Raw genomic sequence first — 52,492 nt, forward strand, 5'->3', positions numbered from 1 at the left:
CGGCACGCCGGCGTCGCCCTGCTTCAGCACCGCAACGATTTGGCTTTCGGTGAACTTCGACTTCTTCATGGAACCTCCTGGCGGGGAAAACATGCCAGAAAGCTCTATCTCTCAGGTGTCCACGATCAGGGGGAGGTTACGCGACGAGCTTGGCGATCTGCCGGCGGTTCAGGGTGCCGAGTTCGGGAAGCAGGGCCAGGCTGGTGGCCTGGAAGATCGGCCCCATGCCTTTCGACGAGCGGATGGCAGGGGTGCCGTTCGCGTCGACGAGGACCTGCATGGCCTGTTCGATGGCCGCGAGTTCCCGCCGGAGGGCGGCCACGGTGCGGTGGATCAGGGTGCGTACCGCGGGCGGCGCGCGATCAGCCTGCTGTTTCTGCACCTGCAGGGTCATGACGACCTGACCGCGGCGCCGCAGCCAGGCGCGCAGTTCGCGTTGCCAGGGCGGTGCCGGGACGTGGCATCGCAGTCGATCGCGGAAGAGCCGCGCGAACAGGCAGAGCAACCGCGCATCGATGGCGTCGGACTTGGCGAGTTCACCGATGGCGCGGGCAAAGGCGTTCGACTGTCGGGGGCTGATCCGCGCCACGTGGAGCCCGGCGTCCACGCAGGCGTCCAGTAGCGCGTCCTCGTAGCCGCCGGTGGCTTCGACGACCACGAAGGCATCCTCGAGCCCGGCCAGCCCGCGAATGAGCTTCCGTCGTCCGGCAGCATCGTTGCTGAAACGGGTGGTCCGGGCTCGCCCGTCGATAGCGAGATCGAGGAAATCCTTGCCGACATCCACACCTGCGGCCGTCATCACGATGCTCCGAGGGAAGGGGAAGCCGTGGGAGCCGGCGTGCGTCCCTTGAGGAGCTACGGTGGCGCGGCACCCAAGCGTTATCGGGCGCGCACGCCGGTCTCCCGGTGCCTACATTAGGGAAACGCGCCGCCGCTGTTCTTCGGGACCTTGATTCCAGCCGTCGTCGGCCAGACCGCTCGTCCAGCGCGCGCTTCAGCCCAGCGCCTTCATCCCTGAAGCGGCGAGCAGTTCGACCATCTGCCCGGCCTGCTGCGCCTGCTCGCTGCTGGCGTTGCCCTGCTCGGCGCGCTTGGCCACGCCCTGCGCGATCGCGGCGAGGCGGAAGAAGCTGAAGGCCAGCACGAAGCCCCAGTCCTCGGGGATCGCGCGGCCGGTTTTCGCGGCGTAGCGCGCCAGCAGTTCTGCTTCCGACGGAATGCCCAGCGCCGCGCGGTCCATGGCGGCGAGCCCGGGTAAGGCAGGATTGCGCGGCAGGCGCAGGGCCATGCAGAAGTAGCCGAGGTCGGCGAGCGGGTGGCCCAGCGTGGCCAGTTCCCAGTCCATCACCGCAAGCACGCGCGCTTCGTCCTTGGCCCACATCAGGTTGTCGATGCGGAAGTCGCCGTGCACGAGCGCGACGACGCCGTCGTCGGCGGGACAGCGCTTCGGGAGCTCTGAAATCAGCGCGTCCATCGCCGGGATCTCTCGGGTGCGGCTCTGCGCGTACTGCTCGCTCCAGCGCGAGAGCTGGCGGGCGAAGTAGTTGCCGGGCTTTCCGAAATCGGCGAGGCCCGCGGCCGGCACGTCGACGCCATGGATGGCGGCGAGCGTGTCGATGATCGATTCGAAATGCGCCGCGCGTTGCTCGGGCGAGTGGTTCGGCAGGGCCGGGTCCCACTCGACGCGTCCGTCGACGAAATCCATCACGTAGAACATCGAGCCGATGACGGCATCGTCGCTGCACAGCCAGCGCGGCGTGGCCACGGGCACGCGGCCCTGAAGCGCCCGCAGCACGCGGAACTCGCGGTCGACCGCATGCGCCGAGGCGAGCAGCGCGCCCGGCGGCTTGCGGCGCAGCACATACGTTCCGGAGGCGGCGTCGAGGCGGTAGGTCGGGTTGCTCTGGCCGCCCTTGAACTTCGTCGCCGTCAGCGGGCCGCGGAAGCCGGGCACGTTCACTTCGAGCGCGCTGGCGAGTGCCGCCTCGTCCAGGGCGAAGGGCGTGCTCATGCGCGGTGCGCCTTCAACATGCCCTTGGCCAGCGAGGCGAGGTGCACTTCATCCGGGCCGTCAGCGAGGCGCAGGCAGCGTGCGCCGGTGTAGGCGGCCGACAGGAAGGGATCGGCAAGGCCGCCGGCGCCGTGGATTTGGATGGCGCGGTCGACCACCGCGCAGGCCATGCGCGGCGCGACGATCTTGATCATGCCGATGGCGTCCTTCGCGCCTTTGTTGCCCTTGGCGTCGAGCTGGGCGGCGGCGTCGAGCGTGAGCAGGCGGGCCTGCTCGATCTCGCAGCGCGACAGCGCGATCGCCTCCTGCGCCATGCCCTGCGCGCCCAGCGGCTTGCCGAAGGCGATGCGCGTTTGTGCGCGTGCCACCATCATTTCCAGCGCGCGTTGCGCCATGCCGATGGTGCGCATGCAGTGGTGGATGCGCCCCGGGCCTAGACGGGCCTGCGCCAGCGCGAAGCCCTGGCCTTCACCGCCGATGAGGTTCGCCGCGGGCACGCGCACGTTGGTGAATTCGAGTTCGACGTGGCCGCCCGGCGCATCGTCGTGGCCGAGGGCTTCGAGCGGGCGCACGACCCGCAGGCCCGGCGTGTCCATCGGCACCAGCACCATCGCGTGCCGGGCGTGCGGCTCGGCCTCCGGCGTGGTGACGCCCATGACGATGAGGATGCGGCAGCGCGGGTCGCCGGCGCCGGTGATCCACCACTTGCGACCATCGAGCACGTAGGCATCGCCGTCGCGGCGGATGCGCAGCGCGATGTTGGTGGCGTCCGACGAGGCGACGTCCGGTTCGGTCATCGCGAAGGCCGAGCGGATCTCGCCGCGGAGCAGCGGCGCCAGCCACGCGGCCTTCTGTTCCGTGTTACCGAAGTGCGCCAGCACTTCCATGTTGCCGGTGTCGGGCGCGTTGCAGTTGAACACCTCGCTGGCCCACAGCACGCGGCCCATGCGCTCAGCCAGCGGCGCGTAGTCGAGGTTCGAAAGGCCGGCGCCGTGCGTCGCGTCGGGCAGGAACAGGTTCCAGAGACCGGCGGCCTTGGCTTCGGCCTTCAGCGTTTCGATGCGCGGGCAGACCGTCCAGCGCGTGGCCGGGTCGGACGCCCAGGCGTGCACTTCGGCTTCGGCCGGCAGCACACGCTCGGCCATGAACGCAGTAAGCCGGGCATCCAGCTCGCGGGCGCGGTCGGAGAAGGGGAACAGCGGGCTCATCGGCAGTCCTTCAAAAGTGCGTCCACAGCCGGCGGTCGTGGGCGAGGTGCGGCAGGGTGTTGAAGCTGCCGAAGCGCAGCCGCCCGTGGCGGGTGCTGAACTCATTGATCGAGGCATTGCGGATGGCGAGATTCAGGTCGACGGCGCGCGCCGCCGGCACCTCGAGCGCCTGCTGCGCGAGTCGGGCGATGACGCCGCCCGAGCTCACCACGAGGGTCGGGCCGTCGCCGTTCGCGTCGGCGGCGGCGGAACCGGCCCGCGCCACGCGCTCGCCGAACACACCCCAGCGTTCGGGGACGGCGTCCAGTTCGTCGTGCGCCCAGGCGTGGATGGCGGCGTACAGCATTGGGCCCACCACCGTCGGGTCGTGCGAACCGGCGCGGGCACGCATGTCGGCATCGGCGCGCTCGACGAGGTAGGCGCGGATCACCGCGCCGTGGTCGAATTCGTTGAGGTCGGCATCCTCTTCCGGCTCGGGCAGCGGGTGCCCGGCCTCGGCGAAGGCGCGGCGGATCGCTTCGAGGGTCTCGCGGTGCCGGCGCATCGCGCCGACGCGCACGCGGGCGAAGTCGTGCGGCTCGCGGGCGAGCCACGTGCCGAGGTGGCCGGCCTGCGTCCAGCCCAAGGGCGAGAGGCGGTCGTAGTCGTCGGTGCCGTAGCTGGCCTGGGCGTGGCGGACGACGAGCAGGGCCATCAGCGCGCCCGGACCGCGGGCCAGAACGCCTGCGCGTAGCGGGCGTTGATCGGCGTGCCGCCCTCCGGCGTCACCACCAGTTCGAACACGATGTCGTCGCGTTCTTCGATGCGGGCTTCGCCCAAGTAGTAGATCGCGCCACGGTCGCGCACTTCACGCAGGTTCAAGGCCTGGCGCTGGCCGGCGCTGTTGATGGCGGTGGCCTCGATGCGCGCCGTCACGGCGACGGCCGTGGCCGCACGCGGGCCCTTCATCACCGAGACGTTGAGCAGGGCTCGGTTGGACGAGCGCGTGATGCCGTAGCGCGTGGCGATTTCCGGCGTGAGCTGGGTGCTCGGCATCGCGTTGTAGTGCACGGTGAACTCGCCGGACTGCGTGCTGTTGAGCCCCGAGCTGAGCGTCAGCGAGGGCTTCGGCGGCGGCGCGGCTGGCGGCGTGGCGCTGGCCGTGGGCGCGACGAGCGCTGCGGCGAGCACGACGCCGATCAGCGGCAGGGCAGTTCGAAAGGCGGGCATGGCGGAAGGCTCCGGATCAGTCGTTCGCTGCGGAGAGTTCCGCGCCTCGGCTCCGCGCGGCGTGAACGGCCGCCGCGACCAGCGGCTTGAAGCCGCCGGCGGCGAAGGCGTCGAGGGCGGCCTGCGTGGTGCCGTTCGGCGAGGTGACGCGCTCGCGCAGGGTAGTGGCGGTTTCGCCGCTTTCCTTCAGCATCCGCGCCGCGCCGGCGATGGTTTCGACGACCAGCGTGCGCGCGGCGTCGGCGGGCAAGCCCTCGGCTTCCGCGGCGGCCTGCATCGCTTCGGCCAGCAGGAAGACGTAGGCCGGGCCGCTGCCCGAGGCCGCGGTGACGGCATCCATCAGCGCTTCGTCGTCGATCCACACGGTCTCGCCGGCCGGCTTGAGCAGGGTGTCGGCGAGGGCCTTCTGCGCGGGCGTGGCGGCGCTCGTGGCGTACAGGCCGGTGACGCCGGCGCCGAGCAGGGCGGGGGTGTTCGGCATGGTGCGCACCACGGCGATGCCGCCGCCCAGCCAGCGGTCGAGCTGCGCGCTGGTGATGCCCGCGGCAATGGAAACCACCAGCGGGCGCTGCGCCTGGGCCAGCGGCGCCAGCGCCTCGCACACGCCGCGCAGCACCTGCGGCTTGGTGGCCAGCACCCACACCGCACCCTTCGACGCGGCGGCGGCGTTGTCCTCGGTGGTGACCACGCCGAACTCCGTGGACAGGCCCTCGCGGTTGGGCGCGTAAGGCTCGCTGACATGGATGTCCTGGGCCGAGGCACCGCCGCGGACCATGCCCCCGATCAAGGCGCGGGCCATGTTGCCGCCGCCGATGAAGGCGACGGGAGGAAGGGCGGTCGGTGTGGCGCTCATGGGTTGGCGGGTAAGGAGGCGGAAGCCCTGCATCATGGCCGGGCGGCGCAGCGTTCGGAACCCCGGATCAGGCCTTCGCCGGCCGCGCCCCGAACAGCGCACTGCCCACCCGCACGAGGGTGGCGCCCTCGGCCACGGCCAACGGCCAGTCGTCGCTCATGCCCATCGAGAGGGTGTCGACGCTGGTGTGCCGCTCGCGCACACGTTCGAACAACGACCGCATGCGCCCGAAGGCGGCGCGGCGATGCGCTTCGTCCGGGTGCGGCTCGGGGATGGCCATCAGGCCGCGCAGCGCCAAGCGCGGCAGGGCGGCGGCCTGGTCGGCCAGCGCCATCACCTCGTCGGCCGCGCAGCCGGACTTGCTGGCTTCGCCGTCGATGTTGACCTGCAGCAGCACGTTCAGAGGGCCGCGATCGGCCGGGCGCTCCTTGTCGAGCAGCGGCAGCAGTTTGGCGCGGTCCACCGACTGCACCCAGTCGAAGTGGCGGGCGGCCTCGCGGCACTTGTTGCTCTGCAGGGGGCCGATCAGGTGCCACTCCAGATCAAGGTCGGCGAGCTCGCGCTGCTTGGCCAGCGCCTCCTGCACGTAGTTCTCGCCGAAGGCCCGCTGGCCAAGCGCGGCGAGGGCGCGGACCGACTCGGCGGGCTGGGTTTTCGACACCGCGACGAGTCGCGCCGAAGCCCCGGCCACGGGGCGGGCGAGGGCGTCGACGAGGGGGCGATAGCGGGCTTCCAGAGCGTCCATAGGCTGGGGCTATACTGCCGGAGGACATGCCGTCGCACGAGGCTGTGCGACTCAATCGGCTTCGACCGGCTCTGGGGAGTGAACGAATGGATATCGCGGAACTGTTGGCCTTCTCGGTCAAGAACAAGGCCTCCGACCTGCACCTTTCGGCCGGCCTGCCGCCGATGATCCGCGTGGACGGCGACGTCCGCCGCATCAACATCCCGGCGCTCGACCACAAGACCGTGCACGCGCTGATCTACGACATCATGTCGGACAAGCAGCGTCGCGATTACGAAGAGTTCCTCGAGACCGACTTCTCCTTCGAAATTCCCGGCCTCGCGCGCTTCCGCGTCAACGCCTTCAACCAGAACCGCGGCGCCGGCGCGGTGTTCCGTACCATTCCTTCCGAGATCCTCACCCTCGAGGACCTCAACTGCCCGCGCATCTTCCGCGAGCTCATCGACCAGCCGCAGGGCCTGATCCTCGTCACCGGCCCGACCGGCTCGGGCAAGTCGACGACGCTGGCCGCGATGATCGACCACATCAACAAGAACGAGTACTCGCACATCCTCACCGTCGAGGACCCGATCGAGTTCGTGCACACCTCGCAGAAGTGCCTCGTCAACCAGCGCGAAGTGCACCGCGACACCCACGGCTTCAACGAGGCGCTGCGCTCGGCGCTCCGCGAAGACCCCGACTACATCCTCGTCGGCGAGTTGCGCGACCTCGAGACCATCCGCCTGGCGCTGACCGCCGCGGAGACCGGCCACCTGGTGTTCGGCACCCTGCACACCAGCTCGGCCGCCAAGACCATCGACCGCATCATCGACGTGTTCCCCGCCGGCGAAAAGCCGATGGTGCGCTCGATGCTCTCCGAAAGCTTGCGCGCGGTGGTCTCGCAGTCGCTGCTGAAGAAAGTGGGCGGCGGCCGCGTGGCGGCGCACGAGATCATGGTGGGCATCCCGGCCATCCGTAACCTGATCCGCGAGGACAAGGTGGCGCAGATGTACAGCTCCATCCAGACCGGCCAGCAGTACGGCATGCAGACGCTCGACCAGTGCCTGCAGGACCTGCTCAAGCGCGGCATCATCACCCGCGCGCAGGCGGCCACCTACGCCAAGGACAAGCGCATCTTCGAGTGATCGAACGCGTCGACTGAGCGCCCACGAGAACCGGCCGGAGCCCCCCAATGAGCAGCATCGATTTCACCTCGTTCCTCAAGCTGATGGCGCACAAGAAGGCGTCCGACCTGTTCATCACGGCCGGCGTCCCGCCGTCCATGAAGCTGCACGGCAAGCTGGTGCCGATCACGCAGGAGCCGCTCACGCCCACGCAGAGCCGCGACCTCGTGCTGAACGTGATGAACCCCTCGCAGCGCGAGGAGTTCGAGAAGACCCACGAGTGCAACTTCGCCATCGGCCTCGCCGGCGTCGGGCGCTTCCGCGTGTCGTGCTTCTACCAGCGCAACCAGGTCGGCATGGTGCTGCGCCGCATCGAGACCAAGATCCCGACCATCGACGAGCTCAACCTGCCGGCGGTGATCAAGACGCTGGCCATGACCAAGCGCGGCCTGATCATCTTCGTCGGCGCCACGGGTACGGGTAAGTCGACCTCGCTGGCGGCGATGATCGGCTACCGCAACATCAACTCGTCGGGCCACATCATCACCATCGAGGACCCGATCGAGTTCGTGCACAAGCACGAGGGCTGCATCGTCACCCAGCGCGAGGTCGGCATCGACACCGACAGCTGGGAGGCGGCGCTGAAGAACACCCTGCGCCAGGCGCCCGACGTCATCATGATCGGCGAGGTCCGCACCCGCGAGGGCATGGACCACGCCATCGCCTTCGCCGAAACCGGCCACCTGGTGCTGTGCACCCTGCACGCGAACAACTCGAACCAGGCGATGGACCGCATCATCAACTTCTTCCCGGAAGAGCGGCGCAACCAGCTGCTGATGGACCTCTCGCTCAACCTGAAGGGCATCGTCGCCCAGCAGCTGATCCCGACGCCGGACGGCAAGGGCCGTCGCTGCGCGATGGAGATCCTGCTCGGCACGCCGCTGGTGCAGGACTACATCCGCGACGGCGAGATCCACAAGCTGAAGGACGTCATGAAGGAGTCCACCCAGCTGGGCATGAAGACCTTCGACCAGGCCTTGTTCGAGCTGTACCAGTCCGGCGAGATCACCTACGAGGACGCGCTGCGCTACGCCGATTCGGCGAACGAAGTGCGCCTGAAGATCAAGCTGGCGCAGGGTGGCGACGCCCGCTCGCTGTCGGCGGGCTTGGACGGCGTGGAAGTCTCGAAGGTCGAGTAAGCGCCTCGCCGGCAACAAGGGAACGGGCCACCCCCCGATGGCCCGGATGCAAGGGCTTGCATGTACCTCCATCGCTGGTTTTCACGGGCGGGTCGGCTGCTCGACCGCCTTCCGCCGTTCACCTGGATCAACCGCGCGGTGTATCGCCGAGCGTTCGCGCGCAACCGCCACGAGAACCTCTTCCTCGGGTGCTATGCGAGCTTCGCTGAGGCCGCCGCCGCGGCGCCTCCGGTCAAGCCGGTGGGCTATGACAACGCCGCTTCGGTCGCGCTCTATGGCGACGAGCTGCGGCCGCGTGATTACCCGGCGGTGTTCTGGATCGACCGCCTGGTGGCCGAGGGCGCGCGCCGCGTCTTCGACCTCGGCGGCTACACCGGCATCAAGCACTACGGCTTCGCGCGGCTGATCGATTACCCGGGCGACCTCGTCTGGACCGTCGGCGACGTGCCGGCCGTCGTCGAGGCGGGCCGGCGCGTGGCGGCCGAGCGCGGCATCGAAGCGCGCCTGAAGTTCACCGCCGACCTGTCCGATGTCGCCGAGGCCGACCTGCTGTTCGCCTCGGGCAGCGTGCAGTTCCTCGAGGAATCCCCCGGCGCGCTGCTTGCCCGCGTCGGTGCGCGGCCGCGCTGGATCGTGCTTAACACCTCGGCCATCCATCCGAAGCATTCATACATCACGCTCAACAGCATCGGCACCGCGTTCTGTCCTTACCGCGTGCAGTCGCGCGCTGCGCTGGTGGCGGAGCTCGAGGCGCTGGGCTACCGGCTGCTCGACGAATGGCGGAACCCCGGCAAGGGCATCACCGTGCCCTTCCACCCGGAACTGGACCTCGAGGAATACCGCGGCTTCTGCTTCGAGCGCGTCGCCGTGGCCTGACTCAGCCGCCGGCCTGGTAGCGGCCGATGTCGAAGCCGCCCACCTCGAAGTCGATCGGGTCGGCGCGGCCGTCCACCGGGGCGATCCGCACGGTGCGGGCGGCATCGAGCGCGCGGATGAAGCCGGCATCATCCTTGATGAACAGCGCCGGCCGCGTGCCGGTGCTCGAGGCCTCGCCGGCGAAGCGCTTCGGCGCCGCCTCGTCGAGCGTGATGTTGAAGGCGCAGGGGCGGCCGCACTCGAACACGCCCTCTTCGATCACGAGGTAGACGCTCTGGCCCCAGCGCGGGTCGTTGCGCAGTACGAGTTGCACGGTCGGAACGACGGCGAAGCTGGCCGGGTCGTCGGCCTCCGGGCGCTGGTTGCGCATCGAGGCGGCTTTCTGTGGGTTCGATTCCCCGGCGATGGGCGTGGACACGTAGCTCCACAGCGCCTTCAGGCGTTCGGCTTCCACTTGGGTCTTCGCCGCCTCGCGCAGGGCGTCCAGACCTTCTGACACCTCGGTGGCGGCGGCCGTGCCGGGGCCGTCGGCGAGGATCACCTCGGCGCTGGCGACGGCGATGCGGGCATCGCCCCGGCCTTTGGCGTCGCGGTAGACCTGCAGGGTCGGGGCCATTGCCGCTTCGCGGGCGGCTGCGGCGGCTTCCGCGGCCGCACGCTGCTCTTCCGGACTCGGGCCGCAGGCGGTCAGCGCCAACACGGCCGCCGCCAGAAGGGTGGGGCGCACGCGGAAGAGGGACGGGCGGCAGGGCAGGGGCATGGGCGCGTCGAGCGGGGGTTGGCCTTCAGCTTAAGCGCACCCCCGCCCGGGGCGCACGGCCTACAATGCCGGCATGCCGCTGGAAAACACGCTCGCGTCGTCGCTCCTGCTCGCCATGCCCGGCATGGACGACCCGAATTTCTCCCGCACCGCCGTGCTCGTCTGCCAGCATGATGGCGAGGGCGCCATGGGCGTGGTGCTGAACCGCCGCACCGATGTGCTGCTCGGCGAATTGTTCGAGCAGCTCGGCATCGAGGGCGCCGCACGCGAGATGAAGGGCCGCCAGGTGCTGTGGGGCGGCCCGGTGCAGGTCGACCGCGGCTTCGTGCTGCACGACGACCCGCGTCCGTGGCCCTCGACCCTGCGCTTCGGCGCCTTCGGGCTGACCAGTTCGCGCGAGATCCTGCACGCCATGGCGCGCGGCGACGGCCCCGAACGCTACCTCGTCATGGTCGGCCATGCCGGCTGGGGCGGCGAGCAGCTGGAAGGCGAACTCGCGCAGAACGCCTGGCTCACCGTGCCGGCGCCCGAGGCCATGGTCTTCGACACCGACAGCGAGCAGCTGTGGCAGGTGGCAGCGGGCCAGATCGGCGTCGACATGGCGAACATGGCCGATTACAGCGGCCACGCGTGAGCGGCGCTCGCGCATGAGCCTCGGTGCGGTGCTCGGCTTCGACGTCGGCGCGAAGCGCATCGGCGTGGCCGTGGGCAACGGCATCACCGGCACCGCCAGCGAGCTTGGCCTGATCGAGGTGCGCGACGGCATCCCGGATTGGGCGCGCTTCGAGAAGTTGTTGAAGGAGTGGGCTCCGGTGCAGCTCATCGTCGGTGACCCGCTCACCTTCGATGATGACGATCCCGACCCGCCCGCCCGCCAGCGCGCTCGCGGCTTCGCCCGTGCCGCCGCCAAGCGCAGCGGCTTGCCCGTGGTGATGGTGGACGAACGCCGCAGTTCGAAGGAGGCCGCGCGCCGCTTCGCCGACCAGCGCCGCGCGGGCCTGAAGCGCCGCAGCGATGCCGAGGAAATCGACGCCTTGGCCGCCGTGGTGATCGTCGAGCGCTTCCTCGCCAGCTATCCTTCGCCCCCATGACGACCGAACGCCTGCGCCACCTGCTCACCCTCGACGGCTTGGGCGGCGACCGCCTCGACGCCCTGCTCGACACCGCCGAGGCCCTGCACCCCAACGCCCTCGGTGGCACGGCGCTCCGCCACGTGCTGGCCGGCCGGACGGTGTGCAACCTGTTCTTCGAGAACTCGACGCGCACGCGCAGCAGCTTCCAGCTGGCAGCGCAGCGCCTCGGCGCCGACGTGCTGAATTTCGACATCAGCGCTTCGTCGGTGAAGAAGGGCGAGAGCGCACTCGACACGCTGCGGACGCTGGAGGCGATGGGCATCGATGCCTTCGTCATCCGCCACGCCGAGAACGGCGCGGTCGCGGCGCTGGCCGCGGGCGCGAAGCCGACGACCTCGCTGTTGAACGCGGGCGACGGCCGCAGCGCGCACCCCACGCAGGGCCTGCTCGACATGCTGACGATCCGCCAGCGCAAGGGACGCGATTTCGGTGGCCTCTCGGTGCTGATCGTCGGCGACGTGCTGCATTCACGCGTGGCGCGCTCCGACCTGCATGCGCTGCGCCAGCTCGGCTGCCGCGACATCCGCGTCTGCGGCCCGGCCAGCCTGCTGCCCGGTTCGAACATCACCGCGGGTTGCACGGTCGGCCAGAACCTCGACGCGATGGTCGAAGGCGCGGACGTGGTCATGATGCTGCGCCTGCAGCGCGAGCGCATGGAGGAGGGCCTGGTGCCCTCGCTCGACCAGTACTTCCGCGAGTACGGCCTGACGCCGGCGCGGCTGGCGCGCGCCAAGCCGGATGCGATCGTCATGCATCCCGGCCCGATGAACCGCGGCGTCGAGATCGCCGACGCCGTGGCCGATGGTCCGCAGTCGGTGATCCTCGACCAGGTGGCGAACGGCGTGGCCGTGCGGATGGCGGTGCTGAAGCACCTGCTGGGCGGCTAGCGCGCGAGCACGTCCGCCTGCGGCGTGCCGTCCATCGGCTCCAGCGTGGTGTCCGCCACGACGAGGCCCTCGGCATCGAGCCGGTAGCGGAGCACGCGGACGAAGCCGGCGCTCGGGCTCGCGTTGTCGTCGTCGTCGCGGTACAGCGGGAAGCTGCGCACCAGCGCGGAGGCCTGCACGCCGAACTGGTCCCGGCCACGCCAGCCGATCGACGCTTCGTCGTCGAGGGCCGGCGCTCGGATCGCCGTGGCGCCGCCCGCGGCGTCGAAGCGCCAGCCGCGCACCTCGCCTTCTGCCGAGCTGCCGCCGCTGCGCGTCCAGAGCAGCAGCTCAGGGACGGCATCGCCGTCGAGGTCGGTGGCGAAGGCCTCGGCGAGGACCCCTGCCACGTCCAGCCGGAGGCGCTGCGGCGCGGCACCGACCGTGGCCGTGCGCACCAGCACCTCGATGCGCGTGGCATCGCCGACGGTGGCGGTATCGAGATCGAACTGCCAGCCCGAACCGGACAGGCGAAGGCTGCGGATGACCGGCGTGTCCGGCGCTGGCGTGCCCGCGGGTTCCGCCTCGATGGCCGTCGGCGGGATGTGCGGCGTGGCCGCAGGGGCAGGTGGCGCGGGTTCTCGGCCGTTTTCGCCGCATCCCGCAAGGGTCGCCGTGGCGACGAGCAGCAGTGCGAGGCGGCCCGGCGCGCGCATCGTCAGTGCAGCAGGAAGACGGTGGCCAAGCCCAGGAAGGCGAAGAAACCCATCACGTCGGTCACGGTGGTGAGGATCACGCCGCCGCCAACCGCCGGATCGACGTTGAAGCGCCGCAGCAGCATCGGCACCAGAACGCCCGCGCAGGCCGCGAAGCCGAGGTTGATCACCATCGCGGCGAAGATCACCGCGGCGATGCCCGGGCTGCGGAACCACGCCAGCGTCACCGTGGCGACGACGAGGCCGAGCAGTACGCCGTTCATCAGCGAGATGCGGATCTCCTTCCACACCAGCGTGCGCAGGTTGGCGGCGGAGACCTGGCCCAAGGCGAGGCCGCGCACCATCAGGGCCAGCACCTGCGTGCCGGCGTTGCCGCCCATGCCGGCGACGATCGGCATCAGCACCGCCAAGGCCACCACTTCGGCCAGCGTGGCCTGGAAGCGGCCCACGACGCTGGCGGCGAGGAAGGCGGTGCCGAGGTTGATGCTCAGCCACAGGAAGCGGCCGCGGAAGGCGCGCAGCACCGGGCTGAACAGGCTTTCGTCCTCGCTGACGCCGGCCGCCGAGAGCACCTGGTAATCGGCCTGCTCGCGAATGATGTCGACGACGTCGTCGATGGTGATGCGGCCGAGCAGCACGTTGTTGTCGTCCACCACCGGGGCCGAGATCCAGTCGTGGTCGGAGAACTGCCTTGCCACCTCGTCGGACAGGGTGTCGACGGCGATGGCGGGCTGCTCGCCATCCATCAGCGTGTTGATCGGCGTCGTTGGCTCGTGCGTGAGCAGCTGGGCCAGCGCGATGCGGCCGAGGTACTGGTGCCGGCGACTGACGACGTACAGATGGTCGGTGTTGTCCGGCAGCTCGCCGCGCAGGCGCAGGAAGCGCAGCACCACGTCGACGCTGACGTCGGCGCGCACGGTCACCACGTCGGGGTTCATCAGGCGGCCGGCGCTGTCCTCGGGATACGACAGAACCTGTTCGAGCCGCTCGCGGTTCTCGCGGTCCATCGACTTCAGCACTTCGTCGATGACCGTGTCCGGGAGGTCCTCCATCAGCTCGGCGAGGTCGTCGATGTCGAGGTCCTCGACCGCGGCGACGAGCTCGTCGGCGTCCATGGCGGCGATCAGGCCCTCGCGGACCTCGTCGTCGACGTGCAGCAGCACCTCGCCGTCGTCTTCCGGATCGACGAGGCCCCAGACCACGTCGCGCTTGGCCGGTGGCAGGGACTCGAGAAGGTTGCCGATCTCGGCCGCCGAGAGCGAGTTCACCAACCGGCGCACGGGACCGAGCCGCCCGCTGTCGAGGGACTCCGACAGCATGCGCAGCTGGTGGGCGGTGCGTTCGTGGCGGGCGGCGTCGACCATCGAGGAGCCTGGGCGTGCAGGGCGCGCGCATTATGGCCCGTGGCCACGGGGGCGAACAGCGCGCCGCGCGTGCTTGCGGCGTTCATCGAGGCTCCGGCACGCTGGCACACCGTCGAACCGACCCGCCCGCCATGCGACTCACCACCATCGCCGCCGCTGTCCTGCTGCTCGCCGCCTGCGCGCCGGACGAGATCGTGCCGACGGCGCCGATGGCGCTCGATGGCGTGAGTTTCGAGGTGGAGGCCTTGCCGCAGGCCGAGGGGCCCTGCGATCCGGCGCAGCCTTTCCCGGCACGCGTCACCTGGGACGTGACTGACTGGACCGACCCGAAGTTCGACTTCCTGCTGCGCAGCACGAACGGCCAGCTGTTCGCCCGCCACAACACAGCGAGCGGGGAGCACGTGACCGATCCCTACGCCCGCGAGGGCCTCTGGATCCTCCTCGTCGACCGCAACACGCAGCTGCTGGTGGCTACGAAGCCGGTGCCCGCGCTGGTTTGCCCTGCCGATTGAGTCGCGCGCCGAGGCGGCGGCTCAGAGGGCGCGCACGCGCTCCAGCCAGCGCTCCACCTCGGCGCGCTCGCGGCACTGCAACAGCGAGGCCGCCCGGCGCCTGAGCTTGCCGACGTCCGCGGCGCGGATCGCTTCGCGCACTTCCAGCACCGCGCCGGGATGCACGCTGAAATCGCGCAGGCCGAGGGCGAGCAGCAGCGGTACGTCCTCGGCACGTGCGGCCAGTTCGCCGCAGACATGGATGGGCAGCCGGGCATCGCGCGCCTGCGCGAACAGCTGGTGCAACAGGCGGAGCACCGCCGGGTGGCGTTCGCTGTAGAGCCCGTCGAGCGCTTCATGCGTGCGGTCGGCGGCCAGCAGGTATTGCACGAGGTCGTTGGTGCCGACGGCGGCGAAGTCGATCAGGTCGGCGTAGTCCAGCAGCGTCAGCGCCGCGGCGGGTACCTCCACCATTACGCCGAAGCGCACGTGTTCGCCGATCGGCACGCCGTCGTCGCGCAGCCGCGCGGCCAGCGCATTGAGCCGGAATTTGACCGCTTCGATTTCCTCGCGCGCGGTCACCATCGGCACCAGTACGCGAACCGGGCCGAAGGCCGAGGCGCGCAGCATCGCGCGCAGCTGGGCGTCGAGAAGCATCGGCCGCGACAGCGACAGGCGAACGCCGCGCAGGCCGAGCGCCGGATTGGGCTCGTTGCGCAGGGCGAGCCCACTGTTGTCGGCCTTGTCGGCACCGAGGTCGAGCGTGCGCAGGGTCACCGGCTTGCCGGCCATGCCGAGCACGGCATCGCGGTAGGCGTGGAACTGCTCGTCTTCGTCGGGCACCTGCGGGCGCCCCATGAACAGGAACTCGGTGCGGTAGAGGCCGATGCCGTCCGCGCCCATCGACAGCGCTTCGGCGATCTCTTCGCGCCGCTCGCCGTTGGCGTACAGGCCGATGTCCATGCCGTCCTGCGTCCGCGTCGGCGCCCGCTTCAGGCGGTCGAGCTGGGCGCGCTTCTTCTCGATCTTCGCCCGCGCCACGTGGTAGCGGGCGAGGTCGTCGGCGTTGGGTTCGACCACCAGCAGGCCGTCGCGGCCATCGACCAGCAGCGCGTCGCCGTCGTTGACGTGCGAGAGCGCATCGGCGCAGCCCACCACCATGGGCAGGTGCAGGCCGCGCGCGATGATCGCGCTGTGCGACAGCGGGCTGCCGGCGCGCGTCACCACGGCCAGCAGCTGCTGGCGCGAGAGCTCGGCGAGCTCGGCCGGGGCGATGTCGTCGGCGACCAGGATCTCGCCGGCGAGCCCGAGCTGGCCGTCGTCCGGTCGGCGGTGCAGGGCGGCATGCACGCGGCCGATCACGTGGTCGAGGTCGTCGAGCCGCGTGCGGAAGTAGTCGTTGTCCATCGCCTGGAACACTGCGGCGAGGCGGTCGCGCTGCAGCTTCAGCGCGTAGTCGGCGGAGTAGCGTCCGGTCTGGATCAGGTCGCGCAGCCCGTGGCGCAGTTCCGGGTCGTCGAGGATCAGCACGTGCAGGTCGAGGAACTCGCCGATCTCCTGCGCCAGCGCGCCCTGCAGCTTTTCGCGCAGCCCCCCGAGTTCGTCGCGGGCGGCCTGCATCGCGGCGTCGAGGCGGGCCAGCTCGGCCTCGATGGCTTCCGGCGCGATGGTTTCCTCGGAGAGCGTGAGGACGTGCGGGTGGCGGACGCGGGCGCGGCCGAGGGCGAGACCCTTCGATGCCCCGACGCCGGCCAGCGCGCGCCGCATCAGCTCTCCTCGTCGAAGCGTCGGGCGAACAGGGCTTCCGCGGCGGCCATGGCCTCGGTTTCGTCCGGACCGTCGGTGCGCAGCGTCACCGTGCTGCCCTGTCCCGCCGCGAGCAGCAGCACGCCCATGATGGATTTCGCGTTCACCTCGCGGCCGCTACCGACCAGCGTGGCCTGCGCCTTGAAGCCGCCGAGCAGCTGGACGAGCTTGGCCGAGGCCCGCGCGTGCAGGCCGAGGCGGTTGATGACGGGGATCTGCCGTTCAAGCATCGTCGAGCACCACGCCGTTGCGGCCGCCATTGGCGGCGGTTCGCGCCAGGTCCTCGAGGCCCTGGTCGCCGTAATTCATCACCCGCAGCAGCATCGGCAGCGACAGCCCGGCCACGCGGCGGCAGGGCGAGGCGATCTGCGTGAGCTGGTGCGCCAGCCGGGCCGGCGAGGCGCCGTAGACGTCGGTCAGCAGCAGGGCGCCATCGTCGCCCATGACCTTCTTCAGCGCGGCGCTGGCGCGCGGCAGCTGCACGCCGAGGTCGGCGTCGAATTCGAGCTCGAACGCCCGCGCCTCCAGCGGCAGCTTGCCGAGCAGGCGTGACGCGGTTTCGAGCAGGGCGTTGCCGAGCCCGGGATGGGTGACGAGGAGGATGCCGACGGCCATGCGTCGAACCTTAGCAAACCCCCATGGCGCGTCGGCAAGCGACGGCGCCGCGGGCTCACTCGAGTTCGCGGTGGTACGTCAGGGCGTCGTCGCGCCCTTGGTCGCGGAAATGCGCGGCCAGGGTCTCGGCCAGGTAGACCGACCGATGCCGGCCGCCGGTGCAGCCGAAGGCGATCGTGAGGTAGCTGCGGGTTTCGGATTCGAAGCGCGGCAGCCAGCGCTCCACGAAGTCCCGCACCTCGGCCACGTACTCCTGCACTTCGGCGATGCCGGCGAAGTGCGCCTGGATCAGCGCGTCGCGGCCGGTCAGCGGCCGCAGGGCCGGGTCCCAGTGCGGGTTCGGCAGGCAGCGGGTGTCGAAGACGAAATCGGCGTCGACCGGCAGGCCGCGCTTGTAGGCGAAGCTCTCGAACAGCACGGTGAGGCCCGGCCGGCGTCCGGCTTCCAGCTCAGTGAGCACGAGCTTGCGCAGCTGGTGGACGTTGAGCGCCGTGGTGTCGAACACGTGGTCGGCCAAGGCGCGTACCGGGCGCAGCACCTGGCGCTCCAGGGCGATGGCGTCGGGCAGGGCCAGCCCGAGCTGGGACAGCGGATGGCGGCGGCGGGTGTCGGAGTAGCGCTTTACCAGCGTCGCGTCGGCCGCGTCGAAGAACACGAGGCGGTGCTGGTAGCCGCGCTCGCCGACCGCCGAGAGCCACTGCCCGATGCTGCCCAGGTCGGCGTGGTGGTTGCGCACGTCGATGCCGACCGCGAGCTTCTGGTGCGTCTCGCTGGCGCCGACGCTGTCGACGAAGCCGGGCAGCAGGTCGGCCGGCAGGTTGTCGACGCAGTAGTAGCCGAGGTCCTCGAGCGTGCGCAGGGCGACGGACTTGCCGGCCCCGGACAGCCCCGAGACGACGGTGAGTGAGCGGCTCATGGTGCGGCCTTGTCGAGCAGCGCGGAGTGGCGCGCGAGGAAGGCGGCCGCCGGGTCATCGCCCTTGGCGCGAAGGATGTGCAGGCGTGCGGCGGCTTCCGTCAGCACCGCGAGGTTGCGGCCTGCGGCCACCGGTAGATTGATCACCGGGACGTCGAGGCCGAACACCGGGCGCGCAGCGGTTTCGCCCGTGAGACGCGAGAGGCCTTCCACGTCCACCGCCTCGCCGGGACGCACGAGGTTGACGATCAGGCGCAGGTACTTGTTCCGCTTCACCGCGGTGTCGCCGAACATCTGGCGGATGTTCATGATGCCGAGGCCGCGCACTTCCAGCAGGTCCTGCAGCAGCTCGGGGCTGGTGCCATCGAGCACGTCCGGGGCGATCTGGGTGAACTCCGGGGCGTCGTCGGCGACGAGTCGGTGGCCGCGCGAGATCAGCTCGAGGGCGAGCTCGCTCTTGCCGAGGCCGGACTCGCCGGTGATCAGCACGCCGATCGAGTAGATCTCCATGAACACGCCGTGCAGCGTGATGCGCGGCGCCAGCGCACGCGCCAGCACGTATTGCAGTTGCGAGAGCAGTTCATGCCCGGCCTGCGGCGAGATCCACAGCGGCGTGCCGGTTTCCTCGGCGATGTCGCGCAGGTCGGTGGGGCAGCCCTGGTCGCGGGTGATCACCAGCGCGAGCGGGCGGAAGTCGACGATCTTCTGCAGGGTTTCCCAACGCTGGCGGGCGTCGAGCGAATCGAGCCACTGCAGCTCCTCGCGGCCGAGGATCTGCAGCTTGTTCGGGTGGATGACGTTGAGGTACCCCACCAACGACGGCCGCCGCGTGCGGTGTTCCTCGGCTTCGAGGGCGCGGTCGCCGCCGGCCTGGCCGGACAGCCAGCGCAGCCCGAGCCGGTCGCGGTGCTGTTCGAACAGTTCGCGGGCGCTGAGTCGGCGCGGCAGCATGCGGAGGCCGTCTCAGGCCGCCGCGGAGTGGCCGGGATGCCAGTCGGCGACCAGCCGGTAGAGCGCGTCGCTGTCGGTGGCCGCGCGAAGACGAGAACGGAAGCCCTCGTCGGCGAACATCTCGGCGAGCTGGGCGAGCAGCACGAGATGCTGCTGGGTGAAGTGTTCCGGCACCGCCAGCGCGAACAGCAGGTCGACCGGCTGGCCGTCACTGGCGCCGAAATCCACCGGTTCGGCGAGGCGGATGAAGGCCCCCGTCGCGACGGTCAGTGCCGGACTGCGGCCGTGCGGGATGGCGACGCCGTGGCCGAGCCCGGTGCTGCCGAGGCGTTCGCGCTGGCAGAGGCTGTCGAAGAGCGCGCGTTCGCGCTCGGCATTGCCTTCACCGAGCAGCTGGGCCAGCTGTTCGAGCAGGCGTTTCTTGGAAGAAACCTTGGCGCCCGCGAGCACGCGCGCGGGCGCCAGGAGGTCGAGGAGGTGCATGGGGATGGGGCTTGTGGGGCCGCGATGCCTTCAGCCGAAGCTGCCGGAGCGGACGGCGGATTCGCCGCGGTGGTGGTCGGTGATGCGCTCTTTTTCCTTGAGCACGATGCGGTCGAGCTTGTCGACCAGCAGGTCGATGGCGGCATACATGTCGGCGGCCTCGGCTTCGGCGTGCAGCGCCTTGCCGCGGGGGGTGAACGTGGCTTCGGCCTTGTGCTGGAGCTTGTCGACGGAAAGCAGGACGCGCACGTCGAGATGGTGGTCGAAATGGCGGGAGATCCGCTCGAGCTTCGCCGTGACGAAGTCCTTCAGGGCCGGGGTGATGTCGATCTGGTGGCCGCTCACTTCAAGGCGCATGGGCGCGTTCTCCTTGCTGGGACAAACAAACCTTCACTGGTAAACAGCATACGCCCCTCGGGGGAGGGGGCGAAGGGGACCCACGTCAAATTTCGATGTCAGCGTTGCCCGCGTTCGGAGGACGGCGGAATGCCCAGCCCTTCACGGTATTTCGCCACGGTGCGCCGCGCCACGGCGATGCCCTCGGCCTTCAGTGCGTCGGCAAGCGATTGATCCGAAAGCGGTTTCCCCGAGGGTTCGGCCTCGATCATCTTGCGGATCATGGCCTGCACGGCGGTGGACGAGGCGGCCCCACCATGCTCGGTGGCCAGTCCGGTGCTGAAGAAGAACTTGAACTCGAAGGTGCCGCGCGGCGTTCGCAGGTATTTGCGCGTCGTGGCGCGCGAGATCGTCGATTCGTGGAGATCGAGCTGCTCGGCGACGTCGCGCAGGGTGAGCGGCCGCATCGCTTCGAGGCCGTGGTCGAGGAAGGCGCTCTGCGTGCGGACGATGGCCTCGGCGACGCGCTGCAGGGTCTCGCCGCGGTTCTCCAGGGCCTTGATGAGCCAGCGCGCTTCCTGCAGCTGGCCGCGCAGGTAGGCGTCGTCGTCGCGGCTGCAGCGCCCGATCAGGCCCTGGTAGTGCGCGTTGAGTCGGAGCCCACCCCCGCCACGGGCCATGCGCACCCGCCAGACGCCGCGCTGCTTCAAGGCGATGGCATCCGGCTGCACGTATTCGGCTGGTGCACCGTCGAAGCGCGCGCCGGGTTTCGGGTCAAGCGACTTCACCAAGGCGATCGCTTCGAGCACATCGGCCGGATCCACACCGAGTTCGGCGGCCAGCCGGTCCGGACGTTGCCGGGCGATGGCGTCGAGGTGCCCGGCCACCAGCCGCTGCGCGAGGGCCAGGCCCGGCGTGTCCGTGGACAAGGCGGCCAGCTGCAGGCCGAGGCATTCGGCGAGGTCGCGCGCGCCGCAGCCGATCGGGTCGAATTGCTGCACGAGGCGCAGCAGGGCCCGCACGTCGTCCAGCGTGACCTCGAGCCCGTCGGGCAGGGCGGCGGGCAGGGCGTCGAGCGGCTCGCGCAGGTAACCGTCATCGCCCAGCGCATCGATCACGGCTTCGCCGATGGCCTCGTCGCGGGCGGAGTGCACGCTCATCCGCAGCTGCCAGCGCAGGTGCTCGTGCAGGCCCGGCGCGGCGCCGGCTTCCTCGCGTTCGCCGTCATCGTCATCGCGCTGGCGCGGGCCGGACTCCTCGTCGCCGAGCGTCCAGTCTTCGCCGCCGAGGTCGTCGTCGATCCCGGCAACGTCGTCGCCCGCCTCGGCGCCAGGGCCCTCCGCATCCCCTGGAGACTCGTCGCCGGAGCTGCCCTCCAGCGTCGCGGCGGCGGCGCCCTCCTCGTCGCCTGGTTCAGCGAGTTCGAGCAGGGGGTTCGATTCGACGGCGGCCTGCAGCTCGGCCTCGAGTTCGATCTGCGAAAGCTGCAGCAGGCGGATCGCCTGCCGGAGTTGGGGGGTGAGTGCCAGCGCCGTGCCGAGCTTGGCCTGCAGGGCGGGCTTCATCGCCGTTACATCGTGAAACTGGAGCCGAGGTAGACGCGGCGGACGTCGGGATTCATCAGCACGTCGTTCGGCGAGCCCTGCGCCAGCACCGTGCCGGCGTTGAGGATGTAGGCGCGGTCGCAGATGCCCAGCGTCTCGCGCACGTTGTGGTCGGTGATCAGCACGCCGATCCCGCGGTGCTTGAGGTGCCGGATGATTCCCTGGATCTCGCCGACGGAAATCGGGTCGACGCCCGCGAAGGGTTCGTCCAGCAGCATGTAGCGCGGGTTTGCGGCCAAGGCGCGGGCGATCTCGATGCGTCGCCGTTCGCCGCCCGAGAGACTTTCGCCCCGCTGCTCGGCGACATGGACGATGTGCAGTTCGTCGAGCAGGTGGCCGAGTTCGGCCTCGCGCTGTTGAGGGGATAGGTCTTCGCGCAGTTCGAGCGCGGCGCGCACGTTATCGGCGGCGGAGAGGCTGCGGAACACGCTGGCTTCTTGGGGCAGGTAGCCCACGCCGCGGCGCGCCCGCTGGTGCATGGCGAGGCTGCTGATGTCCTGGCCGTCGAGCAGGATCTGCCCGGCGTCGCTCGGTACGAGGCCAACGACCATGTAGAAGCAGGTGGTCTTGCCGGCGCCGTTGGGCCCGAGCAGGCCGACGACTTCGCCGGGATGCAGGTCGAAGCCGAAATCCTTGACGACTTCGCGCTTCTTGTAGCGTTTGGAGAGCGCGCGCGCCGACAGCATCAGTTGCCGGCCGGGCGGGCTTTGGGCTGGATCGTCATCTGCACCCGGTTGCCGTCGCCGCCGCTGTCGATGCTGCCGGTGTCGAGGTTGTAACGGATGGTCTCGGACTGCAGGTCGCCGCGCGCCTGCGCCACGCGGGCGCCGCCGGCCAACAGCATGATCTCGTCGTCGGGCGCGTAGGTGACGCGCGCCGCCTGCGCATCGACGACCTCGCCGCGGTCGTTCTCCTGACGGATCCGCACCGGGCTGCCCTCGAGGACGATGCGCTGCACGTCGCCGCCGCGGCGTTCGACCGTGGCCGTCGCGGCATTCACCTGCAACGTGCCCTGGGTGATCTCGACGTTGCCGCTCATGACGATGCTGTCGTCGTCGCCGAGGCCGCCGGTCTGGCGGTCGGAGCGCACGCCCATCGGCTGCTCGCGGTCGTTGTTGCGCGCCTCAAGGGCGGGGGACGTCAGCAGGGGCAGCAGGACGACCAGAAGGCTCGGAATAGAACGTCGCATCGACATCGGCGAGGAGCTCGTAGGTTTTGGCCTGCATGTCCACGTCGAGGCCGGTCGCCTGAAGTATAGAGCGGCCTTGGGTGACGGTCACCGCGGCGTCGGTGCGCACCCGCTCCGATTCAGTGAACACGCTCAGGTGGTCGGTGCTGAATCGCGCCTGGCGGCCGTCGCCCTCCTGGGGCGCAAGCATCTCCACGCCGCCTTCCAGCCGGACTTCGTCGTTGTCGGGGCCGATCCACGCGGTCGCCGAGCGGGCGTCCCAGCGTTGCCCGGGGGCTTCGCCCGGGAAGCCGAAGCGCGGCTCGGTCAGCGTCGTGATCTGGGCGTCCTGGTCGCGCTCGAGCAACGGCCCCACCACCGTGAAGCCCTCGCTGCCGTCCTTCCTCAGGGCCGTCATCTCGAAGCCTTCGAGCCGGTAATCGGCGCGGCTGTCGATGGTGGGCGGCGCCGGCGGTTCGCGCAGCCACCATAGCGCGGCGCCGGTGGCGGCCGCGCCGATCGCGAGCAGCACGCCCAGCCAGAGACGGCTCATCGCAGGAAGCCTGCCAGCACGGCCTCGGCCTTGCCCTGCGCGCCGAGGATCAGGTCGCAGAGCTCGCGGGCGGCGCCCTGGCCGCCACCGGCGCGGGTGCGCCAATGCACGCGTTCCTTCACCCAGGCGTGCGCGTTCGCGGGCGCGACGGCGAGGCCGGCGATGCCCATGGCGCCGAGGTCGACGAGGTCGTCGCCCATCATCGCGGCCTCGGTCGGGGTGTGGCCGTACTTCGCGCACAGCGATTCGAGCAGGGCGCGCTTGTCCTTGACGCCGATGTGCACCTCGGTCAGGCGCAACTCGCGCCCGCGCGCTTCCGCGACGGCGCTGTGGCGGGCCGTGACCAGCGCGACCCGCACGCCGTGCTCTTCGAGCAGGCGCAGGCCCATGCCGTCATGGATATCGAAGGCCTTGAGCTCGCGGCCTTCGGCGTCGAGCCACAGGCGGCCGTCGGTCAAAGTGCCGTCGACGTCGAAGCAGGCGAGGCGCACGCGCGCCGCGCGTTCGCGGATGTCGGCGGGATAGTCGGCGAGGTGGGCGTAGGCCATGGCTCAGACCACCCGCGCGTTGAGCAGGTCGATGAAGTTCAGCGCACCGACGACGCGCCGCTCGGCGTCGACGACCACCAGCGCATTGACCTTGTGCTCCTCCATCGCGTGGACGGCCGCACTGGCGAGCTCGTCCGGCGCGATGGTCTTGGGCGAGCGGCCCATCACCTTCGCCACCGCGTCACCGCGCACGTCCAGCGCCGGGTTGTCGAGCGCGCGACGCAGGTCGCCGTCGGTGAACACGCCGACGAGCCGGTCGTCCGCATCGACGACGGCGGTCATGCCGAGGCGGCCGCGGCTCATCACCACCAGCGCCTCGGCGATCGAAGCCTCCGCGGCGACGCGCGGCACGTCGTCGCCGGCGTGCATGACATCGCGGATGGTCAGCAGCAGGCGGCGGCCCAGTGCGCCGGCCGGGTGCGAGCGGGCGAAGTCCTCGGGGGTGAAGCCGCGGGCCTCGAGCACCGCCACCGCGAGCGCGTCGCCGAGCGCGAGTGAGGCCGTGGTGCTGGTGGTCGGGGCGAGGTTGTGCGGGCAGGCCTCGGAGGGCACCGAGACGTCGAGGTGCACGTCGGCCAGTTGGGCCATCGACGAGCCCGGGCGGCCGGTCATGGCGATCAGCGGCACGCCCATGCGCTTCAGCGCCGGGGCGATCATCAGGATCTCGTCGCTCTCACCGGAGTAGGACAGCGCCAGAACGACGTCCCGCTCGGTGACCATGCCGAGGTCGCCGTGGCTGGCCTCGCCCGGATGCATGAAGAAGGCCGGGGTGCCGGTGGAGGCGAGCGTGGCGGCGATCTTCCGGGCGATATGGCCCGACTTGCCCATGCCGGTGCACACGACGCGGCCGTGGCAGGCCAGCACCCGCGCGCAGGCCGCGCCGAAGGCGCCGTCGAGGCGGCTGGCCAAGGCCGAGAGGGCGGCGGCTTCCTCGCCGATCACGCGCCGGCCGGTGCGGGCGAAATCGGGCAATCCGGGGGCGGCGGCGGCCGCTGGAGCACTCATGGGAAGCCTTCGGGGAGTACAATGAGCCTCCTAGTTTACGGCAGGGCCTTCGGCCCTCTTCGCCTCCTCCATGAATGCAGATTTCGTGCGCCAGCTGATCGAAGCTGGCCTGCCCGGCGCCCGGGTCCACGTCGAGGGCGCCGACGGCGTGCACTTCGAAGCCACGGTCATCACGCCGGCCTTCGCCGGCAAGCTGCCCTTGGCCCGCCATCGCATGGTCTACGCGACGCTCGGCGAGCGCATGGGCGGCGAGATCCACGCCCTGGCCCTCCGCACCCTCACCCCTGACGAAGCCGACCGGAACTGACATGGCCAAGATCGTGATTGCCGGCGGCGAAGCGCTGAACGGCGAAGTGCAGATTTCCGGCGCCAAGAACGCCGTCCTCCCGATCCTCTGCGCCACCCTGCTGGCCGACAACGCCGTCGAGATCGGCAACGTGCCGCACCTGCACGACGTCACCACGACGATGGAGCTGCTCGGCGAGCTCGGCGTACAGCTGATCGTCGACGAGAAGCTCACCATCACGGCCGACCCGCGCCACGTCACCAGCACCATCGCACCCTACGAGCTGGTGAAGACGATGCGTGCCTCGATCCTCGTGCTCGGCCCGCTGCTGGCCCGCTTCGGCCATGCGCAGGTCGCGCTGCCGGGCGGCTGCGCCATCGGCTCGCGCCCGGTCGACCAGCACATCCGCGGCCTGCAGGCGCTGGGCGCCGAGGTGCTCGTCGAAGGCGGCTTCATCAAGGCCACGGCCAAGCGCCTGAAGGGCGCGCGCTTCGTGTTCGACATGGTCACCGTCACCGGCACCGAGAACGTGCTGATGGCCGCCACGCTCGCCGAGGGCACCACGGTGCTCGAGAACTGCGCGCAGGAGCCCGAGGTCGTCGACCTCGCGAACTGCCTGATCGCCATGGGTGCGCGGATCGAAGGCGCCGGCAGCAACAAGATCATCATCCACGGCGTCGACCGCCTGCACGGCGGGCACTACGACGTGCTGCCCGACCGCATCGAGACCGGCACCTTCCTCGTGGCCGGTGCGATGACCGGCGGCCGCGTGATGGCGAAGAAGACCCGCGCGGACATCATGGATTCGGTGCTGCAGAAGCTCGAAGAGGCCGGTGCGCACGTCAACACGGGCGATGACTTCATCGAGGTCGACATGCGCGGCAACCGTCCGAAGGCGGTCAGCCTCACCACCGCGCCGTACCCGGCCTTCCCGACGGACATGCAGGCGCAGTTCGCTGCGATGAACACCATCGCCGAGGGCGTGGGCGTGATCACGGAGACGATCTTCGAGAACCGCTTCATGCACTTGAACGAACTGACGCGCCTCGGCGCCGACGTCCGCATCGAGGGCAACACGGCGATCATCCGCGGCGTGCCGAAGATGACCGGGGCCCCGATCATGGCCACCGACCTGCGCGCCTCGGCCTCGCTGGTGCTGGCGGGCCTGGTCGCCGAAGGCGAAACCACGGTCGACCGCGTTTACCACATCGATCGCGGCTACGAGAACATCGAAGAGAAGCTCGGCGGCCTCGGCGCGCGCATCCGCCGCTTGCCGGGCTGATCGCGTGCAGCGCGTCGGCGAGGACATCCTCGCGGCCCTCGACGCCGCGGCCAACGCCCCGGTGCCGCCGCGCGTCGGCGAGGTGCTGGGTGCGGGCGGTGCCTCGGCCTTCGGTTTCACCCTCGTGGTGCTGTGCCTGCCCTTCTTGCAGCCGATCTCGCTCGGCCCCCTGGGCACCATCGGCGGTCTCGCGCTGGCCGGCATCGGTTGGCAGCTCGCCCGCGGCGATGCGCGCCCGTGGCTGCCCGAGTCACTCTCGCAGGCGCAGCTCGACGCCAACCAGTGGCGCCAGCTCGCCGCCGCTGCGCGCAAGGTGCTGGGCTGGGCGTCGAAACTCGTCCGTCCGCGCCTCGGGCATTGGACCGAAGGCCGTCGCGGCCATCGCATCGCCGGCTCCCTCGTGGTGGCCGCGGCGCTGCTGCTGGCGATCCCGGTGGGCGGCATCCCGCTGAATAACCTGCTGCCGGCCTTGGCCATCATCTGCGCCGCGCTGGCGCTGATGGCCGACGACGGCCTGATGTTCCTGTTCGCGCTGTTCTGGCTCGCCGTGACGGTTGGCTACTTCATCGTCCTCTACGAAGTGTTCGTCGCGATGGCGATGAAGGCCTGGGCGCTGTTCCACCTCTGGCCCACGGCGTGGTGGCTGGTCGAGGCCGGCTGGAAGGCCCTCTCGGCCTGATCGCCGGGCGCGGTCGACCGCGCCATTCGTTTCAGCCGCGCCGCAGCAGGCGCATCTCGACCGTCTCGCCGTCGTCCTCGCGCTGTTCGATGCGCAGCGGCAGGTGGCCGTCGTCGCGATCCAACCACAGCACGGTGGTGCGGCCGCTGGCGTCGTCGCGTCGCCGCTCGATGCGCAGGCCCTGCTCGGAGGCCTCGTCCATCGGCACCGCTTCGGCCTCGCCGATCCACCAGGTCTGCGCTTCCACCGCGTTGCGGCCGGCGACCTGCAGGGCCTGCGCGCCGCGTTTCCCGCCGGCGACGGACTGCATCAGCGCGACGGTGAGCAGCTGCCGATCAAGGATGCCGCGCACATAGGGAGCCTCATGACGCTCGTCGCGGTTGCGCAGGGTGATGCGGCCGGCAGCGGCATCGACGACGGCGCTGCGCTCGCGCGAGTTGAAGCTGGTCTTCTGCGCGTAGCGGTAGTCGAGCGTTTCCGGGCGGCCATCGACGTAGCGGAAGCGGCTCGATTCGTCGATGCGCACGCCCGCGATCTTCGCGAGCCCCTGCGTGCCGCGCGTTTCGCTGGTGAAGCGCCAGTCGTTGCCCTCGCGCGCGAGGCGCAGGGTGGCTTCGCCGAGCACGTCGCCGTTGCGGCGCACTTCATACGTCGCGCTGAACGGCGCGACGGGCGCGGCGATCGCCGGGAGGGCAGCGGCCAGAGTGAGCGCCAAGGCACCGCGGAGCAGGGTCGAACGCATCGGATCTTCCTTTCGGCGTGTCGTCGAGGGCGCCGCGCTCAGGGCGCGGCGTGCAGGCGGTCGTCGTCGCCGAGGCGCAGGGGTTCGCGCAACGGGGCGCCCTGCCAGCGGATGGCGTCGGCATCGAGCCGCAGCGCGCCGCTGGCGACGGCCGCGACGCTGGCGAGGAGCAGCGGATGCTCGCGAGCCAGCACGCGCGCGGCCAGCGTTTCCGCCGTGTCGCCGCCGTGCACCGGCACGCGCGCCTGCGCCAGCACCGGGCCGGCGTCGAGTTCCGGGATGACGATGTGCACGCTCGCGCCGTGCTCGGCATCGCCGGCCTCCAGCGCGCGCTGGTGCGTATGCAGGCCCGTGTGGCGCGGCAGCAGCGAGGGATGGATGTTGATCATGCGGTTCGGGAAACGGGCGATCGCGACGGCGCCGATGATGCGCATGTATCCCGCACAGACGATGAGGTCGGGCTGAACCGCGTCGATGGCGTCGAACATCGCCGCGTCGAAGGCGTCGCGCGTTTCGAATGCGTTCGGCTTCATCGCCCACGCGTGAACACCCGCTTCCCCCGCCAAGGCGATGGCGCCGCTCAGCGGCTTGTCGGAAAACACGCCGACCACGCCACCGTGGATGCACCCCCGGGCGCAGGCCGCCAGCAGGGCGCCGAGGTTGCTGCCCCGGCCCGAGGCCAGCACCGCGAGGCGCAGGCTCATGCGCGCTCGAACGCCTCGCGCACCCCGGGGCGGGTCAACACGACCAGCGTGAACACGCCGAGGACGGTGCCCAGCGGCATGTTCATGCACGTCAGCCCGGCGACGACGAGGCAGAACGTGTGGCTCCGCCGCTGCTTCAGCCGACGCCCGGCGACGGCCAGCAGGACCGCCAGTGTCATGCCGAGGGCGATCAGGACCGAGGCGATGGCGACGAAGATCCAGCCGAACATCTGCGGGTCCATCGGCGCCTGTCCGGGCTTTGCCGCTTGTTCGGGGAATGCGCCGCTCACCATCCACAGCCCCATCGCGAGATGCAGGACCGGGAACAGTGCAAAGAGCCCGGTGATGCCCGCGAGGACGTAATGGAAGATGGCCAGCAGATCGAGCTGGCGTCCGGTGTCGTCGGTGATCGGCGTAGTGGCCATCGGCGTCATGCTTGCCGCTCGGGCGGCCGTCCGGGGTGGTGGGTGGCGAGACGCCATGCCAGCACGGCCGCGCCCACCGCGGTCAGCAGGCACATCGCGAAGAGCGGCACGGCCGCCTGCAGCAGCAACCAGCCGAACTCGACATCGCGCTGCACGTGCTGGATGAAGGCGAAATCGTCTTTATGGACCAGTGGCCACAGGGCCATCGCCGCGGCCGAGGTCGCGACCGCCACGAGGGCGGACAGCGCGATGGCGATGCGGCGTGCCGTGCCCATGCCCCCGGGCCTCAGCCGATGCGCACGCGCTCGTGCACCGATTCGCCGGCGCTCTTCACCACGCGGCCGATCGGGCGCGGCGGCAGCACAGCGGCGGTGAGCGTCGCGGAGAGCGCAGCAATCGACGCCTCCGGCACCACCAGGACGAAGCCGATGCCGCAGTTGAAGGTGCGCCACATCTCGGCGTCGGCGATAGCGCCTTCGCGCTGCAGCCATTCGAACACCGGCGGCAGGATGATCGTCGAGGCGTCGATGTCGAGGCCGAGGCCGTCGGGGATGACGCGGATGATGTTCTCGGTGAGGCCGCCGCCGGTGATGTGCGCCATGCCGTGGATCGGCGAGTCGGCGCCCGGGAAGGCCTGCAGCAGCGACAGGATCGGCTTCACGTAAAGCTGCGTCGGCGCCATCAGCGCGTCGATCAGCGGCACGCCGCCGACCTGCACGTCGAGGCCGCCCTTGGCCGCGTCGAAGCCGGCGCGGGCCAGCACCTTGCGGATCAGCGAGTAGCCATTGCTGTGCGGGCCCGACGAGGGCAGGGCCAGCAGCACATCGCCTTCGCGTACGCGGCCGCCGTCGCGGAGTTCGCTCTTCTCCACCGCGGCCACGCAGAAACCGGCGAGGTCGTACTCGCCCGGCGCGTACATGTCGGGCATCTCGGCGGTCTCGCCACCGATCAGCGCGCAGCCCGAGAGCTCGCAGCCGCGGGCGATGCCGCCGATGACGGCCGCAGCGGTGTCGATGTGCAGCTTGCCGGTGGCGAAATAGTCGAGGAAGAACAGCGGCTCGGCGCCCTGCACCAGCACGTCGTTCACGCACATGGCCACGAGGTCGATGCCGATGGTGTCGTGGCGGTTCAGCTGCTGGGCCAGCTTCAGCTTGGTGCCCACGCCGTCGGTGCCGGAGACCAGCACCGGCTCGCGGTACTTGCCGGAGAGGTCGAACAAAGCGCCGAAGCCGCCCAGGCCGCCCATCACTTCGGGGCGGAAGCTGCGCTTCACCAGCGGCTTGATGCGTTCGACGAGGTCGTTGCCGGCGTCGATGTCGACCCCCGCGTCGCGGTAGGTCAGGGGCGTCGGGGTGCTCACGGGTGGCGGGCCTTCGGGCATCAAGCGAAGCGCGCAGTTTACCAGCCGGGGTCCGGCCGACGGTCGCCGGGGCCCCCTCGCGGCTGAACCGGCGGCGCCGCGGCCACTGCCGCGTTGGACGCTTCCGCGCGCCCTGCGGCACCATGGCGCGTCCCTCGGAGTCCACGATGCACGCGTTTTCCTCCCGATCCCTCCGCACCCTCGCGCTGTCCGGCCTGCTCCTCGGGGGCGCTTTGCCCTCGGCCCACGCGCAGGCGCCGGCCGCAGGCGGAGCGCCCGTCGCGAGCCCGGCGGCCCCGGCGGAACCCGCTGCGGCGCCCGCGCGGGAGCTCGAGTGGTACACCGCCGAAGTGCCGGTGACCTCGCAGGAGAGCCGCGAGCGCGACGCCGCACTCGGCCGCGCGCTGGCCCAAGTGCTGGTGCGGGTGAGCGGCCAGGTCGCGGCCCCGAACGATCCCGTGGCGCAGCGGGCGCTGCGCGTCGCCGAATCGATGGTGGTGGGCACCGAATACCGCGATGTCGAGGAATTGGCCGGCGGCGTGCCGGTGCAGCGCCAGGTGCTGGCGGCCAGCTTCGACCCCGAGGCCGTGGATGCGCTGGTGGTCGCGGCCGGCCTGCCGCTGTGGGCGGGCGAGCGGCCGAAGCCGATGCTGTGGCTGGCGGTCGACGATGGCGGCGGCGCCGGCCCGCGGCTTGTTTCGGCGCAACAGATCAACGTGGTGAAGCCGCTGGCGCAGCGTGGCTTGGAGCGCGGCCTGCGCTTCCTGCTGCCCGGCGGTACCGCCGTGGAGCAACCGGCCTCCGGCAGCATCTGGGCCCTCGATGCCGCCGCGGTCGGCGTGCTGTCCAGCCGCTACGGCGCCCGCGTGCAGTTGCTCGGCAAGGTGTCCCGCGCCGGCGCCGCGGGCTGGACCAGCGAATGGCTGCTGGCGGACGGCGCCGAGGAGCTGGCGCGCTGGAGCGTCACCGACCCCAGCCCGCAGCGCGCCATCGCCGCGGGTGCGGACCGCGCGGCCGACACCCTGGCGGCGCGGCAGGCGAAGCGCGTCGAGGCCGGCAAGGCCGAGGTGCTCGAGGCCGAGATCCTGGGCATCGACAGCCAGTCCGCGTGGCTCGATCTCGCCGCCTACCTGCAGTCGCTGCCGGTGCTGCGCGGCTTCGACGTGATCGAGGCCCAGCCCGACGCGATGCGTGTCCGCCTCGATCTCGCCGTCGACCGGACGCGCTTCGAGGCGATGCTCGCGGGTTCCGGCCATCTCGTTCCGGAAGCCACGGCGCCAGCCACGGATCCGACCCTGCCCACGCGGGTGCGCTACCGCGTGGCGCGCTGACCCGATGCCAAGGACCGCCCGATGACTGCCCCGCTGCTCTGGTTGCGCCCCTGGCTGTGGCTGGGCGGCTTCGTCGTGCTCGGCCTGCTGCTCTGGCTGCTGGGCCCCGTGTTGACGCCCTTCGCGGTCGCGGCCCTGTTGGCGTGGGTGGCCGACCCGCTGGTCTCTCGCATCGAGCAGCGCGGGCGCTCGCGCGGAACGGCGGTCACTCTCGTGTTCCTGATGATGAGCCTGCTGGTGGTGCTCATCGTGCTGCTGTTGGTGCCGATGCTGAAGACGCAGATCGAGCAAGCGGGCGAGTGGGGCCCGAAGCTCGGCGTGTGGATCACCGGAACGGCGATTCCCTGGGTGGAGGCCCGCTTCAGCGTGTCGATCGCCGCTTACGTCGATCCGGCGGAACTCGGCAACCTGCTGAAGGCGCACTGGCAACAGGCCGGCGGCGTCGCGGCGAACGTGATCGGGGGCCTGTCGAAATCTGGACTCGCTTTTCTCGCGCTGGTGGCCAACCTGCTGCTCATTCCGCTGGTGACGTTCTATTTCATGCGTGACTGGCGCGGCATGATCTCGGCCGTGCACGAGCTGATTCCGCGCCCGCTGGAGCCCACGGTGGTGCGTCTCGCGCGGGAGTCCGACGACGTGCTCGGCGGGTTCCTGCGCGGCCAGGTGAGCGTGATGATCGCGCTGGGCCTCATTTACGGCGTGGGCTTGAGCCTCATCGGTCTCGACCTCGGCTTCCTGATCGGGATGATCGCGGGCCTGCTCAGCTTCGTGCCCTACCTCGGCACGGCCATCGGGCTGGTGGCGGCGGTCATCGCCACCCTCGTCGAGCATGGCGATCTCTTCCACCTCGTCCTGGTGTGCGCGGTGTTCAGCGGCGGCCAACTCATCGAGGGCTTCGTGCTGACGCCCTGGCTGGTGGGCGACCGCATCGGCCTGCATCCGGTGGCGGTGATCTTCGCCATCATGGCCGGCGGCCAGCTGTTCGGTTTCCTCGGCATCCTGCTGGCGCTGCCGGCGGCGGCGGTGTTCATGGTGCTGCTGCGGTACGCGCATGAGCGCTACACGCAGAGCCTGCTGTACCGCGAGGACCGCGACGGCGACGGCGTTCTGGAAGGCGAGGCTGAAGGCCCGCCCGCCGACGAGGCCGGCGACACGCGTCCGGCATGAGCGCCCAGCTGCCGCTGGCGCTGCCGGTGGGGCCGGACCAGCGCTTTGAACTGTTCGTTGGCCACGACTGGGCCGTCGAGGTCCTGCGCGCGGCTTCACGGGGCGAGCCCAGCCCGGTGGTGTCGATCGATGCCGGCCTGTTCGTCGAAGGCGCCGAAGGGAGCGGCAAGAGCCATCTGCTGTTGGCCGCGTGTCGCGAGGCGCACGAGGCCGGACGTCGCGCACGCTACCTGCCGGTGCCGGCCTTCGCCGGTGCGCTGGGCACGATCCTCGAGGGCCTCGACGCGAACGACCTCGTGGCCCTCGACGGCATCGAGGCCGCCTCCGCTTCACGCGAGGACTGCGAAGCCCTGTTCCACCTGCACAACCGCCTTCGCGACGCCGGCCGAACGCTGGTGTATGCCTCGCGTCTTCCGGCCGCGGACCTGGCTTGGGCGCTGCCCGACCTGCGCTCGCGCCTCGGGCAGGGCCTGCGCGTCTCGCTCGACGTCCTCGATGACGACGGGCGCCGCGAGGCGCTGCGTCGCCGCGCCGCGCGCCGCGGCCTCGAACTCGACGACGCCGTGCTCGACTGGCTGTTCCGTCGCGTCGACCGCGACCTGAAATCGTTGACGGCGCTGCTCGATCGCCTCGACCGCGCAGCGATGGCCGCACAGCGCCGGCTGACGGTGCCCTTCGTGCGCCAAGCGCTCGATCTCGATTGACCATCCCGCGGCGCTCCGGCCGCGATGCAAGGGAGGCCCCATGAACGTCCTCGTCTTCCTCGGTTCGCGCCGGGCGTCGTCGCCGCCGAATCCGCCACGACTTGGCGAACGCGTCGCCCGCCATCTGGTCGGCGAAGCGTCGACGTCTCTCGACGTGCAACTGATCGATCCGCTGTCCCTGCCGATCGAACCGGTGTTCCGCCCGGTGTTCACGCGTCCGGCGGCCGAGGTGCCGCCCGCGATGGCCGAGCTGCACGCGCGCATCCGTGCCGCCGACGCCTACGTGATGGTGAGCCCGGAGTACAACCATTCGCCGAGCCCGGCACTCACCGACCTGCTGAACGCGTTCCCGAGCTCGGCCTTCGCCTTCAAGCCCAGCCTGATCGCGACGTACTCGTCCGGCCAGTGGGGCGGCACGCGGGCCGCGGTCGGTCTGCGCACGTTCCTCTCCGAACTGGGCTGCCTTCCGGTTTCGGCGATGCTGCATTACCCGCACGCGGATCGCGTGTTCGATGCGGAAGGCCGTCCCGCCGCCGGCGAGGATGCGGCTCGATGGTCCAGCTATGCCGCGCGGGGGCTATCGCAGCTGGCGTGGTGGGCGCAGGCCGCGGCGGCCCAGCGCAAAGCGGTCGATCCGTTTGCCGCGTCGCCGCCGTTCCGGCGCCGTCCCACGGAGCGCGACGCGCCGGCGGGTTGAACCTCAGCGCAGGGCGGCGTCGAGGGCCGCCAGCCGCTCGGGCGTGCCGACGTCGGTCCAGCGGCCGTCGTGGTGCTGGCCGGTGATCGCGCCGCGGGCGATGGCCGCATCGAACAGCGGGCGCAGCTTGAATCGCGGCGGCGTTTCGTTGGCGCCCGGCGCGTTCCCCACGATCGCCGGCCAGGCCTCGAGGAACTCGCGGCGGTAAAGGCCGATGCCGGAGAAGGTGAGCGCCTCGGCGTCGGCGGTCGCGAGCTGCAGACGCCCGTCGTCGCGGAGGGCGAAATCGCCGCGGCCGTGGTGCTCCGGGTTCTTCACCATCACCAGGTGCGCGAGGCCCGCCGGTTCACTCGGCAGGGTCGCGAAGTCGAAATCCGTCCACACGTCCGCGGCGATGGCGAGGAAGGGGGCCTCGCCCAGCAGCGGCAGGGCGTTGAGCATGCCGCCGCCGGTTTCCAGCGGTTCCGGGCCTTCGTACACGTAGTGCAGGCGCAGACCCCAGGTACCGCCGTCGCCCAGTGACGGTGCGAAGCGGTCGGCCAGCCAGCTGGTGTTGATCACCACCTCGCGCACCCCGAGCGCGGCGAGTTTTTCGAGGTGCCAGGCGATCAGCGGCTTGCCACCGGCAATCAGCAGGGGCTTCGGCGTGGTCTCGGTGAGCGGGCGCATGCGCTCGCCTTTGCCGGCGGCGAAGACGAGGGCGTGCGTCGGGCGGTCGGCCATGGGGATTGCGACTCAGCGCGACGGCAGCGCGCCGACCTGCGGCAGCACGCGCTCCTCGATCACCGCCTGCAGGGGCTGCAGCATCCGGTGCTTCGGGATCACGTCGAGCAGGTAGCGCACGAAGCGCGGCGCGTCGGCGAGGTACTTGGGTTTGCCATCGCGGTGGTTCAAGCGCGCGAAGATGCCGAGCACCTTCAGATGGCGCTGCACGCCGATCAGATCCACATCGCGGCGGAAGTCGGTGAGCCCCGGCACGGGAAGGCCAGCCGCCGTCGCGCGCTCGTGGTAGCGCGCCACGCCCCAGTCCACGAGCTCGGGCGGCCAGCCGTGGAAGGCGTCCTTGAACAGCGAGAGCACGTCGTAGCTGATCGGCCCGATCACGGCGTCCTGGAAGTCCAGCACGGCGAGTCCGCCGTCGCGAAGCGGCATCAGGTTGCGCGGCATGAAGTCGCGATGCACCAGCACGCTGGGCTGCGCGAGGATCGCGTCCATCAGCCGGCGGTAGACCAGCTCCAGAGGATCAGTGAGCGCGCAATCCAGCGCATGGCCGAGGTGCGTGCCCAGCAGCCAGTCGTCGAAGAGCTTCAGCTCGCGCGTCAGCAGGGCCTCGTCGTAGCGCGGGAAGCCCGTCGGCGCGGCGATCTTCTGCAGTGGCAGCAGCTGGTCGAGCGCGGCATCGAACCAGGTCGTGGCGTTCGCTTCGTCGATGACCTGCAGCAGGCTCTGTGTGCCGAGATCCTCCAGAAGCAAGAAGCCGGCGTCGACCTCGCGGGCCAGCACGCGCGGGACACGCACGCCGCCGTGTTCGAGCAGGTCGCGGATCTTGAGCCAGGGCCGCACATCTTCCTTGCCGGGCGGCGCGTCCATGACGATGCGCGTCGGCTCGCCACTGCTGCGCCAGTAGCTGCGGAAGCCGGCGTCCATCGAGGCGCGTTCCAGCGTGGCCGAGGCGTCACCCAGCGCTGCACGGGCGAAGGCGAGGCGGTCGTCGGCGCGTGCGGCGTCGTCGGCCACGACGGCCGTTCCGGTGTTCGTCATCGCGTCACTTGCCCTTCAGCGCCTTGACCAGCGCGAGCAGCGCCACCGCGCCGCCCACCGCGGCGGCGAAGCGCATCCAGCGCCCGCCGACGGTGATGTCGAAGGTGTCCAGCACCCACGAGGCGCAAATGGCACCAGCCATCCCAAGCAAGGTGGTGAGGATCAGGCCAAGCTTCTGCTTGCCCGGGAAGATCCAGCGCGCCAGCAGCCCAGCGACGAAGCCCAGCAGCAGGATCTGCACCCAGCCGTAGCCGAGGAAAGCGAGGTCCATCGAACGTTCTCCCTAGAGATCAGCAGCAGCCGTGGTCGCCGAATTCCGCGCCGCCCGCGGCCACGCCGACGCCCCGCGTCAGGCCCTTCTGCGAGGCCTCGTAGTGCTCGGCGATCACCTGCGCCACCGCCTGCGTTACTCGCTTGCCGGTGGGGATGTGCAGGAACTCGTTGGGGCCGTGCGCGTTGCTGTGCGGGCCGAGCACGCCGGTGATCATGAACTGCGCGCCGGGGAACTTCTCGCCGAGCATGCCCATGAACGGGATGGTGCCGCCTTCGCCCATGTACATGGCCGGCGCGCCGAAAGCGTGCCTCGACGCATGGTCGATGGCGTGCGACAGCCACGGGCTCATCGCCGGGGCGTTCCAGCCGGTGCTGCTCTTCTCCAGCTCGAAGCTCACCTTCGCGCCGTAGGGCGGGCTCTGGATGAGCGCGTCGCGCAGCGCGTGGCCGGCCGTCTTGCCGTCGGCCGTGGGCGGCAGGCGCATCGACAGCTTCACCGCGGTGAAGGGGCGCAGCACGTTGCCGGCGTTCGACAGCGAGGGCCAGCCCTCTTGGCCGGTGACCGAGAGCGCCGGGCGCCACGTGCGGTTGAGCACCAGCTCGGCGAGGTCGTCGAGCGCGGGCTGCATGCCCTTCACGAAGGGGAACTTGCTGTACACCTCGTCTCCGAGGACTGCGGCGGCCTTCTTCGCCTGCTCGATGCGCTCCGGAGGGATCGCAACGTGCAGGGCGTCCAGCGTGACGCGGCCGGTCTCGATGTCCTCGATGCGGGCCAGCAGCTGGCGCAGCACGCGGAACGACGAAGGCACGACGCCGCTGGCGTCGCCCGAGTGCACGCCTTCGTCCAGCACGTCGACGCGCAGGTTGCCGCCGGCGAGGCCACGCAGCGAGGTGGTGCACCAGAGCTGGTCGTAGTTGCCACAGCCGGAGTCGAGGCAGACCACCAGCGAAGGCTTGCCGATGCGCGCGGCGAGATGGTCGACGTAGAAGGGCAGGTCGTAGCTGCCGGATTCCTCGCAGGCTTCGATGAGGATCACCGCGCGGCAATGCGGCTTGCCCTGGTCCTGCAGGGCCTGAATCGCGGCCAGCGAACCGAACAGCGCGTAGCCGTCGTCGGCGCCGCCTCGGCCGAACAGTTTGTCGCCCTTGATCACCGGCACCCAGGGGCCGAGGTCCGGGTCCCAGCCGGTCATCTCCGGCTGCTTGTCGAGGTGGCCGTAGAGCAGGACCGTGTCGCCGTCCGCGCCGCCGCCGTCGGTGCCCGGGACCTCGATGAAGATCAGCGGCGTGCGGCCCTCGAGGCGCACGATCTCGACCGTCATTCCCTTCACCGGCTGCCGCTTCGCCCAGTTGGCGAGCAACTGCGTGGCGTCCTCCATGTAGCCGTGCTTCACCCAGTCGGCGTCGAACATCGGCGACTTGTTGGGGATGCGGATGTACTCGACGAGGCGCGGGACGATGTCGTCGTCCCACATCTGGCTGACGAAAGACTGGGTGCGGGCGTGGTCCATGGCAGGCTCCGTGGCGGCCGCGGCGGGCCGTCGTGAATGGCGTTGCGTGGATTGTAGTCGGCGGGCGGAGCGGGGGTAGGAAAATTCCTACAAGACGTCGCGCCGAACTCCTAGCCGACATCGGGCGCTCGGTCGATAACCTGACACCCGTCGGATCGCGATGCTGTCTCCACCGCGGCACGAACCCCGCCGCGGCCCCAAGGATGACGGACACGGAGCCCCCCAATGAACTTCCTCAGCAAGACTTTCGCCGCGCTGCTGTTGGCCCTCGCCTTCGCCGGCACGGCCCAGGCCAACGAGCGCATCAACATCAACACCGCCGACGCCGCCACGCTGGATCGCGTGATGGACGGCGTCGGCCCCGCGAAAGCCGCGGCCATCGTCGAGCACCGCCGCGTGCACGGCCCGTTCCGCTCGATCGACCAGCTCGTCAACGTGAAGGGCATCGGCCCGGCCACGCTCGAGCTGAATCGCGCGCGGATCATGGTGGGTGGTGCACCAGCCGCGGCGCCGGGGACGGCCCGCGCGGCAACGAGCGCCCCGCGCCCCACCGCACCAGCCCCCCGGGTGCGTTGAGGCACGGTCTCAAGGACGAGCGCGTCGCCCACGGAGAGGCGCAAGGATGAACCAGGAAGCGCTGCCCCGGACGGCGGCGTGACCGGCAAGGACGCTGCCCGGTGTCGCCCATGGAATGGGCGGCCGGGCCTTTTTCTTCCGCCCCTTCCCGCATGGCGAGGGGCGGGCCAGACTGTCGGGGACCTGTGTTCCGATGTCGGCCCCCGCATGATCGAACTGCTCCCCGCTACCACCCATCGTCGCGAGCGCTGGAAGAACGGCGGCGGCTGGACGCGCGAGATCCTGCGATTCCCGGCGGACGGCGCCTGGGACTGGCGGATCTCGGTGGCGGAAGTAGGCTGCGACGGTCCGTTTTCGCCCTTCCCCGGCTGCGAGCGCGAGATCGTCCTGATCTCGGGGCAGGGCATGGAACTGCACTTCGCCGATGGCGAGATGCATCGCCTGGTGCCGCCGCACGGTCGGCTGCGCTTCTCCGGTGAGCGGCCGCTGACGGCCCTGCTTGTGGATGGTCCGACGGTTGATTTCAACCTGATGTGGAAGCGCGACGCCATCGACGCGCAGCTGCTGCATCGTCCGATCGTCGGATCGATGCTGTTCTTCGGCGAACCCGACGTGACCTGGGTGCTTTACGTGCTGGCCGGGCAGGTGCGCACGCCGGCCGGCGTACTCGAGGTCGGCGATGCGGCACGCATCGCCATTCCCCCCGGCGAACGGCGGGTCATCGAAGGCGGTGGTGAGGTGCTGCTGGCGAAGCTGCAACCGGCGAACCCGGCGGCCCAAGGCTAGGCCCTGCGGTTTCAGCGCACCCCGTGCGCCCGGAGATGGGCGCTGTAGGCCATGTCGTCCTCGAGGATGTGCTCGGCCAACCAAGCGATCAGGAAGCGCATCACGTCCCGGGCCAGCGCGCTGTCGCCGCTGTCGAGACGTTCGCGGAAGGCGCGAAGCTGGGCTTCGAAGTGGCGATGGCCGTGCTCGTGGTCTTCGTGCTCGACCCAATGGTGCAAGGCGAACAGGCGTTCCTCATGGCGGAAATGCAGCCGGGTGTAGGACTCCAGGCCGGCGATCACCTCGGCCAACGCGGCGGCGGACTGGCCGCGTGCGATCGTCGCGCTCAGCTGGTTGATGTAGGCCAGCAGCACGCGATGCTGGGCATCGATGCTGTCGATGCCGACCGAGAGCAGCGGCGACCACGGGATGGGCTGGCCTTTGGCGGCCATTTCGGCGAGTGCAGGCCCCATCGAGGGCAGCAGGCTGTTGGTCTTGGACGACGGGAGCGGGGCGGCGGCGGACATGGCAGGGGCCAGAAATCGTGTCCCGCACAGGCTGGCATTCCCGCGTTCGGGTGATTTGACCGCGGTCAATCCGGCGGGGGGGTCAACGGTCGTCGCGGGTCCAGACGGCGCCGTCCTCGACCTTCACCGGGAACTTCACCAGCGGCAGGTAGGCCGGCGCGCACTGCGCCTCGCCGCTGCGCAGGTCGAAGGTCGCCGAGTGCAGCAGGCAGACCAGCACGCCCTGTTCGGCATCGAAGGGCCCCGCCGAAAGCTCGTAGTCCTCGTGGGTGCACTTGTCCTCGACGGCGTACAGCGTGCCGTCGAAGTTGATGACGAGGATCGGCGTATCGCCGTCCCAGACCACCCGCGTCTCGCCGGGCGCGAGTTCGTTCTCGGCGCAGACCTTCACCCAAGTCACAGGGCCTTCTCCAGCACCTCGAAGCGCAGGTCATCGCGCTTGGGGTGGCCGAAGCGCGCGTCGCCGTAGGGGAAGGGCTTCTTGATGCCGGTGCGGCGGTAGCCGCGGCGCTCGTACCAGGCGATCAGTTCGTCGCGGACGTCGATCACCGTCATACGCATCGCCGGCAGCTGCCAGTCCTCGCGGGCGACGCGTTCGCACTCGCGCAGCACGGCGTCGCCGAGGCCACCGCCTTGCCGGGTCGGATCGACGGCGAACATGCCGAAGTAGCCGGCGCCGGCGTCGTCGCAGACGTGGGCGCAGGCCACCAGGGCGCCGTCGCGCTCGGCGAGCACGACGCGGCTGCGGGGGCGGACGAGATCGTGCTCCAGCACCTCGGGGGCCACGCGCGGGCCGTCGAGCAGGTCGGCTTCGGTGGTCCAGCCGGCGCGGCTGGCGTCGCCGCGGTAGGCCGAGGTGACCAGCGCGATGATCGCGTCGCGGTCGGCGAGTGCGGCGGTGCGGAAGTACAGCGGTGCGGTCATGGCGTTGGCGTGTGGCGTTTGGCGTGGCGACGCGTTCAGAGCAGCAGCTGGCGCACTTTGTGGAGCGCGGCCACCAGCGCGTCGATCTCGGCTTCCGTGTTGTAGAACGCCAGCGAGGCGCGGCAGGTGGCGGAGACGCCGAACCAAGCCAACAGCGGGTGGGCGCAGTGCTGGCCGGAGCGCACGGCGATGCCTTCCAGATCGAGCAAGGTGGCGAGGTCGTGTGCGTGCGTGCCTTCGATGGCGAAGGAAATCACCGCGGCCTTCTCGCGGGCGGTGCCGAAAATGCGCAGGCCCGGCACGGTGGCGAGCGCTGCGTTCGCGTGGGCGAGCAAGTGCTGCTCGCGGGCCTCGATCGCGGCCATGCCGACGCCGTCCAGCCACGCCGCCGCCGCGCCCAGCCCGATGTGGCCGGCGATGTTGGGCGTGCCGGCTTCGAAGCGCATCGGCGGATCGTTGAACACCGTCCCTTCGAAGCGGACTTCCTTGATCATCTCGCCGCCGCCGAGGAAGGGCGGCATCTGCGCCAGCAGTTCGCGCCGGCCCCATAGGCCGCCGGTGCCGGTCGGGCCGCACATCTTGTGGCCGGTGAAGGCATAGAAGTCACAGCCCAGCGCCGCGATATCCACCGGGCGGTGCGGCACGGCCTGCGAGCCGTCGACGACCGTCACGATGCCGCGCTTGGCGGCCTCGCGGCAGATCTCGCGCACGGGATTCACCGTGCCGAGCACGTTGGACACGTGCGCGAAGGCGAGCAGCTTCACCTCGGGGGTGAGCAGGCGCCACAAGCCGTCGAGGTCGAGTTCGCCTTCGGGAGTGAGCTCGGCGACCTTGATCGTCGCGCCGGTGCGTTCGGCCACGAGCTGCCACGGCACGATGTTGGCGTGGTGCTCCATGCGCGTCAGCACGATGGCGTCGCCGGGCTTCAGCCGCGGCAGCGCCCACGAGTAGGCGGCGAGGTTCAGTGCGAAGGTCGTGCCGCTGCACAGCACCAGCTCGTCGCGGCGCACGTTGAGGAAGCGCGCCAGCGTGCTGCGCGCGCCTTCGTAGGCTTCGGTCGCCTCGCTGCCCAAGGCATGGACGGCCCGGCTGACGTTGGCGTTGTGGTGCGCGGTGAATTCGTTCACCGCATCGATGACCGCCTGCGGCTTCTGCCCGGTGTTGGCCGAGTCGAGATAGACCAGCGGCTTGCCATGGACCGTGCGTTCGAGCACCGGGAACTGCGCGCGGATGGCCGCCCAGTCGATGGCGGTCGTGGCCTCCCGCGGCGTGGGAGCGGGCGTGCTCATTCGCGGGCCGCTGCGGCGGAAGCGAGGCGGGCGTCGAGCGTGGCGGCCAGCGCGGCTTCCAGCGGCTCGTTCGCCAGCACGGCCAGTGGCTCGCGCAGGAAGGCGGCGGTCAGCATCGCCGTGGCCTCGGCCAGCGGCACGCCGCGGGAGCGCAGGTAGAACAGGGCGGTGTCGTCGAGGCGGCCCACGGTCGCGCCGTGCGCGGCCTGCACGTCGTCGGCGTGGATGACGAGCACCGGCTGGGTGTCGATCTCGGCGCCGTCGTCGAGCAGCAGGTTCTTGTTGGAGAGCGTGGCGTTGCTGCCATCCGCGCCTTCGGCGATCAGGATGCCGCCGTGGAACACCGCTCGGCCGCGTTGCGCGCCGAGGCCGCGCCAGGTGAGCTCGCAGCGTGTGTCGCGGGCGCGGTGCTCGATGCCGAGGCGGGTGTCGATGTGGCGGCGGCCGTCGGCCAGCAGCACGCCGTTCGCATCGAGCTGCGCGCCCTCGCCGGCGAGAACGACGTCGAGCTCGTGGCGCGACAGCGCGCCGCCGAGTTCGAGGTCGAGCCGACGGTAGTGCGCGTTCGCGCCGAGCATGGCTTGCGTGCGCTGGATCAGAGTCGCGCCATCCGATTCCTGCTGCACCCGGGCCTGCGTGAGCGCGGCGCCTTCGCCCAGTTCGACCTGCAGCACGGTGTTCAACAGGTGGCGATGCGCGCCAGCGCGGAGGTGGTGCTTGGCGACAGTGAGCGTCGCACCGGCGCCAAGCACGATGCGATGGCGCAGATGGAGGGCGCGATCCGCGCCGTCCTCCACGCCGATGACAACGAGGTGCAGCGGCGTGGCCACGCGAACGCCGGGCTCGACCTCGAGCACGAAGCCCTCGTCGGCGAGGGCACCGTTCCACTGCTGGAACGCGGCGTCGGTGGCCGCAGTGTCGGTGGTGAGCCAGCCCGCGGCCTCGGTCGGCGCGTCGCGCAGCACTTCGGACAGCAGGCGCACGCGCAGGCCTTCGGCCAGGCCATGCAGGTCGGAGAGGGCCGGGGCGTATCGGCCGTTGGCGATGACGAGGCGCGGCGCCGGAATGTCGGCGACCACCTTCAAATCGACATCGACGCGGGCCGCGGGGGGCTCGAAACGGCGCGCGGCGAGCGCGCGCAGCGCGGTGTACCTCCAGCGTTCCTGGCGCGTGGTCGGGACGCCGTGCGCGAGGGCGGCCTTGCGGGCAAGCGCGCGCGCCGGTGCAAGCGACGGGGTCGCTTCGGCCAGCGCGGCGGCCTGCGCGTCCAGCGCCTCGACCAGCGGGCTGGTCGCGGCCGTGCTCATGCCGAGGCTCCCGGCGCGATGCGGTCCTTCACCCAGCTGTAGCCGTGCTGTTCGAGTTCGAGCGCGAGCTCGGGGCCGCCGCTCTCGACGATGCGGCCGTCGGCCAGCACGTGCACCACGTCCGGCTTGATGTAGTCGAGCAGCCGCTGGTAGTGCGTGACCACGAGGAAGCTGCGCTCCGGCGAACGCATCAGGTTCACGCCTTCGGCCACCAGCTTCAGTGCGTCGATGTCGAGGCCCGAATCGGTCTCGTCGAGGATGGCCAGCGTCGGCTCCAGCACGGCGAGCTGGAAGATCTCGTTGCGTTTCTTCTCGCCGCCGGAGAAGCCGACGTTGACGGCGCGGTTCAGCAGCTCGTCCTTGATGTGCAGCACCGAGAGCTTCTGGCGCACCAGCTTCAGGAAGCCCATCGAGTCGATCTCGGGCTCGCCGCGGTACTTGCGCTGCGCGTTGAGCGCGGCGCGCAGGAAATAGGTGTTGTTCACGCCCGGGATCTCGACCGGGTACTGGAAGGCAAGGAACACGCCTTCGGCGGCGCGCTCCTCCGGCTCCAGCGCCAGCAGGTCCTTGCCCTGGTAGGTGACCGAGCCTTGGGTGACCTCGTAGCCCTCGCGGCCGGCGAGGATGTTGCCGAGCGTGCTCTTGCCGGCCCCGTTCGGGCCCATGATGGCGTGCACCTGGCCGGGCGCGACCTCGAGGCTCAGGCCCTTGAGGATTTCTCGGCCGCCGATGCGGACGTGGAGGTTGTCGATCTTGAGCATCGGATCAGTCCAGATAGGGCTTCAGGTCGGCCGGGATGGGCATGGGCCGGAGCGGGTTGACGTTGGCGCCGCCGGTATTCCCCGCGGGCACCCAGATGACGGTCTTGAGCAGGGCGGCGAGGCTGCGCACGACTTGGCCGCGGACTTCGCGCGCGTCGGCGCGCTTCCAGCCGTTGCGCAACATGCGGAGATGCGCCCTGGTGTGCGCCAGCGTGTGGCGCTGCCCGAGAATGTGGGCACGCTCGAGGTGATGGAAGGCCGTCTTCCAGGCCCCAGCAGCTTCGAGCGCGTCCGCTTCGGCGAGCTCGCGACGGTAGGCCTCGCGGAGGGCGGGCGCCATGTTCATCCCACCGCCCCTTCCAGGCTGACTTCCAGCAGCTTCTTGGCTTCCACGGCGAACTCCATAGGCAGCTCCTTGAAGACCTGCTTGCAGAAGCCGTCGACGATCAGGCTCACCGCGTCCTCCTCGCCGATGCCGCGGGCGCGGCAGTAGAACAGCTGGTCGTCGCTGATCTTCGAGGTGGTGGCCTCGTGCTCGACAGTGGCGCTGGCGTTCTTCACCTCGATGTACGGGAAGGTGTGCGCGCCGCAGCGCTTGCCGATCAGCAGCGAGTCGCACTGCGTGTAGTTGCGGGCGTTCGCAGCCGTCTTCTCGACTTTCACCAGGCCGCGGTAGGTGTTCTGGCCGCGACCGGCGCTGATGCCCTTGGAGACGATGGTGCTCTTGGTGTTCTTGCCGATGTGCACCATCTTGGTGCCGGTGTCGGCCTGCTGGCGGTGGTGGGTGAGCGCGACCGAGTAGAACTCGCCCACCGAGTCGTCGCCGAGCAGCACGCAGCTCGGGTACTTCCAGGTGATGGCCGAGCCGGTTTCCACCTGCGTCCAGCTGATCTTCGAGCGTGCGCCGCGGCATTCGCCGCGCTTGGTCACGAAGTTGTAGATGCCGCCCACGCCGTTCTCGTCGCCGGGGTACCAGTTCTGCACCGTCGAGTATTTGATCTCGGCGTCGTCCAGCGCCACCAGCTCGACCACGGCCGCGTGCAGCTGGTTCTCGTCGCGCATCGGCGCGGTGCAGCCTTCGAGGTAGGAGACGTAGGCCTTCTCCTCGCAGATGATCAGCGTGCGCTCGAACTGGCCAGTGTGGCCGGCATTGATGCGGAAGTAGGTGCTGAGCTCCATCGGGCAGCGGGTGTTCTTCGGGATGAACACGAAGCTGCCGTCGGAGAACACGGCCGAGTTCAGCGCGGCGAAGTAGTTGTCGCCGACCGGCACGACCGAGCCGAGGTACTGCTTCACCAGCTCGGGATACTCGTGCATCGCCTCGCTGATCGAGCAGAAGATCACGCCGGCCTTCTTCAGCTCGTCCTTGTACGTGGTGCCGACCGAGACCGAATCGAACACGGCATCGACGGCGATGCCGGCCAGGCGCGCGCGCTCATGCAGGGGCACGCCGAGCTTGTCGTAGGCCTCCAGCAGCTTCGGGTCGATCTCGTCCAGCGATTTCGGCGCGTTCTTCGGCGCAGCGAAATACGAGATGGCCTGGTAGTCGATCGGCGCGATGTTGAGTTTCGCCCACTCTGGCGGCGTCATCGTCAGCCAATGGCGGTAGGCCTTGAGGCGCCACTCGGTCATCCATTCCGGCTCGTTCTTCTTCGCCGAGATGGCGCGGACGACGTCCTCGCCCAGGCCGGCGGCGAAGGATTCCGTCTCGATGTCGGTGATGAAACCGGCGTCGTAGCGGCGGTTGAGGGCTTCCTCGACGCCGGCCTCGAGCGGGGTGCCGGAGGGCAGGAGGGTCTCGACGGTGGGTGTGGTCATGGTGGCTCTCCTCGGGGCGCGCTCAGGTCGACGGGACCAGGGCGGCCGGGATGGCTTTGGGGTTCTTCGGAACGGGGGCCAGCGCGGGCGCCAGCATGTCGGCCAGGGTGGTGCGGTTCAGTGCGTCGAGCAGCACGTCGTTGATGCGCTGCCAGCCCGCCCGGATACCGCAATGGGCCTCGATGCCGCAGTCGCCGTCGTGGACGCTGCAGGCGGTCATGCCCAGCGGGCCCTCCAGGGCCTCGACGATGTCGGCCAAGCGGATGTGCGCCGCCGGCCGTGCCAGCCGGTAGCCGCCGGCCGCGCCGCGGAAACTCTCGACCAGCCCGGCCTGCGCCAGCAGCTTCAGCACCTTGGCGACCGTGGCGGCCTCCACCCGCGAGCGCTCCGCCAGCTCGGCGGCGCTGTGCACGCGCTCGGCCTGCTCGGCGAGCACCGTGAGCACCACGGTGGCGTAGTCGGTGAGTTTGGTGACGCGGAGCATCGGGGCGGTCGCTCGCAGGGGCTGGCGGAAGGGCTGGCCGGAGCCCGGGCGGCCCCGGGCTGAATCAGGACCGGAATTGTACGGATTGACCCCGGCCCGCTCAATCGGCGGGGTGTGAAGGGAGCCACCAGCCGTGTGGCCGGGCCCGGTTCCGGAGACAATGAGCGCCAGCAGGCGGGGCATACCGACACGCCTTCGATCAGCGCTGACGCGCCTTCTCTTTGCGCAATCGCGCTTCACGGCCTACACCATGACCCAAACGCTTCACTCCTCGCCCGTTGACGAGGCTGCTTCCTTCCCTGATCGCGCCCGCACGGCCATTGAGCTGCTCGAGGCCGTTCGCGACGACCGCGCGCTTCTGGAGGCTTTGCCCGAGGCCGAGCGTGTTCGCCTGCTGCAGGCGGTGGCCTTGGTGCATCACCCGGAGCCGCGCGAACGCCGCAAGAAAAACAAGGAAGCGTTGCGGGAAGCCGCTCGCGAGAAGGCACGGAAGACCGAAGCTCTGCTCGATCAAACCGGCATCCGCACCTTGCGCAGCAAGCCGGTATTCACCACGCCGAACTACTTTCCGCCGCATCCTGCCGGCCAGCACGATCCGCGCAACAAGGCGGCCGAGCCGGTCTTGTTGGGCGAATCACCCGAGCTTCTGCACTGCTATGTGTGCAAGCAGAAGTACACGCTGGTGCATCACTTCTACGATCAACTTTGCCCGCCCTGCGCGGAGCTGAATTTCTTCAAGCGCACCGAGACCACGGATCTCCGTGGGCGCGTGGCGCTGCTCACCGGCGGTCGAGTGAAGATTGGCTACCAGGCCGGATTGAAGCTGCTTCGTGCCGGTGCCGACCTGATCGTGACCACGCGCTTCCCGCGGGATTCTGCGCAGCGCTACGCGCAGGAGCCGGATTTTGCGGAGTGGGGCCATCGGCTTGAAGTGTTCGGCCTCGACCTTCGCCACACGCCCAGCGTGGAAGCGTTCTGTGCCGAGTTGGTCGCGACCCGGCCGCGGCTCGATTTCATCATCAACAATGCCTGCCAGACGGTGCGCCGACCGCCAGCGTTCTATGCCCACATGATGGCCGGCGAAACGAAAGCCCTGCACGAGTTGCCGGAGCACATCCGCAAGCTGGTGGGCGGCTACGAAGGCTTGCGCGCGGCGGATCTGCTGCCGGGCGGCAGTCAGGCTCTGGTGGATGGCCCGAACTTGGCGACGCAGGCGGGCATTGCGCGTGCGGCCGAGCTTTCGCAGGTTCCGCTGCTGGCCGACGAGCTCCTGGGGCAGGCGCACCTGTTTCCGGAAGGCCGGGTCGACAAAGACCTGCAGCAGGTGGATTTGCGCGGCCGGAACTCGTGGCGTTTGCAGATGGATGAAGTGCCGGCCGTGGAACTGCTCGAAACACAGCTGGTCAACGCGGTTGCGCCGTTCATCATCAATGCGCGCCTGAAGACCCTGATGCTGCGCACGCCGGAGCGCGACAAGCACATCGTGAATGTGTCGGCGGTGGAGGGGCAGTTCTATCGCAACTTCAAGACCACCAAGCATCCGCATACGAACATGGCGAAGGCGGCGCTGAACATGATGACGCGCACGTCCGCCGCCGATTACCACGGTGACGGCATCCATATGAATGCGGTCGACACCGGATGGGTGACCGACGAGGACCCGATTGAAATCGCGGCACGCAAGACCATCGAAGAGCGCTTCCATCCGCCGCTCGACATCGTGGACGGCGCGGCGCGCATCGTGGATCCCATCATCGGCGGCATCAATAGCGGCCAGCACGTGTGGGGCCAGTTCTTGAAGGATTACGCCCCCACCGATTGGTGATCCTCTGGCGCCACTCGCCCAAGTGACACCCGTCACCCACAAGTCCTGACGGCCGTGGATGGGGCGCGGGTCGTGGCACGGGGAGACTGTCCCTACGCCCCCACGGTGGGGGCGGTGAGAGGAGAGCAGCCGTGGAATCGCGTGACCTGACCCGCATCGCCCTGATCGCCGCCGGCGCCTATGTGATCGGCCGGACCATCAAGGCCGCCAAGGGCTTCGGCTGGGCCAGCTTCGACTTCGCCTGGGTGGCGTACTGGACCGGCGGCTTCGGCTGGATGCGCCATGTCTTCTTCTGAGCGCAGCCTCGAAATCCAGCGCGCCGAGTTCGCGGCCGCGCGTGGGCTGGCCATGCCGCTGGCCGGCACGATCGCCTGGGCTGCCGTGGGCGTGGCCGGCCTGTTCCTCCCGGAGTCGACGATGCTGCTGGTGTTGGTGATCGCCACCGGGATGATCGCCTACCTCGGCATGGGCCTCTCCAAGCTCACCGGCGAGGATTTCCTCGACCGTTCGAAGCCGAAGAACGTGTTCCAGAACCTGTTCTTCGTCGGCATGGCGCAGGCGCTGCTGGCCTACGCCATCGCCATTCCCTTCGGCATCGTCGAGCCCAGCGCGATGCCGCTCGGCGTCGCCGTGCTCAGTGTGTCGATGTGGATGGTGTACAGCTGGATCATCGGCCACTGGATCGGCTACGCCCACGCGGTGGCCCGTGTCGTGGCCGTGCTGGGGCTGCACTACGCGCTACCGGACCATCGCTATGTGGCGATTCCTGCCGCCGTCGTCGTGCTCTATCTCGCGGTGATCGTGGTGCAGGAGCGGCGCTGGCGGATGAACCGCGGCGCGCGCCCCGTGGCCGCCTGAGGCAGCGCCTCAGCCGATCGCGCCACCGAGCAGGTGGCCGATCGCGAAGGTAAGGGCGCCCGCGCCGCCGCCGATGGCCAGCATCCGGAGGCCGCCGCCGAAAGCGTTGCGGCCGGAGAACAGGCTCATGGCCGCACCGGTGGCGAACAGGCCGGCGGCCGAGAGCCCACCACCGATGTAGGCCGCCGTCGGCAGTTCGGCGCCGAACAGGAAGGGCAGCAGGGGCAGGGTGGCGCCGACAGCGAAGGCGAGGAAGGACGAAATCGCTGCACCCCAGGGGGAGCCGAGGTCGTCGGGGTTCAGGCCCAGCTCCTCGCGCGCCAGCACGTCAAGCGCGTGCTCGGGGTTCGCGACCAGCTGGTCGGCCATGCGTCGCGCGTCCGCGGGATCGATGCCGCGGGCGGCGTAGATCAAAGCCAGCTCCTCGGCCTCCGCTTCCGGATACTCGGCGAGCTCCTCGCGTTCGAGGCCGATCTGGTATTCGAACAGTTCGCGCTGCGAGCGCACGGACACGTACTCGCCGGCTGCCATCGACAGCGCGCCGGCGAGCAGGCCGGCGACGCCGGCGGCCAGCACGGTCGCATCGCCGGAACCGGCACCCACCATGCCGAGGATCAGGCTGGCGTTGGAAACCAGGCCGTCGTTGATGCCGAACACGGCGGCCCGCAAGGAGCCGCCACCCGGCCCGCGATGGCGGTGGCCGATGTCTTCCACGCGGGTGTGCGTCGCATGGCCGGCCGGTGCGGCGTCGTAGGCCGAGAGCCCACGCACCTTCAGGGCGCGAAGCAGGGGTAGCAGCCGACGCGGTGGCACGCGACGCAGGAGGGCGGCGGCCAGCTTGGCCCGGGGTGTCGGGGCGAATGTGGGCAAGGCGGGCGCCAGCGCCGCCCAGCGCTGGGCCTGCTGCTCGGCCGTTCCGGCCAGGCGCTCGAACAACGCGGCCATGCGCGCATCGCGCTCGGCGAGGGCGATGCGCCGGTAGAGCCAAGCCGACTGCATCTCCTCGTGCCAACTCTCGACGGCGGACATGGGCTGTTCCTGCGCTCTGGACACGGCCAGAATAGGCCTCTTTCCGCCACGCGCCTTGACCCATGCCAAAGAAAATCGAACGCCGCCAGTCGTCCATCCACGGCAACGGCGTGTTCGCCACCGAGGCCATCGCCAAGGGCGAGCGCGTGGTGCGCTACAAGGGCGAAGTGCGCGCCCATGCCGACGTCGATGCCGATTACGCCGGCCACGACGAGACCGGCCACACGTTCCTTTTCAGCCTCAACGACGAGTTCGTGATCGACGCGAACATCGACGGCAACATCGCGCGCTGGATCAACCACAGCTGCGCGCCGAACTGCGAGGCCGTGCAGGAAGAGAACGCCAAGGGCAAGAAGCACAAGGACAAGGTCTTCATCCACGCCCTGCGCGACATCGCTGCGGGCGAGGAGCTGAGCTACAACTACGGCATCGTGCTCGACGAGCCCTACACCCCGGCGTTGAAGAAGCTCTGGGAATGCCGCTGCGGCTCGGCCAAGTGCACCGGCACCATGCTGCAGCCCAAGGACGAGCCGAAGCCGAAGAAATCGCGCAAGAAGGTCGAGCCGTCGAAGCCGGCACCGGCCAGGCGCTCGAAGAAGGCCGCGGCTGCGAAGTGAATCGCCGCTGACCCTGCCCCGGGGCAGGGTGACTTCCGGGTGACGCGTGCGCCCGATCGACGGTTCAGGCTGGCGGCCGTTGCTCGCCCCGAGGCCGCCATGCGTCCAGTGTTCCCTCCCTCGCCGACGCGCCTCGGACTCGCCCTGCTCGCCGCCCTGTCCGCGCAGGGCCTCGCTGCAAGGACGGCGATCACGCTCGACGGCCGCATCGATTCCGCCGAGTGGGCGGACGCCCGGCACATCACCGATTTCCGCGGGGTGCAGCCGCTCACCCGCGAGCCGGCGTCGCTGGGCACCGAGGCTTGGGTGAAATCGACCCCCGACGGCCTCGCCATCGCCTTCCGCAACCACCAGCCCGCCGGCGTGCCTCGGCTCGCGCCGCGCGGCGGCCGTGACAACGTGCCGCCGGCGGACCGCGTCAACGTCTACGTCGATTTCGACGGCGACGGCCGCAGCGGCTACAACTTCGTGGTGACGATGGCCGGCGACATCGGCGACACCACGATCGCCAACGAGAACCAGTTCAACGACGACTGGGACGGCGATTGGCAGCAGGCCACCTCGGAGGACGCCGAGGGCTGGTCGGCCGAGGTGCTGATCCCGTGGCACGTCGCGCCGATGGCGCAGGCGAAGGACGGCCAACGCACGATCGGCCTCTCGCTGGACCGCGTCATCGGCCACAGCAATGCGCGCTATGGCTGGCCAACGGTGAGCTGGAACGAGCCGCGCTTCCTGTCGGTGCTGGAGAAGATCGAGGTGCCCGCCTTCGAGCAGTCGCTGCTCGCCGTCACCCCCTACGTCTCGGGCCTGCAGGACCAGGTGGACGGCCGCTTCCGCAGCGCCGCCGGTGCCGACCTGTTCTGGAAGCCGAACGGTCGCTTCCAGCTCTCGGCCACGCTCAATCCCGATTTCGGCCAGGTCGAGAGCGACGAACTGGTGGTGAACTTCGGCGCGACCGAGGTGTTCTTCAACGACAAGCGGCCGTTCTTCACCGAGAACCAGGCCTACTTCGACGTCGGCTTCGGCGGCCTGAACAACGCCAACCGGCTGCTCTACACCCGTCGCGTCGGCGCTGGCGCCGACGATGGCCGCGGTGCCGGCGACGTGACCGGCGCGGTGAAGCTCAACGGCAGTGCCGGGCGCATCGGCTACGGCCTGTTCGCGGCGACCGAGGACGGCCCGGCGGGGCGCGATTTCGTCGCGGCGCGCGCCAGCACGGCCGGCGAGGGCTGGACGAGCGGCGCGATGCTGACCGAAGTGAAGCGCCCCTTCCTCGACCGCGTGGCGCGTGTTGCGTCCTTCGACCAGGTCTGGACGCCGCATGACGGCCTGACCGTGCGCGGCGGGCTCGCGGCCTCCGACATCGAGGATCCCACCCGCGGCGGCCGCGACAGCGGCGGCCAGCTGCGCATCGACCACGAACTCGGGCAGGGCTGGCGCCAGCAGCTTTATGCGCTGCACCTCGGCAAGAACCTGCAGCTCAACGATTTCGGCTTCCTCGAGCGCAACAACTTCAACTACGTGCGCTACGAGGTCGCGAAGCGCGAGGCCGATCTTCCCGAGGACAGCCGGTTCGCCTCGCACCAGACGCGCTACGCCGCCTCCAGCCGCTACAACGATCGCGGCCTGCGCCTCTTCAACACGGTGGCCATCAACCAGTACAGCGAGTACCGCGACGGCGGCAACCGGCTGTGGGACGTATTCGTGACCGGCCCGCTCAACGACGACCTCGTCCTGCGCGGCAACGGCCACGTGCGTTTGCCCCGGCGCGTCGGGATCTTCGCGGAGCGCTACTGGGCGCGTGCGCCCGAGGGACGCTTCGAGCACTACGGCAAGCTGCGCAGCGTCAACGAGGGCTTCGACGGCGGCAGCAGGCGGCTTGTCGAACTTCTCGGCGAAACGACGTACCACGCCAACGAGCGCCTGCGCTTCACGGCCAGCCTGCAGCTCATCGAGAACCCGGACTGGGTGATCTGGCGCGGTGGCAACGCGTTGGGTCAGTTTGCCGGTCAGCAGGCTTTCCTCTCGGCCGGCACCACCTGGCAGATCGATGCGAAGCAGGAACTGCGCGTGCGCCTCGAGGCCATCGGCCTCGATGCCGAGGCCCGTGCGCTGTGGCGCGTGGCCCCGGGCGGCGTCGCAAGCCGCACCGCCGAGCCGCTCGATGATTTCGCGCTGCGCAACTTGGGCTTCCAGGTGCGCTACCGCTACCAGATCGCGCCGCTTTCCGACCTCTACATCGCCTACGTGCGCGGCGGTTCGCTGTTCCAGG

General features: G+C 70.1%; 62 protein-coding genes and 1 pseudogene (1 of these 63 cut by a window edge). 21 read left to right on the plus strand and 42 right to left on the minus strand.

Annotated features, from left to right (window positions below; genetic code table 11):
* Nucleotides 1–136 precede the first annotated feature (136 nt).
* The 7 genes from O9255_RS06800 to O9255_RS06830 all read right to left on the minus strand — a co-directional run bounded on the left by O9255_RS06800 (nt 137) and on the right by O9255_RS06830 (nt 6,026).
* Entirely contained in the window at nt 137–799 is a 663-nt protein-coding gene (locus O9255_RS06800) for a transposase (protein WP_297866103.1), read from the minus strand.
* 195 nt (nt 800–994) lie between these two features.
* Nucleotides 995–2,011 carry a phosphotransferase family protein gene (locus O9255_RS06805; protein WP_297866104.1) on the minus strand — a complete coding sequence of 339 codons (1,017 nt, stop codon included), beginning with the start codon at nt 2,009–2,011 and terminating at the stop codon, nt 995–997.
* A complete protein-coding gene (locus O9255_RS06810; protein WP_297866105.1) occupies nt 2,008–3,219 on the minus strand; it encodes an acyl-CoA dehydrogenase family protein in 1,212 nt (403 codons plus the stop codon). Before O9255_RS06810 ends, O9255_RS06805 begins: the two co-directional genes overlap by 4 nt.
* 10 nt (nt 3,220–3,229) lie before the next feature.
* Nucleotides 3,230–3,913 (minus strand): histidine phosphatase family protein, encoded by a 684-nt coding sequence (locus tag O9255_RS06815; protein WP_297866106.1) that lies wholly within the window; start codon nt 3,911–3,913, stop codon nt 3,230–3,232.
* A complete protein-coding gene (locus O9255_RS06820) occupies nt 3,913–4,428 on the minus strand; it encodes a DUF4426 domain-containing protein (protein WP_297866107.1) in 516 nt (171 codons plus the stop codon). Before O9255_RS06820 ends, O9255_RS06815 begins: the two co-directional genes overlap by 1 nt.
* Before the next feature lie 16 nt (nt 4,429–4,444).
* A complete protein-coding gene (proC, locus tag O9255_RS06825) occupies nt 4,445–5,281 on the minus strand; it encodes a pyrroline-5-carboxylate reductase (protein WP_297866108.1) in 837 nt (278 codons plus the stop codon).
* A 67-nt stretch (nt 5,282–5,348) separates the two neighbouring features.
* The gene (locus O9255_RS06830) at nt 5,349–6,026 is read right to left on the minus strand and encodes a YggS family pyridoxal phosphate-dependent enzyme (RefSeq protein ID WP_297866109.1); all 678 of its coding nucleotides are present in this window, start codon (nt 6,024–6,026) and stop codon (nt 5,349–5,351) included.
* An 86-nt stretch (nt 6,027–6,112) separates the two neighbouring features.
* Between O9255_RS06830 and O9255_RS06835 the strand changes: the two genes are divergently transcribed.
* From O9255_RS06835 to O9255_RS06845, 3 genes are read left to right on the plus strand one after another with little or no spacing between them, the layout of a single operon-like run.
* Nucleotides 6,113–7,150 carry a type IV pilus twitching motility protein PilT gene (locus tag O9255_RS06835; RefSeq protein ID WP_297866110.1) on the plus strand — a complete coding sequence of 346 codons (1,038 nt, stop codon included), beginning with the start codon at nt 6,113–6,115 and terminating at the stop codon, nt 7,148–7,150.
* A 47-nt stretch (nt 7,151–7,197) separates the two neighbouring features.
* Nucleotides 7,198–8,328, plus strand: coding sequence for a PilT/PilU family type 4a pilus ATPase (locus O9255_RS06840; RefSeq protein WP_297866111.1), 1,131 nt, complete (start codon nt 7,198–7,200; stop codon nt 8,326–8,328).
* Nucleotides 8,329–8,388: 60 nt separating this feature from the next.
* Nucleotides 8,389–9,204: a TIGR04325 family methyltransferase gene (locus O9255_RS06845; RefSeq protein WP_297866112.1), complete on the plus strand. Its 816-nt coding sequence runs from the start codon at nt 8,389–8,391 to the stop codon at nt 9,202–9,204.
* Between the two features lies 1 nt (nt 9,205).
* Here O9255_RS06845 and O9255_RS06850 read toward each other — a convergent pair whose 3' ends face one another.
* On the minus strand, nt 9,206–9,931 hold the full coding sequence (locus tag O9255_RS06850) for a hypothetical protein (protein ID WP_297866113.1): 726 nt from the start codon (nt 9,929–9,931) through the stop codon (nt 9,206–9,208).
* Nucleotides 9,932–10,037: 106 nt separating this feature from the next.
* Between O9255_RS06850 and O9255_RS06855 the strand changes: the two genes are divergently transcribed.
* Genes O9255_RS06855 through O9255_RS06865 form a run of 3 tightly spaced genes read left to right on the plus strand, consistent with a single transcriptional unit; the run spans nt 10,038 to nt 11,984 of the window.
* Nucleotides 10,038–10,598 (plus strand): YqgE/AlgH family protein, encoded by a 561-nt coding sequence (locus O9255_RS06855; protein WP_297866114.1) that lies wholly within the window; start codon nt 10,038–10,040, stop codon nt 10,596–10,598.
* A 13-nt stretch (nt 10,599–10,611) separates the two neighbouring features.
* Complete coding sequence (gene ruvX, locus O9255_RS06860) at nt 10,612–11,055, plus strand: Holliday junction resolvase RuvX (RefSeq protein WP_297866115.1); 444 nt, start codon at nt 10,612–10,614, stop codon at nt 11,053–11,055.
* Complete coding sequence (locus O9255_RS06865; RefSeq protein ID WP_297866116.1) at nt 11,052–11,984, plus strand: aspartate carbamoyltransferase catalytic subunit; 933 nt, start codon at nt 11,052–11,054, stop codon at nt 11,982–11,984. Before ruvX ends, O9255_RS06865 begins: the two co-directional genes overlap by 4 nt.
* On the opposite strand, the gene O9255_RS06870 is transcribed toward O9255_RS06865, so the two are convergent.
* Both O9255_RS06870 and mgtE read right to left on the minus strand, forming a co-directional pair.
* Complete coding sequence (locus tag O9255_RS06870; protein WP_297866117.1) at nt 11,981–12,679, minus strand: hypothetical protein; 699 nt, start codon at nt 12,677–12,679, stop codon at nt 11,981–11,983. The two genes, O9255_RS06865 and O9255_RS06870, sit on opposite strands and share 4 nt — an antisense overlap.
* A 2-nt stretch (nt 12,680–12,681) precedes the next feature.
* On the minus strand, nt 12,682–14,043 hold the full coding sequence (gene mgtE / locus O9255_RS06875; protein ID WP_297866118.1) for a magnesium transporter: 1,362 nt from the start codon (nt 14,041–14,043) through the stop codon (nt 12,682–12,684).
* A 131-nt stretch (nt 14,044–14,174) separates the two neighbouring features.
* On the opposite strand from mgtE, the gene O9255_RS06880 reads away from it, so the two are divergent.
* Complete coding sequence (locus tag O9255_RS06880) at nt 14,175–14,555, plus strand: hypothetical protein (protein ID WP_297866119.1); 381 nt, start codon at nt 14,175–14,177, stop codon at nt 14,553–14,555.
* 21 nt (nt 14,556–14,576) lie between these two features.
* Here O9255_RS06880 and ptsP read toward each other — a convergent pair whose 3' ends face one another.
* The 13 genes from ptsP to O9255_RS06945 all read right to left on the minus strand — a co-directional run bounded on the left by ptsP (nt 14,577) and on the right by O9255_RS06945 (nt 24,518).
* Nucleotides 14,577–16,301 carry a phosphoenolpyruvate--protein phosphotransferase gene (ptsP, locus tag O9255_RS06885; protein ID WP_297866120.1) on the minus strand — a complete coding sequence of 575 codons (1,725 nt, stop codon included), beginning with the start codon at nt 16,299–16,301 and terminating at the stop codon, nt 14,577–14,579.
* On the minus strand, nt 16,301–16,570 hold the full coding sequence (locus O9255_RS06890; RefSeq protein WP_297866121.1) for an HPr family phosphocarrier protein: 270 nt from the start codon (nt 16,568–16,570) through the stop codon (nt 16,301–16,303). The genes ptsP and O9255_RS06890 overlap by 1 nt, the downstream gene beginning before the upstream one ends.
* Nucleotides 16,563–16,955, minus strand: coding sequence for a PTS fructose IIA subunit family protein (locus tag O9255_RS06895; RefSeq protein WP_297866122.1), 393 nt, complete (start codon nt 16,953–16,955; stop codon nt 16,563–16,565). The genes O9255_RS06890 and O9255_RS06895 overlap by 8 nt, the downstream gene beginning before the upstream one ends.
* Nucleotides 16,956–17,010: 55 nt before the next feature.
* Nucleotides 17,011–17,871, minus strand: coding sequence for an RNase adapter RapZ (rapZ, locus tag O9255_RS06900; RefSeq protein ID WP_297866123.1), 861 nt, complete (start codon nt 17,869–17,871; stop codon nt 17,011–17,013).
* Nucleotides 17,868–18,818, minus strand: coding sequence for an HPr(Ser) kinase/phosphatase (hprK, locus tag O9255_RS06905; protein WP_297866232.1), 951 nt, complete (start codon nt 18,816–18,818; stop codon nt 17,868–17,870). The genes rapZ and hprK overlap by 4 nt, the downstream gene beginning before the upstream one ends.
* Nucleotides 18,819–18,833: 15 nt before the next feature.
* The gene (gene ptsN, locus O9255_RS06910) at nt 18,834–19,304 is read right to left on the minus strand and encodes a PTS IIA-like nitrogen regulatory protein PtsN (protein ID WP_297866124.1); all 471 of its coding nucleotides are present in this window, start codon (nt 19,302–19,304) and stop codon (nt 18,834–18,836) included.
* A 30-nt stretch (nt 19,305–19,334) separates the two neighbouring features.
* Nucleotides 19,335–19,661, minus strand: a complete 327-nt coding sequence (gene raiA / locus O9255_RS06915) for a ribosome-associated translation inhibitor RaiA (protein ID WP_297866125.1) — start codon at nt 19,659–19,661, stop codon at nt 19,335–19,337.
* Between the two features lie 98 nt (nt 19,662–19,759).
* The gene (locus tag O9255_RS06920; protein WP_297866126.1) at nt 19,760–21,205 is read right to left on the minus strand and encodes an RNA polymerase factor sigma-54; all 1,446 of its coding nucleotides are present in this window, start codon (nt 21,203–21,205) and stop codon (nt 19,760–19,762) included.
* A gap of 5 nt (nt 21,206–21,210) precedes the next feature.
* Entirely contained in the window at nt 21,211–21,930 is a 720-nt protein-coding gene (lptB, locus tag O9255_RS06925; protein WP_297866127.1) for an LPS export ABC transporter ATP-binding protein, read from the minus strand.
* A complete protein-coding gene (lptA, locus tag O9255_RS06930; RefSeq protein WP_297866128.1) occupies nt 21,930–22,439 on the minus strand; it encodes a lipopolysaccharide transport periplasmic protein LptA in 510 nt (169 codons plus the stop codon). Before lptA ends, lptB begins: the two co-directional genes overlap by 1 nt.
* On the minus strand, nt 22,369–22,965 hold the full coding sequence (lptC, locus tag O9255_RS06935) for an LPS export ABC transporter periplasmic protein LptC (RefSeq protein WP_297866129.1): 597 nt from the start codon (nt 22,963–22,965) through the stop codon (nt 22,369–22,371). Before lptC ends, lptA begins: the two co-directional genes overlap by 71 nt.
* Entirely contained in the window at nt 22,962–23,513 is a 552-nt protein-coding gene (locus O9255_RS06940) for an HAD hydrolase family protein (RefSeq protein ID WP_297866130.1), read from the minus strand. The genes lptC and O9255_RS06940 overlap by 4 nt, the downstream gene beginning before the upstream one ends.
* A gap of 3 nt (nt 23,514–23,516) precedes the next feature.
* On the minus strand, nt 23,517–24,518 hold the full coding sequence (locus tag O9255_RS06945; RefSeq protein ID WP_297866131.1) for a KpsF/GutQ family sugar-phosphate isomerase: 1,002 nt from the start codon (nt 24,516–24,518) through the stop codon (nt 23,517–23,519).
* Nucleotides 24,519–24,588: 70 nt separating this feature from the next.
* Here O9255_RS06945 and O9255_RS06950 point away from each other — a divergent pair, with 70 nt between their 5' ends.
* Genes O9255_RS06950 through O9255_RS06960 form a run of 3 tightly spaced genes read left to right on the plus strand, consistent with a single transcriptional unit; the run spans nt 24,589 to nt 26,765 of the window.
* Nucleotides 24,589–24,825, plus strand: a complete 237-nt coding sequence (locus O9255_RS06950; protein WP_297866132.1) for a BolA/IbaG family iron-sulfur metabolism protein — start codon at nt 24,589–24,591, stop codon at nt 24,823–24,825.
* Nucleotide 24,826: 1 nt separating this feature from the next.
* Nucleotides 24,827–26,086 (plus strand): UDP-N-acetylglucosamine 1-carboxyvinyltransferase, encoded by a 1,260-nt coding sequence (murA, locus tag O9255_RS06955; RefSeq protein ID WP_297866133.1) that lies wholly within the window; start codon nt 24,827–24,829, stop codon nt 26,084–26,086.
* Nucleotides 26,087–26,090: 4 nt separating this feature from the next.
* Nucleotides 26,091–26,765, plus strand: coding sequence for an exopolysaccharide biosynthesis protein (locus tag O9255_RS06960; protein ID WP_297866134.1), 675 nt, complete (start codon nt 26,091–26,093; stop codon nt 26,763–26,765).
* Nucleotides 26,766–26,796: 31 nt separating this feature from the next.
* On the opposite strand, the gene O9255_RS06965 is transcribed toward O9255_RS06960, so the two are convergent.
* The 5 genes from O9255_RS06965 to purM are packed head-to-tail and all read right to left on the minus strand — an operon-like array spanning nt 26,797 to nt 29,978.
* Nucleotides 26,797–27,507, minus strand: a complete 711-nt coding sequence (locus O9255_RS06965) for a DUF3108 domain-containing protein (RefSeq protein WP_297866135.1) — start codon at nt 27,505–27,507, stop codon at nt 26,797–26,799.
* A 38-nt stretch (nt 27,508–27,545) separates the two neighbouring features.
* Nucleotides 27,546–28,211, minus strand: a complete 666-nt coding sequence (gene purN / locus O9255_RS06970; RefSeq protein ID WP_345781363.1) for a phosphoribosylglycinamide formyltransferase — start codon at nt 28,209–28,211, stop codon at nt 27,546–27,548.
* Nucleotides 28,208–28,645 (minus strand): hypothetical protein, encoded by a 438-nt coding sequence (locus O9255_RS06975; RefSeq protein WP_297866136.1) that lies wholly within the window; start codon nt 28,643–28,645, stop codon nt 28,208–28,210. Before O9255_RS06975 ends, purN begins: the two co-directional genes overlap by 4 nt.
* On the minus strand, nt 28,642–28,911 hold the full coding sequence (locus tag O9255_RS06980; RefSeq protein ID WP_297866137.1) for a hypothetical protein: 270 nt from the start codon (nt 28,909–28,911) through the stop codon (nt 28,642–28,644). The genes O9255_RS06975 and O9255_RS06980 overlap by 4 nt, the downstream gene beginning before the upstream one ends.
* 11 nt (nt 28,912–28,922) lie before the next feature.
* Entirely contained in the window at nt 28,923–29,978 is a 1,056-nt protein-coding gene (purM, locus tag O9255_RS06985) for a phosphoribosylformylglycinamidine cyclo-ligase (RefSeq protein ID WP_345781365.1), read from the minus strand.
* Between the two features lie 185 nt (nt 29,979–30,163).
* On the opposite strand from purM, the gene O9255_RS06990 reads away from it, so the two are divergent.
* From O9255_RS06990 to O9255_RS07005, 4 genes are read left to right on the plus strand one after another with little or no spacing between them, the layout of a single operon-like run.
* A complete protein-coding gene (locus O9255_RS06990; protein WP_297866139.1) occupies nt 30,164–31,327 on the plus strand; it encodes a DUF2066 domain-containing protein in 1,164 nt (387 codons plus the stop codon).
* 21 nt (nt 31,328–31,348) lie between these two features.
* Nucleotides 31,349–32,494, plus strand: coding sequence for an AI-2E family transporter (locus O9255_RS06995; RefSeq protein ID WP_297866140.1), 1,146 nt, complete (start codon nt 31,349–31,351; stop codon nt 32,492–32,494).
* Complete coding sequence (gene hda, locus O9255_RS07000) at nt 32,491–33,198, plus strand: DnaA regulatory inactivator Hda (RefSeq protein ID WP_297866141.1); 708 nt, start codon at nt 32,491–32,493, stop codon at nt 33,196–33,198. The genes O9255_RS06995 and hda overlap by 4 nt, the downstream gene beginning before the upstream one ends.
* Before the next feature lie 40 nt (nt 33,199–33,238).
* Nucleotides 33,239–33,895: an NAD(P)H-dependent oxidoreductase gene (locus O9255_RS07005; protein WP_297866142.1), complete on the plus strand. Its 657-nt coding sequence runs from the start codon at nt 33,239–33,241 to the stop codon at nt 33,893–33,895.
* A 3-nt stretch (nt 33,896–33,898) separates the two neighbouring features.
* On the opposite strand, the gene murU is transcribed toward O9255_RS07005, so the two are convergent.
* Genes murU through O9255_RS07025 form a run of 4 tightly spaced genes read right to left on the minus strand, consistent with a single transcriptional unit; the run spans nt 33,899 to nt 37,440 of the window.
* Nucleotides 33,899–34,618: an N-acetylmuramate alpha-1-phosphate uridylyltransferase MurU gene (gene murU, locus O9255_RS07010; RefSeq protein ID WP_297866143.1), complete on the minus strand. Its 720-nt coding sequence runs from the start codon at nt 34,616–34,618 to the stop codon at nt 33,899–33,901.
* Between the two features lie 12 nt (nt 34,619–34,630).
* The gene (locus O9255_RS07015; protein ID WP_297866144.1) at nt 34,631–35,656 is read right to left on the minus strand and encodes a phosphotransferase; all 1,026 of its coding nucleotides are present in this window, start codon (nt 35,654–35,656) and stop codon (nt 34,631–34,633) included.
* A gap of 4 nt (nt 35,657–35,660) precedes the next feature.
* A complete protein-coding gene (locus O9255_RS07020) occupies nt 35,661–35,927 on the minus strand; it encodes a GlsB/YeaQ/YmgE family stress response membrane protein (protein ID WP_297866145.1) in 267 nt (88 codons plus the stop codon).
* Nucleotides 35,928–35,946: 19 nt separating this feature from the next.
* Nucleotides 35,947–37,440, minus strand: a complete 1,494-nt coding sequence (locus tag O9255_RS07025) for a M20 family metallopeptidase (RefSeq protein ID WP_297866146.1) — start codon at nt 37,438–37,440, stop codon at nt 35,947–35,949.
* A gap of 225 nt (nt 37,441–37,665) precedes the next feature.
* Between O9255_RS07025 and O9255_RS07030 the strand changes: the two genes are divergently transcribed.
* Both O9255_RS07030 and O9255_RS07035 read left to right on the plus strand, forming a co-directional pair.
* The gene (locus O9255_RS07030; RefSeq protein WP_297866147.1) at nt 37,666–38,016 is read left to right on the plus strand and encodes a helix-hairpin-helix domain-containing protein; all 351 of its coding nucleotides are present in this window, start codon (nt 37,666–37,668) and stop codon (nt 38,014–38,016) included.
* A 207-nt stretch (nt 38,017–38,223) separates the two neighbouring features.
* Nucleotides 38,224–38,802 (plus strand): HutD family protein, encoded by a 579-nt coding sequence (locus O9255_RS07035; protein ID WP_297866148.1) that lies wholly within the window; start codon nt 38,224–38,226, stop codon nt 38,800–38,802.
* A gap of 11 nt (nt 38,803–38,813) precedes the next feature.
* On the opposite strand, the gene O9255_RS07040 is transcribed toward O9255_RS07035, so the two are convergent.
* The 9 genes from O9255_RS07040 to O9255_RS07080 form a co-directional block, all read right to left on the minus strand.
* Nucleotides 38,814–39,308, minus strand: coding sequence for a bacteriohemerythrin (locus tag O9255_RS07040; RefSeq protein WP_297866149.1), 495 nt, complete (start codon nt 39,306–39,308; stop codon nt 38,814–38,816).
* An 82-nt stretch (nt 39,309–39,390) separates the two neighbouring features.
* The gene (locus O9255_RS07045) at nt 39,391–39,708 is read right to left on the minus strand and encodes a non-heme iron oxygenase ferredoxin subunit (protein WP_297866150.1); all 318 of its coding nucleotides are present in this window, start codon (nt 39,706–39,708) and stop codon (nt 39,391–39,393) included.
* The gene (locus O9255_RS07050) at nt 39,705–40,232 is read right to left on the minus strand and encodes a GNAT family N-acetyltransferase (protein ID WP_297866151.1); all 528 of its coding nucleotides are present in this window, start codon (nt 40,230–40,232) and stop codon (nt 39,705–39,707) included. Before O9255_RS07050 ends, O9255_RS07045 begins: the two co-directional genes overlap by 4 nt.
* Before the next feature lie 35 nt (nt 40,233–40,267).
* Nucleotides 40,268–41,521: a cysteine desulfurase gene (locus tag O9255_RS07055; RefSeq protein ID WP_297866152.1), complete on the minus strand. Its 1,254-nt coding sequence runs from the start codon at nt 41,519–41,521 to the stop codon at nt 40,268–40,270.
* A complete protein-coding gene (sufD, locus tag O9255_RS07060) occupies nt 41,518–42,828 on the minus strand; it encodes a Fe-S cluster assembly protein SufD (protein ID WP_297866153.1) in 1,311 nt (436 codons plus the stop codon). The genes O9255_RS07055 and sufD overlap by 4 nt, the downstream gene beginning before the upstream one ends.
* Complete coding sequence (sufC, locus tag O9255_RS07065; protein ID WP_297866154.1) at nt 42,825–43,589, minus strand: Fe-S cluster assembly ATPase SufC; 765 nt, start codon at nt 43,587–43,589, stop codon at nt 42,825–42,827. The genes sufD and sufC overlap by 4 nt, the downstream gene beginning before the upstream one ends.
* 4 nt (nt 43,590–43,593) lie before the next feature.
* Entirely contained in the window at nt 43,594–43,929 is a 336-nt protein-coding gene (locus tag O9255_RS07070) for a DUF3703 domain-containing protein (protein WP_297866155.1), read from the minus strand.
* Between the two features lie 2 nt (nt 43,930–43,931).
* Nucleotides 43,932–45,407: a Fe-S cluster assembly protein SufB gene (sufB, locus tag O9255_RS07075; protein WP_297866156.1), complete on the minus strand. Its 1,476-nt coding sequence runs from the start codon at nt 45,405–45,407 to the stop codon at nt 43,932–43,934.
* A gap of 22 nt (nt 45,408–45,429) precedes the next feature.
* On the minus strand, nt 45,430–45,891 hold the full coding sequence (locus O9255_RS07080) for an SUF system Fe-S cluster assembly regulator (RefSeq protein ID WP_297866157.1): 462 nt from the start codon (nt 45,889–45,891) through the stop codon (nt 45,430–45,432).
* 250 nt (nt 45,892–46,141) lie between these two features.
* On the opposite strand from O9255_RS07080, the gene O9255_RS07085 reads away from it, so the two are divergent.
* From O9255_RS07085 to O9255_RS07095, 3 genes are all read left to right on the plus strand, one after another.
* Complete coding sequence (locus tag O9255_RS07085; protein WP_297866158.1) at nt 46,142–47,716, plus strand: SDR family oxidoreductase; 1,575 nt, start codon at nt 46,142–46,144, stop codon at nt 47,714–47,716.
* 131 nt (nt 47,717–47,847) lie between these two features.
* Nucleotides 47,848–48,012 (plus strand): hypothetical protein, encoded by a 165-nt coding sequence (locus tag O9255_RS07090; protein WP_297866159.1) that lies wholly within the window; start codon nt 47,848–47,850, stop codon nt 48,010–48,012.
* Complete coding sequence (locus tag O9255_RS07095; RefSeq protein WP_297866160.1) at nt 47,999–48,574, plus strand: hypothetical protein; 576 nt, start codon at nt 47,999–48,001, stop codon at nt 48,572–48,574. Before O9255_RS07090 ends, O9255_RS07095 begins: the two co-directional genes overlap by 14 nt.
* Before the next feature lie 9 nt (nt 48,575–48,583).
* Here the strand turns inward: O9255_RS07095 and O9255_RS07100 are convergent, their stop codons facing one another.
* Entirely contained in the window at nt 48,584–49,603 is a 1,020-nt protein-coding gene (locus O9255_RS07100) for a VIT1/CCC1 transporter family protein (protein WP_297866161.1), read from the minus strand.
* 62 nt (nt 49,604–49,665) lie between these two features.
* Here O9255_RS07100 and O9255_RS07105 point away from each other — a divergent pair.
* Nucleotides 49,666–50,127 (plus strand): annotated as a pseudogene (locus O9255_RS07105) (SET domain-containing protein-lysine N-methyltransferase); the annotation flags it as partial.
* Between the two features lie 192 nt (nt 50,128–50,319).
* On the plus strand, nt 50,320–52,492 hold the 5' portion of the coding sequence (locus tag O9255_RS07110) for a DUF5916 domain-containing protein (RefSeq protein WP_297866162.1). The gene runs 104 nt beyond the window's last position; only the first 2,173 of its 2,277 coding nucleotides appear in the window; it begins with the start codon at nt 50,320–50,322; the stop codon falls past the right edge of the window.

Origin of the sequence: Silanimonas sp., from assembly GCF_027530345.1 — a bacterium.
Lineage (GTDB): Bacteria > Pseudomonadota > Gammaproteobacteria > Xanthomonadales > Xanthomonadaceae > Silanimonas.

Coding starts and splice junctions, on each gene's coding strand:
- O9255_RS07055 (WP_297866152.1), bottom strand. CDS start 41,521: ATGAGCACGCCCGCTCCCACGCCGCGGGAGGCCACGACCGCCATCGAC.
- lptB (WP_297866127.1), bottom strand. CDS start 21,930: ATGCTGTCGGCGCGCGCGCTCTCCAAACGCTACAAGAAGCGCGAAGTC.
- O9255_RS06840 (WP_297866111.1), top strand. CDS start 7,198: ATGAGCAGCATCGATTTCACCTCGTTCCTCAAGCTGATGGCGCACAAG.
- raiA (WP_297866125.1), bottom strand. CDS start 19,661: ATGCGCCTTGAAGTGAGCGGCCACCAGATCGACATCACCCCGGCCCTG.
- O9255_RS06920 (WP_297866126.1), bottom strand. CDS start 21,205: ATGAAGCCCGCCCTGCAGGCCAAGCTCGGCACGGCGCTGGCACTCACC.
- O9255_RS06895 (WP_297866122.1), bottom strand. CDS start 16,955: ATGGCCGTCGGCATCCTCCTCGTCACCCATCCCGGGCTCGGCAACGCC.
- O9255_RS07025 (WP_297866146.1), bottom strand. CDS start 37,440: ATGGACCACGCCCGCACCCAGTCTTTCGTCAGCCAGATGTGGGACGAC.
- O9255_RS06830 (WP_297866109.1), bottom strand. CDS start 6,026: ATGGACGCTCTGGAAGCCCGCTATCGCCCCCTCGTCGACGCCCTCGCC.
- O9255_RS06975 (WP_297866136.1), bottom strand. CDS start 28,645: ATGACGCCGATGGCCACTACGCCGATCACCGACGACACCGGACGCCAG.
- O9255_RS06865 (WP_297866116.1), top strand. CDS start 11,052: ATGACGACCGAACGCCTGCGCCACCTGCTCACCCTCGACGGCTTGGGC.
- O9255_RS07095 (WP_297866160.1), top strand. CDS start 47,999: ATGTCTTCTTCTGAGCGCAGCCTCGAAATCCAGCGCGCCGAGTTCGCG.
- purN (WP_345781363.1), bottom strand. CDS start 28,211: ATGAGCCTGCGCCTCGCGGTGCTGGCCTCGGGCCGGGGCAGCAACCTC.
- O9255_RS07100 (WP_297866161.1), bottom strand. CDS start 49,603: ATGTCCGCCGTCGAGAGTTGGCACGAGGAGATGCAGTCGGCTTGGCTC.
- O9255_RS06855 (WP_297866114.1), top strand. CDS start 10,038: ATGCCGCTGGAAAACACGCTCGCGTCGTCGCTCCTGCTCGCCATGCCC.
- O9255_RS07040 (WP_297866149.1), bottom strand. CDS start 39,308: ATGTCCGCCGCCGCCCCGCTCCCGTCGTCCAAGACCAACAGCCTGCTG.
- O9255_RS07030 (WP_297866147.1), top strand. CDS start 37,666: ATGAACTTCCTCAGCAAGACTTTCGCCGCGCTGCTGTTGGCCCTCGCC.
- ruvX (WP_297866115.1), top strand. CDS start 10,612: ATGAGCCTCGGTGCGGTGCTCGGCTTCGACGTCGGCGCGAAGCGCATC.
- O9255_RS06845 (WP_297866112.1), top strand. CDS start 8,389: ATGTACCTCCATCGCTGGTTTTCACGGGCGGGTCGGCTGCTCGACCGC.
- O9255_RS06815 (WP_297866106.1), bottom strand. CDS start 3,913: ATGGCCCTGCTCGTCGTCCGCCACGCCCAGGCCAGCTACGGCACCGAC.
- O9255_RS06945 (WP_297866131.1), bottom strand. CDS start 24,518: ATGAGTGCTCCAGCGGCCGCCGCCGCCCCCGGATTGCCCGATTTCGCC.
- O9255_RS06835 (WP_297866110.1), top strand. CDS start 6,113: ATGGATATCGCGGAACTGTTGGCCTTCTCGGTCAAGAACAAGGCCTCC.
- O9255_RS06890 (WP_297866121.1), bottom strand. CDS start 16,570: ATGCTTGAACGGCAGATCCCCGTCATCAACCGCCTCGGCCTGCACGCG.
- O9255_RS07005 (WP_297866142.1), top strand. CDS start 33,239: ATGAACGTCCTCGTCTTCCTCGGTTCGCGCCGGGCGTCGTCGCCGCCG.
- sufC (WP_297866154.1), bottom strand. CDS start 43,589: ATGCTCAAGATCGACAACCTCCACGTCCGCATCGGCGGCCGAGAAATC.
- murU (WP_297866143.1), bottom strand. CDS start 34,618: ATGGCCGACCGCCCGACGCACGCCCTCGTCTTCGCCGCCGGCAAAGGC.
- O9255_RS07070 (WP_297866155.1), bottom strand. CDS start 43,929: ATGGCGCCCGCCCTCCGCGAGGCCTACCGTCGCGAGCTCGCCGAAGCG.
- hda (WP_297866141.1), top strand. CDS start 32,491: ATGAGCGCCCAGCTGCCGCTGGCGCTGCCGGTGGGGCCGGACCAGCGC.
- O9255_RS06805 (WP_297866104.1), bottom strand. CDS start 2,011: ATGAGCACGCCCTTCGCCCTGGACGAGGCGGCACTCGCCAGCGCGCTC.
- O9255_RS06965 (WP_297866135.1), bottom strand. CDS start 27,507: ATGCGTTCGACCCTGCTCCGCGGTGCCTTGGCGCTCACTCTGGCCGCT.
- O9255_RS06880 (WP_297866119.1), top strand. CDS start 14,175: ATGCGACTCACCACCATCGCCGCCGCTGTCCTGCTGCTCGCCGCCTGC.
- O9255_RS06810 (WP_297866105.1), bottom strand. CDS start 3,219: ATGAGCCCGCTGTTCCCCTTCTCCGACCGCGCCCGCGAGCTGGATGCC.
- murA (WP_297866133.1), top strand. CDS start 24,827: ATGGCCAAGATCGTGATTGCCGGCGGCGAAGCGCTGAACGGCGAAGTG.
- O9255_RS06940 (WP_297866130.1), bottom strand. CDS start 23,513: ATGGCCTACGCCCACCTCGCCGACTATCCCGCCGACATCCGCGAACGC.
- sufB (WP_297866156.1), bottom strand. CDS start 45,407: ATGACCACACCCACCGTCGAGACCCTCCTGCCCTCCGGCACCCCGCTC.
- O9255_RS07085 (WP_297866158.1), top strand. CDS start 46,142: ATGACCCAAACGCTTCACTCCTCGCCCGTTGACGAGGCTGCTTCCTTC.
- rapZ (WP_297866123.1), bottom strand. CDS start 17,871: ATGAGCCGCTCACTCACCGTCGTCTCGGGGCTGTCCGGGGCCGGCAAG.
- O9255_RS07035 (WP_297866148.1), top strand. CDS start 38,224: ATGATCGAACTGCTCCCCGCTACCACCCATCGTCGCGAGCGCTGGAAG.
- O9255_RS06950 (WP_297866132.1), top strand. CDS start 24,589: ATGAATGCAGATTTCGTGCGCCAGCTGATCGAAGCTGGCCTGCCCGGC.
- O9255_RS06995 (WP_297866140.1), top strand. CDS start 31,349: ATGACTGCCCCGCTGCTCTGGTTGCGCCCCTGGCTGTGGCTGGGCGGC.
- lptC (WP_297866129.1), bottom strand. CDS start 22,965: ATGAGCCGTCTCTGGCTGGGCGTGCTGCTCGCGATCGGCGCGGCCGCC.
- O9255_RS07015 (WP_297866144.1), bottom strand. CDS start 35,656: ATGACGAACACCGGAACGGCCGTCGTGGCCGACGACGCCGCACGCGCC.
- ptsN (WP_297866124.1), bottom strand. CDS start 19,304: ATGCACCTCCTCGACCTCCTGGCGCCCGCGCGCGTGCTCGCGGGCGCC.
- O9255_RS06980 (WP_297866137.1), bottom strand. CDS start 28,911: ATGGGCACGGCACGCCGCATCGCCATCGCGCTGTCCGCCCTCGTGGCG.
- sufD (WP_297866153.1), bottom strand. CDS start 42,828: ATGAGCACGGCCGCGACCAGCCCGCTGGTCGAGGCGCTGGACGCGCAG.
- mgtE (WP_297866118.1), bottom strand. CDS start 14,043: ATGGTCGACGCCGCCCGCCACGAACGCACCGCCCACCAGCTGCGCATG.
- ptsP (WP_297866120.1), bottom strand. CDS start 16,301: ATGCGGCGCGCGCTGGCCGGCGTCGGGGCATCGAAGGGTCTCGCCCTC.
- proC (WP_297866108.1), bottom strand. CDS start 5,281: ATGAGCGCCACACCGACCGCCCTTCCTCCCGTCGCCTTCATCGGCGGC.
- O9255_RS07020 (WP_297866145.1), bottom strand. CDS start 35,927: ATGGACCTCGCTTTCCTCGGCTACGGCTGGGTGCAGATCCTGCTGCTG.
- O9255_RS06870 (WP_297866117.1), bottom strand. CDS start 12,679: ATGCGCGCGCCGGGCCGCCTCGCACTGCTGCTCGTCGCCACGGCGACC.
- O9255_RS06990 (WP_297866139.1), top strand. CDS start 30,164: ATGCACGCGTTTTCCTCCCGATCCCTCCGCACCCTCGCGCTGTCCGGC.
- O9255_RS06820 (WP_297866107.1), bottom strand. CDS start 4,428: ATGCCCGCCTTTCGAACTGCCCTGCCGCTGATCGGCGTCGTGCTCGCC.
- lptA (WP_297866128.1), bottom strand. CDS start 22,439: ATGTCGATGCGACGTTCTATTCCGAGCCTTCTGGTCGTCCTGCTGCCC.
- O9255_RS07080 (WP_297866157.1), bottom strand. CDS start 45,891: ATGCTCCGCGTCACCAAACTCACCGACTACGCCACCGTGGTGCTCACG.
- O9255_RS06800 (WP_297866103.1), bottom strand. CDS start 799: ATGACGGCCGCAGGTGTGGATGTCGGCAAGGATTTCCTCGATCTCGCT.
- O9255_RS07050 (WP_297866151.1), bottom strand. CDS start 40,232: ATGACCGCACCGCTGTACTTCCGCACCGCCGCACTCGCCGACCGCGAC.